At 70.9% G+C, this 57671-nt stretch carries 49 protein-coding genes and 1 pseudogene (2 of these 50 cut by a window edge); 21 read left to right on the forward strand and 29 right to left on the reverse strand.

Going from position 1 to position 57671, the window contains the following annotated elements; genetic code table 11:
* Together EV284_RS03305 and EV284_RS03310 are read left to right on the forward strand one after the other, a co-directional pair.
* A protein-coding gene (locus EV284_RS03305) for an SAM-dependent methyltransferase (protein WP_130330051.1) crosses the window boundary here: on the forward strand, positions 1-432 show its 3' portion. Its footprint begins 195 nt before the window's first position; only the last 432 of its 627 coding nucleotides appear in the window; its start codon lies beyond the left edge, outside the window; the stop codon is at positions 430-432.
* Positions 429-1217 carry a glycosyltransferase gene (locus EV284_RS03310; protein WP_130330053.1) on the forward strand — a complete coding sequence of 263 codons (789 nt, stop codon included), beginning with the start codon at positions 429-431 and terminating at the stop codon, positions 1215-1217. The genes EV284_RS03305 and EV284_RS03310 overlap by 4 nt, the downstream gene beginning before the upstream one ends.
* 37 nt (positions 1218-1254) lie before the next feature.
* On the opposite strand, the gene EV284_RS03315 is transcribed toward EV284_RS03310, so the two are convergent.
* Together EV284_RS03315 and EV284_RS33070 are read right to left on the reverse strand one after the other, a co-directional pair.
* Positions 1255-2031, reverse strand: a complete 777-nt coding sequence (locus EV284_RS03315) for a histidine phosphatase family protein (protein WP_130330055.1) — start codon at positions 2029-2031, stop codon at positions 1255-1257.
* Between the two features lie 191 nt (positions 2032-2222).
* A pseudogene (locus tag EV284_RS33070) lies at positions 2223-2365 on the reverse strand (TetR/AcrR family transcriptional regulator); the annotation flags it as partial.
* Between the two features lie 234 nt (positions 2366-2599).
* On the opposite strand from EV284_RS33070, the gene EV284_RS03325 reads away from it, so the two are divergent.
* The gene (locus EV284_RS03325; protein ID WP_031179266.1) at positions 2600-2803 is read left to right on the forward strand and encodes a cold-shock protein; all 204 of its coding nucleotides are present in this window, start codon (positions 2600-2602) and stop codon (positions 2801-2803) included.
* 110 nt (positions 2804-2913) lie between these two features.
* Here the strand turns inward: EV284_RS03325 and EV284_RS03330 are convergent, their stop codons facing one another.
* From EV284_RS03330 to EV284_RS03350, 5 genes are all read right to left on the reverse strand, one after another.
* Positions 2914-3522 carry a hypothetical protein gene (locus EV284_RS03330; RefSeq protein ID WP_130330057.1) on the reverse strand — a complete coding sequence of 203 codons (609 nt, stop codon included), beginning with the start codon at positions 3520-3522 and terminating at the stop codon, positions 2914-2916.
* A gap of 158 nt (positions 3523-3680) precedes the next feature.
* Positions 3681-4970, reverse strand: coding sequence for a ThuA domain-containing protein (locus EV284_RS03335; RefSeq protein ID WP_130330059.1), 1290 nt, complete (start codon positions 4968-4970; stop codon positions 3681-3683).
* A 25-nt stretch (positions 4971-4995) separates the two neighbouring features.
* Positions 4996-7152, reverse strand: coding sequence for an RICIN domain-containing protein (locus EV284_RS03340; protein WP_130331026.1), 2157 nt, complete (start codon positions 7150-7152; stop codon positions 4996-4998).
* A 52-nt stretch (positions 7153-7204) separates the two neighbouring features.
* On the reverse strand, positions 7205-8572 hold the full coding sequence (locus tag EV284_RS03345; protein WP_130330061.1) for a ricin-type beta-trefoil lectin domain protein: 1368 nt from the start codon (positions 8570-8572) through the stop codon (positions 7205-7207).
* Positions 8573-8847: 275 nt separating this feature from the next.
* The gene (locus tag EV284_RS03350) at positions 8848-9450 is read right to left on the reverse strand and encodes a TetR family transcriptional regulator (RefSeq protein ID WP_242625538.1); all 603 of its coding nucleotides are present in this window, start codon (positions 9448-9450) and stop codon (positions 8848-8850) included.
* Positions 9451-9663: 213 nt separating this feature from the next.
* On the opposite strand from EV284_RS03350, the gene EV284_RS03355 reads away from it, so the two are divergent.
* The 3 genes from EV284_RS03355 to EV284_RS03365 all read left to right on the forward strand — a co-directional run bounded on the left by EV284_RS03355 (position 9664) and on the right by EV284_RS03365 (position 11548).
* Positions 9664-10086 (forward strand): hypothetical protein, encoded by a 423-nt coding sequence (locus tag EV284_RS03355; protein WP_130330065.1) that lies wholly within the window; start codon positions 9664-9666, stop codon positions 10084-10086.
* A gap of 76 nt (positions 10087-10162) precedes the next feature.
* On the forward strand, positions 10163-10588 hold the full coding sequence (locus tag EV284_RS03360) for an SsgA family sporulation/cell division regulator (protein WP_242625539.1): 426 nt from the start codon (positions 10163-10165) through the stop codon (positions 10586-10588).
* Between the two features lie 693 nt (positions 10589-11281).
* Positions 11282-11548, forward strand: coding sequence for a GlsB/YeaQ/YmgE family stress response membrane protein (locus tag EV284_RS03365; RefSeq protein WP_130330067.1), 267 nt, complete (start codon positions 11282-11284; stop codon positions 11546-11548).
* 367 nt (positions 11549-11915) lie between these two features.
* On the opposite strand, the gene EV284_RS03370 is transcribed toward EV284_RS03365, so the two are convergent.
* The 4 genes from EV284_RS03370 to EV284_RS03385 form a co-directional block, all read right to left on the reverse strand.
* Positions 11916-12857 carry a M56 family metallopeptidase gene (locus tag EV284_RS03370; RefSeq protein ID WP_130330069.1) on the reverse strand — a complete coding sequence of 314 codons (942 nt, stop codon included), beginning with the start codon at positions 12855-12857 and terminating at the stop codon, positions 11916-11918.
* 254 nt (positions 12858-13111) lie between these two features.
* On the reverse strand, positions 13112-13735 hold the full coding sequence (locus EV284_RS03375; protein ID WP_130330071.1) for a TetR/AcrR family transcriptional regulator: 624 nt from the start codon (positions 13733-13735) through the stop codon (positions 13112-13114).
* A 104-nt stretch (positions 13736-13839) separates the two neighbouring features.
* Positions 13840-16068, reverse strand: a complete 2229-nt coding sequence (locus EV284_RS03380; protein ID WP_130330073.1) for a SpoIIE family protein phosphatase — start codon at positions 16066-16068, stop codon at positions 13840-13842.
* Positions 16069-16195: 127 nt separating this feature from the next.
* Complete coding sequence (locus tag EV284_RS03385) at positions 16196-17257, reverse strand: zinc-binding dehydrogenase (protein WP_130330075.1); 1062 nt, start codon at positions 17255-17257, stop codon at positions 16196-16198.
* Between the two features lie 256 nt (positions 17258-17513).
* Here EV284_RS03385 and EV284_RS03390 point away from each other — a divergent pair, with 256 nt between their 5' ends.
* Positions 17514-20732: a cytochrome P450 gene (locus EV284_RS03390; protein WP_130330077.1), complete on the forward strand. Its 3219-nt coding sequence runs from the start codon at positions 17514-17516 to the stop codon at positions 20730-20732.
* A gap of 136 nt (positions 20733-20868) precedes the next feature.
* On the forward strand, positions 20869-22620 hold the full coding sequence (locus EV284_RS03395) for a phosphatidylglycerol lysyltransferase domain-containing protein (protein ID WP_242625540.1): 1752 nt from the start codon (positions 20869-20871) through the stop codon (positions 22618-22620).
* 131 nt (positions 22621-22751) lie between these two features.
* Here the strand turns inward: EV284_RS03395 and EV284_RS03400 are convergent, their stop codons facing one another.
* The 14 genes from EV284_RS03400 to EV284_RS03465 all read right to left on the reverse strand — a co-directional run bounded on the left by EV284_RS03400 (position 22752) and on the right by EV284_RS03465 (position 39211).
* Positions 22752-23177 (reverse strand): hypothetical protein, encoded by a 426-nt coding sequence (locus EV284_RS03400; RefSeq protein WP_130330079.1) that lies wholly within the window; start codon positions 23175-23177, stop codon positions 22752-22754.
* 186 nt (positions 23178-23363) lie between these two features.
* Positions 23364-24230: a phytanoyl-CoA dioxygenase family protein gene (locus EV284_RS03405; protein WP_130330081.1), complete on the reverse strand. Its 867-nt coding sequence runs from the start codon at positions 24228-24230 to the stop codon at positions 23364-23366.
* Between the two features lie 113 nt (positions 24231-24343).
* Complete coding sequence (locus EV284_RS03410) at positions 24344-25444, reverse strand: phosphotransferase family protein (protein WP_242625541.1); 1101 nt, start codon at positions 25442-25444, stop codon at positions 24344-24346.
* Positions 25444-26682: an acyl-CoA dehydrogenase family protein gene (locus EV284_RS03415; RefSeq protein WP_130330085.1), complete on the reverse strand. Its 1239-nt coding sequence runs from the start codon at positions 26680-26682 to the stop codon at positions 25444-25446. The genes EV284_RS03410 and EV284_RS03415 overlap by 1 nt, the downstream gene beginning before the upstream one ends.
* A gap of 28 nt (positions 26683-26710) precedes the next feature.
* Positions 26711-27493, reverse strand: a complete 783-nt coding sequence (locus tag EV284_RS03420; protein ID WP_130330087.1) for an SDR family oxidoreductase — start codon at positions 27491-27493, stop codon at positions 26711-26713.
* A gap of 3 nt (positions 27494-27496) precedes the next feature.
* A complete protein-coding gene (locus EV284_RS03425) occupies positions 27497-29176 on the reverse strand; it encodes an AMP-binding protein (RefSeq protein ID WP_130330089.1) in 1680 nt (559 codons plus the stop codon).
* Positions 29177-29218: 42 nt separating this feature from the next.
* A complete protein-coding gene (locus EV284_RS03430; protein WP_130330091.1) occupies positions 29219-30775 on the reverse strand; it encodes a long-chain fatty acid--CoA ligase in 1557 nt (518 codons plus the stop codon).
* Positions 30776-30873: 98 nt separating this feature from the next.
* A complete protein-coding gene (locus EV284_RS03435; RefSeq protein ID WP_242625542.1) occupies positions 30874-32070 on the reverse strand; it encodes an aminotransferase class III-fold pyridoxal phosphate-dependent enzyme in 1197 nt (398 codons plus the stop codon).
* A 77-nt stretch (positions 32071-32147) separates the two neighbouring features.
* Positions 32148-33263: a Zn-dependent alcohol dehydrogenase gene (locus EV284_RS03440; RefSeq protein WP_130330095.1), complete on the reverse strand. Its 1116-nt coding sequence runs from the start codon at positions 33261-33263 to the stop codon at positions 32148-32150.
* Between the two features lie 29 nt (positions 33264-33292).
* Positions 33293-34651: an NAD-dependent succinate-semialdehyde dehydrogenase gene (locus tag EV284_RS03445; RefSeq protein WP_130330097.1), complete on the reverse strand. Its 1359-nt coding sequence runs from the start codon at positions 34649-34651 to the stop codon at positions 33293-33295.
* Positions 34648-35382: a transporter gene (locus EV284_RS03450; protein ID WP_130330099.1), complete on the reverse strand. Its 735-nt coding sequence runs from the start codon at positions 35380-35382 to the stop codon at positions 34648-34650. The genes EV284_RS03445 and EV284_RS03450 overlap by 4 nt, the downstream gene beginning before the upstream one ends.
* Complete coding sequence (locus EV284_RS03455) at positions 35379-36773, reverse strand: flavin monoamine oxidase family protein (RefSeq protein WP_130330101.1); 1395 nt, start codon at positions 36771-36773, stop codon at positions 35379-35381. The genes EV284_RS03450 and EV284_RS03455 overlap by 4 nt, the downstream gene beginning before the upstream one ends.
* Positions 36757-37683 (reverse strand): alpha/beta fold hydrolase, encoded by a 927-nt coding sequence (locus EV284_RS03460; RefSeq protein WP_130330103.1) that lies wholly within the window; start codon positions 37681-37683, stop codon positions 36757-36759. Before EV284_RS03460 ends, EV284_RS03455 begins: the two co-directional genes overlap by 17 nt.
* Positions 37676-39211 carry an NAD(P)/FAD-dependent oxidoreductase gene (locus EV284_RS03465; protein WP_130330105.1) on the reverse strand — a complete coding sequence of 512 codons (1536 nt, stop codon included), beginning with the start codon at positions 39209-39211 and terminating at the stop codon, positions 37676-37678. Before EV284_RS03465 ends, EV284_RS03460 begins: the two co-directional genes overlap by 8 nt.
* Before the next feature lie 180 nt (positions 39212-39391).
* On the opposite strand from EV284_RS03465, the gene EV284_RS03470 reads away from it, so the two are divergent.
* The 3 genes from EV284_RS03470 (at position 39392) to EV284_RS03480 (ending at position 43144) form a co-directional block, all read left to right on the forward strand.
* Positions 39392-40840 (forward strand): APC family permease, encoded by a 1449-nt coding sequence (locus tag EV284_RS03470; protein WP_130330107.1) that lies wholly within the window; start codon positions 39392-39394, stop codon positions 40838-40840.
* A 246-nt stretch (positions 40841-41086) separates the two neighbouring features.
* Positions 41087-42322 (forward strand): helix-turn-helix domain-containing protein, encoded by a 1236-nt coding sequence (locus EV284_RS03475; protein ID WP_130330109.1) that lies wholly within the window; start codon positions 41087-41089, stop codon positions 42320-42322.
* Between the two features lie 162 nt (positions 42323-42484).
* Positions 42485-43144: a TetR/AcrR family transcriptional regulator gene (locus EV284_RS03480; RefSeq protein ID WP_242625543.1), complete on the forward strand. Its 660-nt coding sequence runs from the start codon at positions 42485-42487 to the stop codon at positions 43142-43144.
* Between the two features lie 189 nt (positions 43145-43333).
* On the opposite strand, the gene EV284_RS03485 is transcribed toward EV284_RS03480, so the two are convergent.
* On the reverse strand, positions 43334-44710 hold the full coding sequence (locus tag EV284_RS03485) for a flavin monoamine oxidase family protein (RefSeq protein WP_130331033.1): 1377 nt from the start codon (positions 44708-44710) through the stop codon (positions 43334-43336).
* A 319-nt stretch (positions 44711-45029) separates the two neighbouring features.
* Here EV284_RS03485 and EV284_RS03490 point away from each other — a divergent pair, with 319 nt between their 5' ends.
* Positions 45030-45398, forward strand: coding sequence for a hypothetical protein (locus tag EV284_RS03490; protein ID WP_242625544.1), 369 nt, complete (start codon positions 45030-45032; stop codon positions 45396-45398).
* Positions 45399-45621: 223 nt separating this feature from the next.
* Here the strand turns inward: EV284_RS03490 and EV284_RS03495 are convergent, their stop codons facing one another.
* Positions 45622-46179: an XRE family transcriptional regulator gene (locus EV284_RS03495; protein WP_130331037.1), complete on the reverse strand. Its 558-nt coding sequence runs from the start codon at positions 46177-46179 to the stop codon at positions 45622-45624.
* Between the two features lie 76 nt (positions 46180-46255).
* On the opposite strand from EV284_RS03495, the gene EV284_RS03500 reads away from it, so the two are divergent.
* Positions 46256-47905 carry a bifunctional NAD(P)/FAD-dependent oxidoreductase/class I SAM-dependent methyltransferase gene (locus EV284_RS03500; RefSeq protein WP_130330113.1) on the forward strand — a complete coding sequence of 550 codons (1650 nt, stop codon included), beginning with the start codon at positions 46256-46258 and terminating at the stop codon, positions 47903-47905.
* An 89-nt stretch (positions 47906-47994) separates the two neighbouring features.
* Positions 47995-48768 carry a glycosyltransferase family A protein gene (locus EV284_RS03505; protein ID WP_130330115.1) on the forward strand — a complete coding sequence of 258 codons (774 nt, stop codon included), beginning with the start codon at positions 47995-47997 and terminating at the stop codon, positions 48766-48768.
* Positions 48769-48899: 131 nt separating this feature from the next.
* Here EV284_RS03505 and EV284_RS03510 read toward each other — a convergent pair whose 3' ends face one another.
* Positions 48900-49868, reverse strand: coding sequence for a LysR family transcriptional regulator (locus EV284_RS03510; protein WP_130330117.1), 969 nt, complete (start codon positions 49866-49868; stop codon positions 48900-48902).
* 68 nt (positions 49869-49936) lie between these two features.
* On the opposite strand from EV284_RS03510, the gene EV284_RS03515 reads away from it, so the two are divergent.
* Both EV284_RS03515 and EV284_RS03520 read left to right on the forward strand, forming a co-directional pair.
* On the forward strand, positions 49937-50983 hold the full coding sequence (locus EV284_RS03515) for an EamA family transporter (RefSeq protein ID WP_130330119.1): 1047 nt from the start codon (positions 49937-49939) through the stop codon (positions 50981-50983).
* Positions 50984-51232: 249 nt separating this feature from the next.
* Entirely contained in the window at positions 51233-51466 is a 234-nt protein-coding gene (locus EV284_RS03520) for a hypothetical protein (protein WP_130330121.1), read from the forward strand.
* A gap of 72 nt (positions 51467-51538) precedes the next feature.
* Here the strand turns inward: EV284_RS03520 and EV284_RS03525 are convergent, their stop codons facing one another.
* Positions 51539-52597, reverse strand: a complete 1059-nt coding sequence (locus EV284_RS03525; protein WP_207228896.1) for a hypothetical protein — start codon at positions 52595-52597, stop codon at positions 51539-51541.
* A gap of 302 nt (positions 52598-52899) precedes the next feature.
* Here EV284_RS03525 and EV284_RS03530 point away from each other — a divergent pair, with 302 nt between their 5' ends.
* The 5 genes in view from EV284_RS03530 to EV284_RS03550 are tightly spaced (at most 56 nt apart) and all read left to right on the forward strand, a layout consistent with a single transcriptional unit that may run on beyond the window.
* Positions 52900-53844, forward strand: a complete 945-nt coding sequence (locus EV284_RS03530) for an ABC transporter substrate-binding protein (protein WP_242625545.1) — start codon at positions 52900-52902, stop codon at positions 53842-53844.
* 2 nt (positions 53845-53846) lie between these two features.
* Positions 53847-54830, forward strand: a complete 984-nt coding sequence (locus tag EV284_RS03535) for an amino acid ABC transporter permease (protein ID WP_130330125.1) — start codon at positions 53847-53849, stop codon at positions 54828-54830.
* Positions 54831-54880: 50 nt separating this feature from the next.
* Positions 54881-55633 (forward strand): amino acid ABC transporter ATP-binding protein, encoded by a 753-nt coding sequence (locus EV284_RS03540; RefSeq protein WP_130331039.1) that lies wholly within the window; start codon positions 54881-54883, stop codon positions 55631-55633.
* A complete protein-coding gene (locus EV284_RS03545) occupies positions 55630-56856 on the forward strand; it encodes a M20/M25/M40 family metallo-hydrolase (RefSeq protein ID WP_130330127.1) in 1227 nt (408 codons plus the stop codon). The genes EV284_RS03540 and EV284_RS03545 overlap by 4 nt, the downstream gene beginning before the upstream one ends.
* Positions 56857-56912: 56 nt before the next feature.
* A protein-coding gene (locus EV284_RS03550; protein WP_130330129.1) for a cyanophycinase crosses the window boundary here: on the forward strand, positions 56913-57671 show its 5' portion. The gene runs 567 nt beyond the window's last position; only the first 759 of its 1326 coding nucleotides appear in the window; the start codon lies at positions 56913-56915; the stop codon falls past the right edge of the window.

The raw sequence follows: 57671 nt of genomic DNA on the forward strand, positions 1-57671 counted from the left end.
CGCTGCGACGCCGTACTCGCCTGCGACCGGGTCGAGTCGGCGGTCGAGACCGCCCGCGAGCGCACCGCCGGCCTGCCGAACGTCTCGGTGCGCCGGATGCTCGTGCCCGAGGAGTGGCCGGACGGCTCGTTCGACCTCGTCGTGCTGTCCGAGCTTCTCTACTACCTGGACGACGGCGCTCTCGACCTGCTGCTGGAGCGTGCGGTCGAGTCGCTGGAACCGGCCGGCACGCTGGTCACCGTCCACTGGGACCACCCGGTGGCGGAGCACCTGAGAACCGGCACCGGTGTCGCGCGCCGCGTCGACGCGCAGCCGGGCCTCGCTCTGCTCGCCGACCACCGCGAGGAGGACTTCGTCCTCCAGGTCCACCAGCGCACCGGTCCGGACGGGCGCACGCCCCCCGGGGTCGCCGCCCGCGAAGGGCTCGCATGAGCGTGGCCACCCTCGCCGTCGTCGTTCCCGCCCACGACGAGGAGCGGCTGCTCCCGGTGGCCCTCGCGGCGCTCGCCCGTGCCGCCCGCCACCCCGCTCTGGCCGCCGTCGGGGTGCTGACGGTGGTGGCGGCCGACGCCTGCCGCGACCGTACGGAGGCGGTGGCCCGTGACGCCGGGGCCCTGGTCGTCCGCACCGACTGCCGCAACCCCGGCCGGGCCCGCGCGGCCGGGGTCCGGCACGCGCTCGAACGGAGCACCGCCAGACCTTCCGCCCTGTGGATCGCCACGACCGACGCCGACAGCGTCGTCCCGCCCGGCTGGCTCGCCCACCAGCTCGCCCGCGCGCGGGAAGGCTGGCAGGCCGTCGTGGGCACCGTGGCCCTCCCCCTCTCCTCGCCGCTGGCCGCACCGCACCGCGCGCTGTACGAGAAGACGCGGCCGCCGAAGGGCACCCCCTGGCTCCACCCGCACGTCCACGGTGCCAACCTGGGCTTCGCCGCCGACGCCTACCTCGACGCCGGCGGCTTCCCGCCGCTCGCCACCGGAGAGGACAGGGCTCTGGTGCACGCGCTGGAACGACGCGGCCACCGCGTCCTGCGCACCGCCGCGTGCCCGGTCCAGACCTCCCCCCGCCTGCGCCCCCGCGCCCACGGCGGCTTCGGCCACTACCTGTCGGCGATGGCCCGCGCTTCGGATCAGCCTCACGGGCCTTCGCCGGTGCCGGGCGTCGGCGACCCGTACGACCTCGGGGCGAGCGGCCGCGCGGACGACGTCGACGCGTAGCCTGCGCGGCCACGCAGCCGTTCGGGCTTCCGGTCGGCTACGACGGAGTTGGGCCGAGACCCGCCAGGTGGGCGGTGTCGCCCCACGTGTGCGGTCGTAGCGTGCGGCCGTCCGTGGTCCAGTGGGACAGGGAGGCATTGGGTACGGGCGGGAGGTGGCCGGGTGCGGCCGCGCCGACCCCGGCCAGGGCGTGCCGGAGGGCGAGCAGGACGCCGTCGTGCGTGACAAGCAGGACCCGGCGGCCTGGGGCGGCCTGGGAGAGGTCGGTGATGAACTGCCGTACCCGCAGAGCGACATCGGTGAGGGCCTCGCCGCCGGGAGGCCGGTAGTGCCATTCCCCGAGCAGGCGCCGGCGACAGGCCTCCTCCGGGCTGCGCGCCTGCACTGCGGTGGGCGGGTGCAGCTCGAAGATGCCCGTCTCCCGGTCTCGTAGCCGTTCGTCGACGACTGTCTCCAGGGTGGGAACACCCTGCGCGGCGGCGGACTCCCGCATCGCGTGCCAGGTCTGGCGGGCCCGCAGGTAGGGCGAGCACACGACCAGGTCGGGGCCGCTCTCGCGGTCTTGGCCCGCGAGCCACCCACCCAGGGCCTCGGCCTGGCGGACGCCCGACGGCGAGAGCGAGACGTCCCGGTCACGCCCGGCCACCGGCTCGGTCGAGCGCGAGGCGGCCGCGGCGGCGAAGGCGAGGTTGGCCGTGGACTCACCGTGCCGGACCGCCCACAACGCGCCCAGACCGCATGGCGGTGCCAGTGCCGGCCCGGCATCAGCCGATGCGGACCCTCCTTGGGGCCTTGCTCGCGGTTCCACCGTCATGAGGACGCTCCTTTTCGCGACGCGGAGGGTGAGAGCCGTGGGGCGGTCTGCCTGCCCACCCCGAGGGCTTGGCCGATGTCTACCCACGACCCACCGCCTCTTGCCGCCTCTCGCGTCCCCAGAATCGCACCGACGAGACGGCCTGGCCTTGCCGGCGGCGGGCTCGAGGAGTGCGGACCGGATCTGGTGCGCTCCTCGTACTCCCGCAGGGCGGGCGACGCGGTGATCATCCGCCAGACCGGGGCGGCGGCGTCCCCCCTCAGTGCCGTGCCAGGACGTGGATCTCCTGGCGCGGTGCTGGAGTGAGCGGCTTGTGCGGGGCGCGGTCGGGGACCGACCACCACTCGGGTCCTCGGGGAAGATCCACGCGGCCGCCGGCGACGGTCCGACGGACGGGTGAGCGTAAGTCGTTGCCCAGTGGTGAGAGGCCGTTCCTGCGTGTAGCGTCGCAGACAGATGCCGTGCCCCGCCCGCGCCCCGGCGTGGGCGTTCTGCTGTGCGCGGCGGGAACAGGGCATCACCTTCGGGTCCGCGCGGTGCGGGCCCGGTCTCGACCGGAAGGCTCAGCATGACCAGCGGTACCGTCAAGTGGTTCAACGCCGAAAAGGGCTTCGGCTTCATCTCGCAGGACGGCGGCGGCCCGGACGTCTTCGCGCACTACTCCAACATCAACTCTTCCGGCTTCCGCGAGCTCCTCGAGGGCCAGCAGGTGACGTTCGACGTCACCCAGGGTCAGAAGGGCCCCCAGGCGGAGAACATCACCGTCGTCTGACCGGTACGGCGCGGGCCCCGGAGAATACTCCGGGGCCCGCCCCGCCCCTGGGTTCTCGGCGCCCGCCTTATCGGCGTTCTCCCAGGTCGGGAACAAAAGGTGACGCCACCTCAGATGGTCGGGGTGTCGTCCACGACCGGCTTGTGGATCTCGACGACCGGCTTCCACCCCGGCGTGAACTCGATGAAGTCCGCGCGGGTGGGGTAGGTGTCGATGGCGCGACGGTCACGCTTGGGACTGTCGCCCCCCTTGCGTCCCCGGGGAACCTGCTCCTCGAAGATGTCGACCTTGACGTCGGGAACCTCCTTCAGCCCCTGGCGCCAGATCTGCACGACGTCGGCGCCGAACGCCTGCCGGGCGGCGGCGTAAAGGGCCGAGAGGGCCCCCTTGTCCCCGCTGGGCACGAAAAGCGCCAGGTCCAGGACGACGCCCGCGGACTGGAGGACCTCGATGGTCTCCGATCCGTTCTCGTCGGCCACGTAGATCCCGGCTTCGTTCTCGTCGTCCGGAAGGCAGGAGACCTCTTCCTGGAACACGGTTCGCGCCGTTATCGAACCGCCCTCGAAATCCTCACCGGACTTGGTCAGAAAAGCAGGGACATAGCAGCCGGGAAGCTTGAGTTCTGCCGTGTCGGCGGAAACGAAGAGCCTGTCCTTGATGCCGAGCTTCGTCACCTCTTCCAGCGAGAGGCGGCGAACGGCGATCTTCTCCGTGTTCACGATTTCCCTTTCAGGTTGCTCTGTCCCTCAGAGCAAGGACGCTACCATGAAACGCCCAGGTCAACTGCCCAGTAAACGTTGGGTACATGGCCTTGGCGAGCGTTGCGTTTCGGTGCTTTGGGCGCATCCCGAGGAGAGCGGTGCAAATGGACCGGTAGTCAGCCGGCGGCTGCCATGAAGCTCTGGGCCGGGGAACCGTCGCAGGCCCGCTGGGTGAGCTGCGCGCTGTCGGTGGCGGCGGATGCCGCTGTGAGGCACTTGCCGCTGTGCCGGGCGGTGAAGTGGTACCGCCCGGCGGCCTCCCGCACCGGGAGCCACTGCTGGTTCAGCCCGCCCCCGTACGCCCACAGCTGGAGCGGCGCGTTGTCGGCGGTGGAGACGTCGGTCACGTCGATGACCTGCGCCGGATCGGGGCGTACTCCGATGCGCCGGTAGCCGCCGTCGGTCCCGGCGAGGCGGAACTGCTGCGCCTGGGTGCCGTTGCAGGCGTACTGCTGGATCGCGGTCCCGTTGGCCGTGGCGGCCGAACGGGCGTCGACACAGGTGCCGTTGCCGACGTTGCGCAGCGAGTACAGGGACGTCTCGGAGAGAGTGTCGTCCGGCGGAGTCGTACCGCCCGCGCCGCCGAGCCACTTCAGCCCGTCCAGCAGGAACCGGTTCTGCGTCGCGCTGGCGAACGTCGACGACAGACGGGTGTTCGTGTCGTAGTTCATCGCGTTGTGGCCGAAGTTCGCGTAGAGCATCCGGTACTTCGTATTGGTCCACAGGATCGGGTAGTAGCCGCTGTACCAGGACTGGCCGGGGTCGGTGCCCAGGGGGAAGCTGCTGGGGTCGACCGAGGCGAGGACCTTGATGTCCGGGTTCTGCCGCAGATCCCTGGACCAGCTGTACCACTCGCTCACCGAGGAGGTGAAGGTGGCGGGCAGGTTCACGGTGGAGGGGTGCGAGCGGTCCTCGACCTTGAGGACGGCGGAGGTCGGGCCCCAGGTGTTGGACTTGAAGTCACCACTGCCCAGGAAGGTGTTGTGGTACCAGGACCAGCCGGCCGCGTCCGTGGTGAAGGCGGAGACGTGGAAGCCCATCCAGGCCCCGCCGTCGCGCATGTACTGCTCGAACCCGGTGCGCTGGGCGGCGGTCTGCGGCAGGTCGTCGAGGAAGAGGACCACCTGATAGGCGCGCACGCCGCCGTTGGCGAGCAGGTTCCAGTCGTTGCTGGCGGTGTAGGTGAAGCCGTTCGCGGCGGCCTGCCTGGGCAGCCAGTCGTTCGCCTCCTTCTCGAAGTCGATGTGTGCCGCGTCCCAGGTGCCGCTGTAGAGGCCGAGCACCTTGAACGGCGCCGCCGCGGTGTGCGCATACGCGGTGGGTGGCGCGGTGAGCCCGAGCAGGGCCGCGAGCAGGAGGAGACCCCGCAGGAGCGTGCTGCCGGATCGGGAGCTGCTGGTGTGCATCTGCTGATCGGTCCTTTCCTGCGGCCTACGGGTAGGTGGTCAAGTAGGCGACGTTGTTCGCGGAGTTGGACGGCCCTCCGGTGTTGTTGACGACATGGCTGATGGTCCCGGTGCCGCCCAGCGAGACGGTCACCATGTCGTGGAACCTGACCCCGGAGGTGTTCGGCACCTCGAAGGCCCGGTCCGCGACGACGCCGGGGTTGGTGCTGAAGTAGCAGTAGCTGCCCAGCCCCCACGCCTCGTGACCGGTGACGGAGTCGGCGACCTTGTAGGCGGGGTAGCCCTTGCCGCCGCCGTTCGTCCAGGCGGCCTGGTTCGGCGGGTCGTAGGGCATCTCGTTCTGGAAGAAGTACGTTCTGCCGCCTTGGCCGTTCCAGAGGACCTGGGTCTTCTGGAAGTGCTCGACGAACAGGCCGTACGCGGTGACACCGGCGCCGTTGACGACCAGCCCGGTGTCGGCGGTGTTGGTGGTCCAGCCAACCGTGCCGCTGTTGCCGTGGTCGGCCCGCCAGATCCAGGTGTGGTCGATGATCGTGTTCGCGCTGTTGACGACCAGGGAGTCGGTGGCCTTCCCGACGGTGGCGCCGCCGATCCGGACGAAGAAGTCGGACAGCTGCACGGGGTCGGCGGCGTGTGTGGCGGCCGCGCCGTCCGGGCCGATCCGGACGAGCGTCCGGGAGCTGGTGGTGCCCGCGTCGATCAGCAGACCGGCCAGCTGTATGCCGTCCACGTCGGCGGTGCTGATCGCGGTGATCCCGCCGTCCGGGACGAGGGTGGCCAGGCCCATGCCGAGGACGACCGTGTCGGGCCGCGTGATGTTCAGCGTCTGGTCGAGATGGTAGACACCGGGGGTGACCAGCAGGTTCTTGCCGGCCGCGAGGGCCGCGTTCAGGTCGGCCGCGGTGGCGCCGGGTTTGACGATGAAGAACTGGTCGAGCGGCAGGGACGTGCCCGCGGGTGTCCTGCCGCTCCAGGTGGTGCCGACCGCGTTCGTGCGCAGCGCGGGCACGAACACCTTGTAGGCGCCGGCCGCGTCCACGTACAGGAAGGGCTTCTCGCGGATCGTGGGGCTGCTCGCGACATTGGTGTACGTCGGGAAGGACTGGGCGGGCGCCCCCTGGTCGCCGACGAAGACCATGTTCCAGTTGGACCCCGCCCAGCTGCCCATCTGGGAGTTGCGGGTGAGGAACTGCTGCTGGGAGCCGGAGCGTATCTGTCCGTCGACCTTGGTGTCGGAGATGAAGCCGCCGCTGGACCAGCCGCCGTCGTCGAGGGCGAGGTTGCCGCGCACGTGCATGCGCCGGTACGGGGCGGCCTGCGAGACGGCCCAGCGGTCCGTGCCGCCGGTCGGGTTGACCGAGAGGTTCTCGGCGGCGCGCCAGAAGTTCTGCGTGGCGTTGCCCTGGAACCAGTCGGCCTCCGCGTGCACGGCGCCGTTGATGGTCACGTCGTCGGGGGAGAGGCCGAGGCCGGCGACCTGCGTGTAGAAGCCGACGTTGGCGTCGGCGCTGTAGGTGCCGGGCTTGAACAGCAGGGCCTGGCGGGCCGAGCCGAACTGGTTGGTCTGCTGCTGGGCGAAGACCGAGTTCAGCTTGGACTGGATGGTGGCGGCGGGCATCGAGGGGTCGAACACCGTCACGTTCGGGCCGAAGTCCGGGGTGCCGGGCGGGTTCGTCGTACCACCGCCCAGCGTGAAGGACTGCGCGGCCGTGCCGTTACAGGTGTACTGGGCGAGCTGCACGCTGTCGGCGGTGGAGGCACCGGGCACGTCCAGGCACTTGCCGCTGTTGCGGTTGACGAAGTGGTACGCGCCGTCGGCCTCGGCGACGGGCAGCCACTGCTGGTTGGCGCCGCTGGAGTACGTCCACAGCTGGACGGCGGCGGAGTCGGCGGTGGACACGTCGGTGACGTCCCAGACCTTGGTGCCGTCCAGGCCGCTGTCGATGCGGTAGTAGCCGCCGCTGGTGGCGACGAGCTGCCAGGTCTGGGCGGCACTGGCATTGCAGGCGTACTGCTGGACGGCGGTGCCGTCGCCGCTCGCGGCCGCACGGGCGTCGACGCACTTGCCGCTGCCCTTGTTGAGCACGGTGGTGGGACCGGTCGGGATCGCCGCGGCCGCCGCGGTCCGCGCGCTCGCCGGCGTCGGCGCGGCGGACTGGAGTCCGGCGGCGGTCGTGGCCATGAGCACGGCCACGGTGAGAGCTCTCAACACGGAAGTCTCCTGGAGCGGGTCGTCAGCCGGTGTACTTGGCGAGGATGCCGGTGAACTGCCAGGCGCTCTGGGCCACGCCCGAGCACGTGTCGTCGTTCGGGTAGCCGCCGGAGCAGGGGCGGTCGCGGTTGGCCGACCAGAAGGTGAGGCGCGCGAGGTGGTGCTGTTGCGCGTAGGCGAGGATGGTCTGGAAGTCGGCGGGGGTGACGGTCTCGTTGTCGTCGGTGATCCCGTTCATGGACGAGATGCCCATGCCCCGGTAGGCCTGGTCGTCGCTGTAGCCGTAGGCGCTCTTGAGCGCGTTCTTCAGCCCTTCTGCCGCCCTCGTGGTCAGCGTCCCCATGTTCTGTCCCGCGCCGCCGAAGTCGAACGGCATGATGGTCCAGCCGTCCACCTGGAGACCGGAGTTGGCGGCTCGGTTGATCAGGCTGGTGTCGGGCCCGGACTGCCCCGTGCCGATGGTGACGTACACCTTGATGCCGGGATTGTTGGCCTTGACCGTCTTGAGCGCGTCCACGGTGCGCTGCTGCACGGTGGCGTTGCTGTACGCGTCGGCCTCGATGTCGATGTCGATGGCCTTGAGCCGGTAGGCGTCGATGACCTTCTGGTAGGCGCCGGCCAGCGCGGAGGCGCTGCTGCAGGAGCTTTCCAGCTTGTTGCCGCTGTAGCCGCCGAACGAGGGGATGACGTCGCCGCCCGCGCCCCGCACGGTGTTGATCGTCTGCTGGTCGACGCCACCGGTCAGCGGACGGCCGCCGTCCCACTGCGGGTTGCAGGTGCCGTTGCTGAGCACGAAGGCGAGGGTGAACCACTTGACGCCGGTGGCGTTCATGACGGTGGTCGGGCTGGGCGGGCTGCCCCAGCCGTTGTAGAGGTACGGGGCGACGGCCATCGGCGCCGTGGCGGGGGGCGTGCCGCCGTCGGCGGGCGCGGTCCACTTCTGGTTGGCGGCGCCGGTGCAGCTCCAGATCTGGACGGGCGTGCCGTTCGCCGAGGTGTTGCCGGTGACGTCGGCGCACTTGCCGGACTGCTGGCCGACGAGATCGCGTGCGGTGGAGACGGTCCACTTCTGGTTGGCGCCGCCGGTGCAGTCCCACAACTGGAGCCTGGTGCCGTTGGCGGTCGAACTGCCGGTCACGTCAAGGCACTTGCCGAGCGCCCGGACCGTGCCGTCGGTTCCGACCGTCCACTGCTGGGCGGTGGTGCCGTTGCAGTCGTAGAGCTGGACGGCCGTGCCGTTGGCGGAGTCGGCTCCCGCCACGTCGAGGCACTTGCCGCCGAGCCCGGTGATGGTGCCGGTGGCCGCGGCGGCGGGAGTCACGGTCAGCGCGCCGGCCGACGCCGTGAGCAGCGCGGCGGCGAGCACGCCGCGCAGGGCGGATCTGGGCATGGGAGACATGGGGGTACACAGCCTTTCAGGGAGGCCGTCGTGGGGGTGGGGTGGTGCTGTTCAGGTACCTGAACCGTGTGTGCATTCATGAAGCTGTGGCGAACGGGAAACTAAAGGTCCAGACCTGAGTCGTCAAGAGTTGACGCCGAAAAAGGCGGCAGCGTGAACTGAGGTCCGGTCAGCGGGCGCTCATGCCGCGAGGCGCGTGACGGGATGTCCGCCACGCGCCTCGCGTCGATCTCGGTGCCGTACCCGGCTTCGGCCGTCCTTGCGGCTCAGTCCCGTTCGCGCACCCGGGCCGGATGGTTGTCGACGGCCGCGACCGCGCCTTCCAGGGCGAAGCGGGCCATCGCGTCCAGTTCGAGCCGGGTGGGCGCCGGGTGCGCACCGCCGTCCGGAGTGACCGGAAGAGTGGCCCACTGCTGCACGACACCGGTCAGCTCGCTGATCATCAGTCCGGTGAGCGTCGCGCACAAGGTGGCGGCCACCCGTGGGATCTCCTCGGCCGGCAGGCCCGCCGCGGCCAGCACCTCGGTGAGGTCCAGCCAGAAGGAGTCCCCGGGCTGTATGTACTCGGCGCGTCCGAGGCAGTACGTCATGAGCTTCGGGTGCTCGAGCGCCAACTCGCGCAAAGCGATGAGCATATGGCGCAGACGGTCCTGCCAGGGCAGGTCCTCCGGGTCCCGCATGCTGAACCGCGAGCCCACGCGCGCCGCCGCACCCTGCAGCACGGCCTCCTTGTTCGGTACGTGGTGGTACAGCGACATCGGGTTGGCGTTCAGCGCCGTCGCCAGCTTGCGCATGGTGAGCGCCTCGACCCCGTCGGCCTCGATCAACCGCAGCGCCACGTCGTAGATGCCGTCCTCGGTGAGCGGCACCTCCCTCTTCCGCGTTCCCCGCGGGGGTTTCCTGCCGGATTCCATACGGTGTATGTTACCGCCCGCGCCGCCCGTCCGGGCTACCCGTCCGAGCCGTCCCGGCTTCGTCCCGGGGGAGCGACTTGCGCGTTTCCATACGTCGTATGGTAAAACGGAGACATGCTTCCGTACGACGTATGGAAAGCGAGCCGACACGAACCGAGGGAGAGACCCGTGCGAATCCACAGGAACCGCGTCACCACCGCCGTCGCCAAGAAGCACATGGGCGTCGCCTTCGCGTCGCTGCTGCTGGCCGGGGGAGCCGTACTGGGCGCCGGCGGCGTCGCGTCCGCCGCGCCGCAGGCCGGGCACCATCAGGGCGTCGGTGCGGACTCCGGCGACCACGGCCGGGGCCACGGTCCCGACCGGGGCTTCGACCGTTCCGACGGTCACCGTCCGCCCACCGTCCACGCCCCGCGCTCGCGTGACGGCCGTGACCCCTGCGCGCTGCTGCCCGGCCCCGGTGACCCCGACTTCTACCGCTGGGACCACGGTGTGAGCCTTCTCTGCGACAGCGGGCGCGGCGTACACCAATTCCCGGAGCGGGACGGGGCGAGCCGCCAGATCGTCGTGGTCCGGCCCGGCGCCGTTCGCTGACCGAGGCGTCCGAGCCGCCCGCCGGCCGGCCCCGCTGTCGCGGAGCTGGTCAGGCCCGACCCGAGGAGCACCACCGATGAGACCGTCGAAGGTCGCGATCACCGGGCTGCCCGTACAGCTCCTCCTCTCACCCGGGGCGGTGCTCATGCCCCTGCGCATGGACCTCGCCTACGATCCGGGCGATCCCTATGCCGTCCGTGTCCTCTTCACCTATCCGGACACCCGGCGGACCGTGGAGTGGATCATGGGCCGGGACCTGCTCGCCGCAGGCATGGCGGAACCCGCCGGCGAGGGGGACGTGCGGATCTGGCCCGCTCGTACGGCAGCCCGCGACGCCGTCCACATCCGGCTGAGCGGGCTGACCGGCACGGCTCTGTTCGAGGCCCCGGCCGAGGAGATCGCGGCGTTTCTGCGGGCCACGGAGGCGGTGGTCCCCAGCGGCACCGAGTCCCGGCACCTGGACATGGGAGCCCTGCTGACCCACCTCCTCGCCGAGGGATGAGCAAGGCAGGGCCCCCGAGGCACCTCCGTTCGGACCACTCCGCTGCCGCGGTCGAGGTCGCGCGGGAGAGTCGGGGCGAGTGCGCCCGGCCGGCCCGGCCTCGGCCCCGCCGAGCGCCGCGGGGCCGCATGGCCGAGGCTTTCGCCCACGACGAGGTGCCTGTCGCATCACTCCAGCCGTCCCGGACGGTCGGCCGCAGCGCCCCCGCGGGACCGGCGTGACCATTCCCCCTCGCCCCGAGCCGGGCGGCGGACGGCATCGGACGCGGTCCGATCGGTGAGCGGCCGAGGTGTGCCTTGCCGCGCCGGCCCGTTCTTGGTTCCCCGGCACTGTGTCCGCCTCAGGTCCGGCCATGGTCACCCACGCGGTGGCGCCGGTCGTCCAGAGCACTGAGCCGACCCGCGTGCGCGACCGCTGACTTCCTGCCGCGCCGTCTCCCGGCGGCGAATGCGGACAGGTGCCGTCGACGGCGGACCGGCCACCCACCCGGCCACTCCGCCGTCGCGCGGAGAGGCCGGCGAGCCGGGAACCGGGCGGGCCAGTCGGAGGAAACCGGGCCCCGATCCCGTGTGGACCGCTGCCGAGCGGATATGCGTATGCCGCCGGTCCTTCGTGCGGAGCAACCGGCAGGCAGCTCCGGCGGAATCGCCGTCGGGCCTCCCTCGGCATCATCTACAGCAAAGGAAGCACACCGTGGGCATCATCGCCTGGGTTCTCATCGGCCTCATCGCGGGCGCCATCGCCAAGGCGCTCATGCCCGGCAAGGACCCGGGCGGCTGCCTGGTCACGATGCTCATCGGCATCGTAGGCGGTCTGCTCGGCGGCTGGCTCGGCAAGGTGATCTTCGGTGTGCACTCCATCAACGGCTTCTTCCATCTCTCGACATGGATCGCCGCGGTCGTCGGCTCGGTGATCGTGCTCCTGCTGTACCGCCTCCTGACCGGGCGGCGTACGCGCTGAGCGCGGGTGGCGAGCCGCGTCCGCGCCCCTCGACGTGACCCCTCGGCGGGGTGGGGCTTTGCTGTGTCCGGTGCTGCCGGACATGGCGCGCGGTCATGCCGGGGCAGTCGCGCAGGGGAGTGGTGCTGGGCACTCGGGCCGTCGTCGTGGGTCTCGGCGCCACCGGCCGGGCCGCTGTCCCCTCCTCGGGAGACACGGCCCGGCTCTTCCGGCTTCTGGCACCGGGGGAGGTGCGCCCGGTCACTTGGGGGTGACCGCGGCTCAGGAAGCCCGTGGTGACGTCAGTCCGCTGTGCGGCCTCGGTCACCAGAGGCTGTGCCGCTGTCTGCGGAGGTCCCGCGCGTGCGGTCGTAGTCCGCGGTGCGTCTCAGTCGAGGGCGTCGAGCCCCGGCGCGAAGGTGATGAGGAGCGGCAGGGACGGAGTCAGTGCCGCCGCCACGGCGATGAGCGCGCGCTTGCGGCGCCCCAGTCTCGGCGGGGGAGCGAGGAGGCGGTCCACCCGGTCGCCCAGCGCGCGACGGCTGGAGGCGCAGGAGAAGACTCCGCGGTGCTGGTTGAGTTCGATGAGGGCGAGGGCGGTGGTGACATGGCCGCAGTGCCGCGCGGCGGTGTCGTCGGCGGCCAGCTCGACCAGGCGGTGGGTCTGCTCGCAGAAGTGGGTGAACAGGGGCACACGGGGGAACGCCTCGGCGAGGGCCGCGGACAGGTGCAGCAGCCAGTCGTGGCGGGCGCGCGCGTGACCCCGCTCGTGGGTGAGGACGGCGTCGAGCTGGCGGTCGGTCAGCCGGTGCATCGCACCGGTGGTGACGACGAGTTGCGGGGGGCTGCCGGGCAGCCACCAGGCGTCGGGGTACTCGTCCTCCAGGACCAGCAGGGGCCCGCTCGTCGCGGCGGGAAGGCCGACGGGCAGTTCGGGTGCCCTCGCCCGCAGCCGGTCGCGGGTCGCGGCCCGGGTCTGGCGGACCGCCCGGACCCGCCCGGCGAGCACGGCCGCCGTCCATGCCGCACCCGACGCCAGGAGCAGGGTGAGCCCGGTGGCCCAGGCGGGGGCGGTGGAGAAACCGTAGGCCGCGAGAACTCCGGGCGGTGCCGAGTCGAACAGGGCGTCGCGCACGGTGCGGAAGACCGCGGCCAGGCCGAGGACCAGCGCGGTCAGACAGCTCAGCAGGGCGGTGGCGACCAGACACTGCCACACCCACAGCCCGAGCACGGGTTCCCGTTCCGGCCAGGTCGCCCGGTTCAGCGCACGGGCGGCCGGGATGCCGGCCGCCAGGCCGACGGCGGTGAGCAGGAGCAGGCAGCCGATCACGCCGGAACTCCGGCGGCGGTCCGGTGGGGTGTACGGGGGACGGGGGTCCGCCCTGGCGTGTGGTGCACGTATCTCCCGTTCCATGTTCCTTGAGCGCGGCTCGGCGGTGACTGTGTCCGGCCGCGATGCCCGGGCGGAGGCTGCCGCGATGTCCCTCCGTGCTCGACGCGAGCCGGTGACGTCGACGCGTACGGGCGCCTTCTCCGGACATGGCGGCACGCACGGCAGGGACGTTCCTGTACGTCCGTGGAGGCTCAGACCGTCGGAACCTCGGGGATGGCGAGGTGCCCCTTGGCCAGAGCCACGGTCGCGGCCACGAGCGCCCTCAGGCCCGTCTGCTCCGCGGTCTCGTCCGCCAGGAACAGGGCCTGCAGGGTGAGACCGTCGAAACCGGAGAGGAAGAACCGGGCGACCGTGTCCGCGGGCGTGCTCAGCTCCTGCCCGGTCCTCGCGGCCGTCTCGCTGATCAGTCGCCCGGTGACCTCCACGACCCGCTGGTAATGCCCTTGCCGAGCCTCGTGCAGACCGGGCACGCGCAGGGCGAACATGGCCAGTTCGTTCAGCAGTTGATGGTGCGAGGAGGGCTCGCGCATGGTGCCCCACAACTGGGCCGCCAGGGCGCTGAACGTCTCCTCGAACCCCGCGTTCTCCGGCGCCGCCCGCTGCACCTGCTCGATGAGGTCGTCGGTGATCTGGTCCATGACCGCGCGGTACAGGTCCTCCTTGGTGCCGAAGGTGTAGTGGACCGTGGCTTGCGCGACCCCGAGCTCCGCGGCGATGGCGCGCGTGCTGCCGGCGGCGACCCCTTCCCTGGTCATCAGGTCGATGGCCGCTTTGATCAACTGTGGGCGGCGCTCAGCCGCGGTTACGTGAGCCATACGTTTCACTATAGCGACTCAGTCGATCGACTAAGTCTGAATCGTCCCGTAGATTCCCGTGAGCTCCGGCACCGGACCGGCCATGCGCGGCGCCGCCGGTCACCTCAGGCGGAGGGGAATGTGTCGTCGAGCGCCGGAGGGACGGTGATCGTGAGATCGACTCCCGGTACGGCCAGGGCCCCCTCGCCGGACCGGCCGCTCTCCTCAGGGAGGGGCTGCTCGGCCCAGATGACCTTCCCCTCGCGGGAGTGCCTCGTGCCCCAGCGGTCGGCCATCTGGGCGACCAGCAGCAGACCGCGTCCCCCCTCGTCGAAGGTGCGCGCGCGGCGCAGGTGCGGTGCCGTGCTGCTGGCGTCGAAGACCTCGCAGGTGAGGGAGGACTGAAGGATCATCCGTAGCTGGATGGGGCTCCGTCCGTACCGGACGGCGTTCGTCACCAGCTCGCTGACGATCAGTTCGGTGGCGAAGGACAGGTCCTCGAGCCCCCACTCCGTCAGCCTGCCGGCCGCGAAGCGACGGGCCCGGGACACGGCGGCCGGGTCGGACGGGACGTCGAGCACCGCGATGTGCCGGGCGTCGAGCGCGCGCGTCCTGGCCACCAGCAGGGTGGTGTCGTCGGCGGGCTGGTCCGGCAGCAGTGCGTCCAGCAGCCGGTCGCAGACCGCCTCGAGCGATTCCGGTGCCGCGGCCAGCTGTTCGCGGAGCACCGCGCGCGAGGCCTCCACGCCGGAGGCACCGCTCCCGGTGAGCCCGTCGGTGTGGAAGACGAGCAGGCTGCCCTCCGGAATGTCGAACTGGGCGGTCTCGAAGGGAAGTCCGCCCACCCCCAGGGGCGGTCCCAGCGGTACGTCGAGGAAGTCGACGGACCTGGTCACCGAGCCGGCGGCGTCCTGCTCCGACGGCGTCACCACGGCCGGAGGCACGTGCCCGGCGCTCGCCAGGGAACACGTCCTGGTAGACGCGTCGTAGACGGCGTACAGGCAGGTGGCGCTCAGGTCGCCCTCGTCCCGGCCCTCCTCGCGGCGGAGGCGGATGACCACGTCGTCCAGGTGGGTGAGCAGCTCATCGGGCATCAGGTCGATGTCGGCGAAGGCCCGCACCGCCATCCGCAGACGGCCCATGGCCGCGGCCGCCTCCAGGCCCCCGCCGGCCACGTCGCCCACGACCAGTGCCATCCGTGCCCCGGACAGCTGGATGACGTCGTACCAGTCGCCGCCCAGCCCCGCGCGGCCCCCGCTCGGCAGATAGCGGCCGGCCGTCTCCACCACCGCGTTCCGCACGGGCCGCTGTGGCAGCAGGCTGCGCTGGAGCGTGAGGGCGGTGAGGCGCTCGTGGGTGTAGCGGCGGGCGTTGTCGATGGACACCGCGGCCCGCGCCGCGATCTCCTGGGCCAGCGACAGATCGTCATGGTCAAACGGGGTCGTGGAGCCGCCGCGGAAGAACTGCACGAGGCCGAGGACGGCCCCTCGAGCCTGGAGGGGAAGCAGCAGAACCGAGTCCCCGGCCGCCGGCTCCCACGGGGCGGACCCGCGTGCTTCGACGCCGAGGCGGAGCACCGGCTGCCCGCTCGTCAGGGCCCGCTCCTGTGCGGAGCCCTCGGGGTAGTGGTGGGCCGGCCTGCCGGCGGGGCAGCCCTGGACCGTGCCGGGGGTCCCCAGTGCCACCCGGCGCAGCGACGAGTCGTCGGTGGAGCGGTGGGGCGAGGGTATGTCGCTCACCGCGCTGTCGAGGAGATCGACCACCACGAGATCGGCGAAGCCCTCCGTGGCGACCTCCACGAGTTCCTCAGCCGTACGCGTGATGTCCAGGGTCGTGCCGATGCGGCGCCCCGCCCCGTCGGTCAGGGCCAGTCGCCGGCGCAGGCGGCGCTCGCGTTCCTCCGTGTAGGCCGTGACGACCAGTTCGGAGCTGATGTCGACGTAGGCGAAGCCCGAGTCCGTCATCCGCGTCGCGATGGTGCTGATCAGTTCCGGGTCGTCGGTGAGACGGGCGGCTTCGGCCTGCATCTGCCGCAGCAGGATCATGTGGCCGATCCGGTACGCGCGCAGGAGTCCGCTGAGCGGCAGGCCGCGGCGAGCGCACTCACGGGAGAGCCACAGGGCCAGTTCCGGCGGCGCGACCTCGGCCAGGGTCACCTGATCGTCGAGCAGGTCGAGGAAGGTCGTCAGGTGGCCGGTGATCTCCTGGAGCGCCAGCACCGCCAGATCCTCGTGCTCCCAGAGACCGGGCAACTCGTCGCGCAGCCGACGGAGAAGGGCGTCCGCCCGCTCGCCCACCTGGGGGCGGAGCCCCTGAACCAGGCGATGCAGCAGCTTGTCGACCTCAGCGCTCATATGTCGAACCTATCGAAAGATCACGCCGTCTGTCCTTCGGGGGCGGGCGAGGCGGGCGCAGGTCCCGACGGCCGAGCGTGAAGCCCTTTCCGGGACCGGAAAGGGCTTCACGCACGCGGCGTGCGTGTCAGGGAGTGAGCACCAGGCGGATCGGGTCGCCGACCTTGTTCTCCAGGCGGGCGACCGCTTCCGCGGCCTCGGCCAGCGGCACGTGGGCGGTGATGGACGGAGCCAGGTCGATGCGGCCGGACGAAGCGAGCCCGACGAGCTGCTCCACGTGCTCGGGCTCGGAGCCGTAGTGCCCCCGGACCTGATTGACGTTGAAGCAGAAGCCGATGCTGTCGGCGACCGCGACCGGCTCCGGGGTGAGGCCGGCGAGCACGAGCGAGCCGAACGGAGCGAGCACCGACGCGGCCTGGGCACGCGCCGCGCCCACCCCGGCGAAGTCGAACGCGACATCCAGACCGCGCCCCGCCGTCGCCTCCCGGACCGCCTCCGCGAAGTCCGCCGCGAGCGGGTCGAGTGCCAGGTCCGCGCCGAAGGTGAGGGCGCGCTCGCGGGCGGAGCGCAGCGGGTCGATCGCGATGACCGGGGCCGCGCCGACCATCCGGGCGAGCCGTACCGCGTGCGCGCCCAGACCGCCCGCGCCCCAGATGCCGACCGCCTGCGCCGGACGGACGGCGCCGGTCCCCACGATCGCGGCGTACGGGGTGGAGACCGCGTCAGGGATGATCGCCGCCTGGTCGAAGGGCAGGTCGTCCGGTATCGGGAGCAGGGTGGCCTCGCGGGCGATCGTGTACTGGGCCCAGCCGCCGTCGTAGTCCAGACCGCGGGTCAGCGGTCGCTGGCACATCATCCGGCGCAGACAGCCGGGGCAGTCACCGCAGGCCTCGCCCGCCTGCAGTACGACGCGCTGCCCGGGGGTCCAGTCACCCTTCGTGTCCGGGCCGAGCGTGTGCACGACCCCGGCGACCTCGTGGCCGAGCGTCACGGCGCCCGCCTCGGTGACGGCGTCGACCGGGAAGAAGGGGCTCAGACTGCCGTCGATCAGGTGGACGTCGGACAGGCAGACCCCGGCGGCGCGGACCTCGATCAGGACCTCGCCCGGACCGGGGACCGGGATCGGCACCTCCTCGACGGCGAAGGTTCGGGTGTCCAGGCGGAGTCGTCCGGCGAGCATGCTGCTCATGGTGGGGCCCTCGATTCTGTCTCGGGAATAGCGCGCAGATCATGGCGTCGAGTGACTTGGTCGGTCGCTCAAGTCATTCAACCGTGTCGTGCGACGAGGTCCACTGTCAAGCGGGCTCGGCCCGACGTTCCAGGCGCTTCTTTAGTTCCCCCTGACGACTGTGTCGAGCAATACGGTCGCTCGACATGAGCAGGTGACAATGTCGTCTGTATGGTGGTGGGCAAGCGACCGCTGATGAGCAACGAAAGGCACGTTCATGACCCAGATGACCGTCGGCGGGACCCAGGCCATTCCTGAGCGTCCCTCGCTCCCCCTGATCGGCCACGCCCTGTCCCTCCCCGGCGGGGCCGACTTCCTGACCCACGTGCTCAAGGAGGTGAAGGAACTGGGGCCGGTGTACCGGCAGCGCATCTTCAGCCGCGAGTTCGTCGTCGTGGGCGGCCTGGACCTGGTCGAGGAACTGGCCGACGAGAGCCGCTTCCGCAAGAACGTGCACCAGGACCTGGTCGAGGTCCGGCAGATCGCCAAGGACGGCCTGTTCACCGCCTTCAACCACGAGCCGAACTGGCGCAAGGCGCACGACATCCTGATGCCCGCGTTCTCGCTGGGCGCGATGCGCAGTTACCACGGCACGATGCTCACGGTCGCCCGTTCCCTGATCGGCAAGTGGGACCGGCTCGCCGAGGTGCAGGCGGTCGACGTGCCCGACGACATGACCCGCCTGACCTTCGACACCATCGGCCTGTGCGGCTTCGGCTTCGACTTCGAGTCCTTCCGCCGCAGCGACCTGCACCCCTTCGTCGAGGCGATGGGCCGGGCCCTGCACTTCTCCCAGGAGAAGGCCGAGTCCATCCCGGGCACGGAGATCTTCCGGCGCAAGCAGACCGAGCAGTTCCGCCAGGACGCCGAGCTGATGGCGAACCTGGTCGACGACGTCATCCGGCGCCGCCGGGAATCCGGGGACACCAGCACCGACGACCTCCTCGGCATGATGCTGCACACCAAGGACCCGGTGACGGGCCAGCCCCTGGACGACGTGAACATCCGTCACCAGGTGATCACGTTCCTCATCGCCGGCCACGAGACCACCAGCGGCGCGCTCTCCTTCGCGCTCTACTACCTCACCAAGCACCCCGAGGTCCTCAAGCGGGCCCAGGCCGAGGTGGACGCCCTGTGGGGCGACACGGAGAACCCCGACCCCGACTACGGGGACATCGGCAAGCTTTCCTACATCCGCCAGGTGCTCAACGAGAGCCTCCGGCTGTGGCCGACCGCGCCGGCCTTCGCGGTGGAGCCCATCGAGGACACGGTCATCGGCGGCAGGTACGCCGTCCGCAAGGGCGAGACGCTGATGGTGATCACTCCCGCCCTGCACCGCGACCCGGCCTGGGGCGAGAACGTCGAGCTGTTCGACCCCGACCGCTTCTCGCCCGAGCGCGAGGAAGCACGCTCGGTCCACCTCTTCAAGCCGTTCGGCAACGGTGAGCGCGCCTGCATCGGACGGCAGTTCGCCCTGCACGAGGCCACGCTGCTCCTCGGCCTGCTGGTGCACCGCTACCGGCTGCTCGACCACGCCGACTACCAGCTCAACATCAAGGCGTCGCTCACCATCAAGCCCGACGCGTTCAGCCTCAAGCTGGCCCGCCGCACGAGCGACGAGCGGATCAGGCCCGCGACCGCGGCCGCCGTCCTGGGCGCCCAGGACGCGACGACCACGGTCCGGCGCGCCACCGGCACCGCCCTCACCCTGCTGCACGGCTCCAACCTCGGCACCTGCGCCGGCATCGCCGGCGACCTCGGGGCCGAGGGCGCGGACCAGGGCTTCGCCCCGGCCGTGGCCTCCCTGAACGACCACACCGGCCGGCTGCTCGACGCCGAGGGCCCCGTGGTGATCGTCGCGGCCTCGTACAACGGCAGGCCCACCGACGACGCGGCCGAGTTCGTCGCCTGGCTGGAGGATCTGCAGCCAGGCGAGCTGGACGGCCTGGAGTACGCCGTCCTCGGTGTCGGCGACCGCAACTGGGCCGCCACGTACCAGCGGGTGCCCACCCTCATCGACGAGCGCCTGGCGGCGGCCGGCGCCACGCGAATCCTGGACCGTGCGGCCGCCGACGCCTCCGGTGACTTCGGGGGCACCGTGGACCGGTGGACGGCCGACCTGTGGACCGCGCTGCTCGACCGGTACGGCACGGCGGTCGAGGGAGCTTCCGCCCCGGCCGCGGAGACGGAGGACGAGGACGAGGGCCTGTACGAACTGGAGGACGCCACCGAGTCGGTCATCGGCGGACTCGCCGCCCGCCACGGGGTCCAGCCGATGGAGGTCCTCGAGGCGTACGAGCTGGTCGACACCGACCACGAGCTGGGCCGCTCCAAGCGCTTCCTGCGGCTGCGACTGCCCGAGGGCGTCACCTACCGCACCGCCGACCACCTCGCCCTGCTGCCGAGCAACCCGGAGGGGCTGGTGCGGCGGGTGGCGGAGCGCTTCGCCCTCGACCTCGACCGCACGATCCGGCTGCGCACCCGTCGCCGGAGCCGGAACGCCCTGCCGGTCGACAGGCCGCTGACGCTGCGTCGCCTGCTGACCGACTTCGTGGAGCTCCAGGACGCCGCGGGCCGGGAGCAGATCGCCGTGCTCGCCGAGCACACCCCCTGCCCGCCGGAGAAGCAGCCGCTGGTCCGGCTCGCCGAGGCCGACGACGAGACGTTCCGTGAGCAGGTGACCGTGCCCGGGACCAGTGTCCTGGACCTGCTGGAGCGGTACCGCGCCTGCGAGCTGCCCTTCGAGGGCTTCCTCGAACTGCTGCCGGTCCTGCGCCCCCGCCACTACTCCATCTCCTCGTCGGCGGCGGCCAGTCCGGGCGAGGCGGACCTCATGGTCTCGCTGCTCGCGGCCCCCCATCGGGGCGGCGAGGGCACCTTCCGCGGTATCGCCTCGCACTACGTGCAGACGGTCGAGGCCGGTGACACCGTGCAGGCGCGGGTGCTGCCGTGCAGCGAGTCCTTCCGCCTCCCGGAGGACCCCTCCGTACCCGTGATCCTCGTCAGCGCGGGTACCGGCCTCGCGCCCTTCCGCGGAGCCGTCCTGGACCGGTACCACGCCGGCTCGACCGGCATCCTGCTGTGCTACTTCGGCTGCGACCACCCCGACGTGGACTACCTCCACCAGGACGAGTTCGAGGCGGCCGAGGCGGCGGGCGCCGTCAGCATGCGTCCCACCTTCATGCACGCGCCCGTCGAGGGTGCCCGCTTCGTCCAGGACCGGATAGCCCGCGAGAGCGACGAGGTGTGGGCCGCCCTGGAAGCGGGCGGCCGGGTCTACATCTGCGGTGACGGCCGCCGTATGGCCCCCGCCGTGCGCGAGGCGTTCATGGCCGTCCACCGCGAGCACACCGGCTCCGGCGACGAGGAGGCCGCCGCTTGGCTGGCCGGCATGGTGGAGTCCGGCCGCTACGTCGAGGACGTCTGGGCCGGCTGACCGCAAGCCACCCCACCGCCAGAGGGGCGCGCCCGCCGGGTGCGCCCCTCTGGCCTGGTCGCAAGCAGTCGATTCCCAATCGAGTTCTAGTGCGGACGTCGGCGAACCCTCGCCGTCAACTTCTTGGAGGCATCGTTTGAGCACGGGTGAGAACCGGCCCGACGACGGGTGGGCACGGCGGGGCGCCGCTTTCGGGATCGGGTACCTCCGCGTGGTCACCGCCGTGAACGTGCTCGGCGCGGTATGGGTGTCCTTCGGGGAGGACATCCGGCGGCACAACACCGCGGAACTGTTCACGCCCTACCTGGTCACGCCCGGCTTCGCCTCCGCCGCCTTCGCGTTCTTCCTGGCGGTGACCCTGCGCAGGCGCAAGCGGGCCTCCTGGATTCTCAATATGGCGCTGTCCGGGCTTCTCGGGGCGGTGTTCGCCGCGGTCCTGGCCTTCGCCCCCGAGTTCCGGACGCATCCGCAGAACTGGTTCTCCCTGGCGATGACCGTGCTGTTCGCGGGCGCCCTGCTGGCAGGGCGGCACGAGTTCTACGCCAAGGGGGACCGGTCGAACCCCCGGCGCGCCCTGCTGACCGCGGCCGGCGGCGTGCTGGTCACCTCGCTCCTGGCCGCCCTCCTGGTCACCGTCGCGGACGAGGCGCCGACGCGCTCCTCGACCTTCGCCGAGCGCTGGAGCTACGGCCTGATGCGCGCGGTCTCCATGGACCCGGCGCAGGGTGACTTCCCCGGTATCTCCTCCCCGGCCTGGGCCGACGCGCTGATCAACATCGCCAGTGCGGCGGTGTTTGCGGCGGTGCTGTGGGCCGCGTTCCGCTCGGTGCGCGCCACCGACCCGATCACCCCCGCCGACGAGGACCGCCTGCGCGCGCTGCTCGTGCGGCACGGGCAGGCGGACTCACTCGGCTATTTCGCGCTGCGCCGGGACAAGAGCGTGGTCTTCTCGCCCAGTGGAAAGGCCGCGGTGACCTACCGGGTGGTCGGCGGGGTGTCACTGGCCTCGGGCGATCCGCTGGGCGACCCCGAGGCGTGGCCGGGCGCGATCGACCGCTGGCTCGCCGAGGCCCGCGCACACGGCTGGACACCCGCGGTCATGGGGGCCGGCGAGCGCGGCGGCACCGTGTACGCGAGGCATGGTCTGGACGCGCTGGAACTGGGAGACGAGGCGATCGTCGACATCGCGGACTTCACTCTGGAGGGCCGTGCCATGCGCGGCGTCCGGCAGGCCTACCACCGGGCCCGGCGGGCCGGCTACACCGTGCGCATCCGGCGTCACGCCGAGATCCCCGCCGAGGAGATGGCCGAACTGGTGCGACTCGCCGACGACTGGCGCGACGGCGACACCGAACGGGGCTTCTCCATGGCCCTCGGACGGCTCGGCGACCCCGCCGACGGCGACTGCCTGATGCTCGAGTGCGCCGACGCCGACGGCCGGCCGCGGGCGCTGCTGAGCTTCGTGCCGTGGGGCGGGAAGGGGCTGTCGCTGGACCTGATGCGCCGGGACCGGGAGTCCGACAACGGGCTGATCGAGTTCATGGTGCTGGACCTGATCCAGCGCGCCGACGAGGCCCGGATCACGCAACTGTCGCTCAACTTCGCCATGTTCCGCTCCGTCTTCGAGCGTGGCGCACGGCTCGGGGCGGGCCCTGTCCTGCGGCTGTGGCGCTCCCTGCTCGCCTTCTTCTCCCGGTGGTGGCAGATCGAGTCGCTCTACCGCGCCAACGCGAAGTACCGCCCGGCCTGGGAACCCCGCTACATGCTGTTCGAGAAGAGCACCGACGTACTGCGCATCGGGCTGGCCGCCGCCCGCGCCGAGGGATTCCTGGAAGCGCCGGGGCTGCCGAAGTGGCTGCACCGCAAGCAGTTGGAGCGCGTTCGCTGACGCCGTGGCGGCCCCATCCGCCGGACACTCGGAAAACCCCGGGAGCCGGAACCGCCCGCGGGCGGTTCCGGCTCCGTCATTGGCGCCCGTCCGACACGTGGTCGGGTTCACGGGCGGACGCGGCCTTCGCGTCAGCGAGCGGCCCTGTACGAGTCGGCACCGTGGCCGACCGCCCGGTCACGGTCACGCCGGTCGCCGTCACGGTGGTCCCCGCGCCAGTCGCCGTGCCGCTCCCCACGGCAGTCGTCGTCCCGGTTCCAGCGGTGGTCGTGGTCCCGGTTCCACCGGTGGTCGTGGTCCCGGCTCCAGCGCTGGCCGTGCTTGCCGTCCCGGTGGTGGTGGTCGCGGTCCGTGTGATGACGGCCGTCACGGTCCCAGAGGTGGTTGTGGACGCCGTGCCGGCCGTGGTCCTCGGCCTCGACGCTGACGGCCACGCCCTTGACGTGCCCGGAAGCCGGAGTCGCGGCTGACGCCGTCCCGCCGGCCCCCAGGAGGGCTCCACCGGCCATCGTCAGAGAGGCGAGGGCGACGCTCATACGCTTCGCGAGGTTCTTCACAGTTTTCTCCTTCGGTCGGAGTGGTCCACCAGTGCAACGGCTGTTGAGATCACTGGTGCGATGCACGGGGGAGCCGCGCTGGGCTGCTCCCGAGTTCCATACGCCGTATGGAAACCACTGTCAGTGAACCATACTTTGTATGGAAAATTGCGTCCTGGCTCCGAAGGAGGGTGAGACCTGCGTCTCTCAGAGACCGAGGTGGTCACCCAGGTCGGCGTAGTCGACCTGCCACAGGCCGGGAGAGCCCGTCGGGTACTGGGAGCGGAACCCGAGCAGGCGCTGGACGCGCGGCGAGAGCGTCCTGGCGACCTCCATGTCGACCAGGAACGGGTACGCCTCCTCGCCGGTGAGGAAGCCCGGGTTGAGGGCGAAGGCCACAGCCCGCCGGTACTCGTCGTCGGTCCGGTTCGCGCCACCGCCGTGCGCGGTCTTGCCGCTGAACAGCAGGGCGTCTCCGGCGTTCATGATCGCGGGGACGGTCTGCTCGGGAGTCCCGCGGTCCTCGAAGTCGCTCCAGTGGTTGCTCCCCGGGATGACTCGCGTGGCGCCGTTCTCCTCCGTGAAGTCGGTCAGAGCGATCAGGAAGTTGAGGGTGACTTCCGGGCCGTCGGGCCCCATCCCGATGAACGGGAACCAGTTCTCCAGGTCCCGGTGCAGCATCTGGGCCTGGCTGTGGGGGCCGATCTCGATCACCTGCGCGGTGGTCATCCAGTACGTCCCCGACTCCGGGAGGAAGATCTGGTCGCAGACCTCGTGGACCAGGGGGTGCTCCAGGATCTCGGCGCGGAACGTCGTACTGTGCGTGACCAGGTTCGTGAGCCGTTTGGTGTTGCTGCCGTGGAACGCGGCCACCATCTCGTCCTCGTGGGTCGAGCCCGGGCGGAGGGCCCGCAACGGCGGCTCGATCTCGGTGTTGAAGCGGTTCATCTGTTCCGTCGTCAGGAACCCCTTGAGGACGACGCCTCCGTCCCGGGTCAGGAGCCCGAGAATCTCCTCGGTGGGCGTGTCGGTCGACACCGACGACAATGTCCGGGTCTGCTTCTGCGCTGTCATGGAATCTCTCTCCCTGGAAGTGAACTCCGTTTGCCCCATGGCTTCTTCACACAGCCCGGTGACGGTCCCGGTCTGCTGGGGTCCGAGCGGCGCGCGGGGCGCGGCGCCGGCGGTCAGCGGCGAGTGGTCACCGTCAGACCGGCGTACTGGCCGGCCCGCTCCAGCAGCCGGGGGACACCCGTTTCGAGCGACGGTCCGAAGCTCGTGTCGTGGGGCCGCTCGCCCCGTTGCCAGCGGGTGTAGATGGCCTCGGAGAAGATCGCTGCCTTCCACAGGGCGAGGGTCTGGTACCAGGGCAGCGCGGTGAGATCGAGGCCCGTCCGGGACCGGTAGCGCTCTGCCAGCTGGCGCCGGGTGAGGTAGCCGGGCGACCGGGTCACCCGGGTGAGCTCGAGCGGGGTGGCGGGGCTGCCGGCCTCGGAATAGGTGGCGGTCAGGTACCCCAGGTCCGCGAGTGGGTCGCCGAGCGTGGCCATCTCCCAGTCGAGGACCCCGAGGACCCTTGCCGGTGCCTCGGGCGCGAACATGAGATTGCCCATGCGGTAGTCGCCGTGCACGACCGAAGCAGTCCGGCTCGCCGGCAGGTTGCGGCCGAGCCAGTCCCCGACGCGCTCCACCGCGGGCAGGCTGCGGGTGGTGTTGACCTCCCACAGCCCGCGGAACCTCTCGACCTGGCGCCGGAGGTATCCCTCGGGGGAGCCCAGGGAGGCGAGTTCCCCTTCGGCCACATCGATGCTGTGCAGCGCGACGAGGACGTCGACGACCGCCTCGCTGGTGGCCTTGCGCTGTCCGGCGGGGGAGAGGTGCGGCGGGATGGTGTTGGTGATGACCGTGCCGTCGAGACGGGACATGACGTAGAACGGCACACCGAGGAGCGACTCGTCCTCGCACACGGCGAGGATCTCCGGCACCGGTACCCCGTGCCGGCCGAGGATTCTCTGGATGCGGGCCTCACGCACCATGTCGTGTGTCGATTTCGGCAGCGGTGGACGCGGCCCGCGACGCAGGACGACGGACCTGTCACCGCGCTCGATCAGGTAGGTGACGTTGGAGTGGCCGTCGCCGATGCGCTGCCAGGCGATCGGGCCGCTGCCGATGCCGTGCTGATCGAGGAAGCCGGTGACCGGGTCGAGGATCAGGAGCGGAGGGCTGTCGAGACGACGGGCGCTCTCCCAATTCGCGACCACTTCCACGCCGTCGGGGACAGTGAGCATCACGCGCCTCCGTCCCGGCCCACGACAGCGTCGCCCCGGTACGGTTCACCGGCCCGGACCGCGGCGCTGCGTCCTGCCGAGGCGCGGCGGGCGATGGCCCATCTGTGGGTCTCGTTGGAGCCGTCGTAGATGCGGAACGGGCGGACCTCGTTCAGGTACTGCGCCAGCGGGAGTCCGTCGGAGACCCCGTCGCCGCCACAGATCTGGATGGCACGGTCGATCACCCGGAAGATCGCCTCCGAGCAGTGCACCTTCGCGACCGAGGACATCGCCGAGCCGGCCTTCGGGTCACTGTGCAGCAGTGCCGCGGTCTTGGTGATGACCGCGTCGGACGTCTCCATGTCGATCACGGACTCGGCGATCAGGTGCTGCGCCAGCCCGAGTGAGTCGATGGGACCGCCGAACAACTCCCTCTTCCCGGCCCGGTCGAGTGCGATGTCGTGCGCCCGCCGCGCCAGCCCCAGCCACCGCATGCAGTGCGTGAGACGCGCGGGGCCGAGCCGGACCTGCGCGTAGCGGAACCCGAGTCCGACCTCGCCGAGTACCGCGTCGTCGGGGACGAAGCAGTTCTCGATGTACAGGTGCGGGTGACCGCCGTCGATGGCGCGATCGACGGTGTGGATCGCCTCGCCGCCCCGGAGCCCGGGGTTCGTCATGTCGACGAGGAACATGGTGGCCCCTTCCGGGGAGCCGCCGACGGCCGGCGTCCGCGCCATGACGATGCAGAAGGCGGCACCCTCGGCACCACTGGTGAAGCGCTTGTGGCCGTCGATGATCCAGCCGCCCTCGCCGCGCACCGCCGTGGTCCGGAGCGCGGCCGGGTCGGATCCCGCTCCGGGGTGGGGCTCGGTCATGCCGAAGCACGACCGGACATCCCCCGCCGCCAGGGGCGCGAGATAGCGCTTCTTCTGCTCCTCGGTCGCGATCTGGTGGAGCATGTGCATGTTCCCCTCGTCGGGCGCCATGCAGTTGAGCGCGACCGGGCCGACCGGCGAGTAGCCGGCCTCCTGGAGAATCGGTGACCAGTGCTCGATGGACAGGCCCTGCCCGCCGAACTCCGTCGGCACCAGGGGCGCGAAGACACCCGCCTCCTTCGCCGCGGCCTGCAGCCGGTCACGGGTGGCCCGGTCGAGGCGTCCGCCCGGTGCGGGCTCCGCGTCGATGACGACCTCGCGGACGAACCGGCGGGTGCGCTCACGCAGGTCCGCGACTCCGGGCGGAAGATGAGGGAAAGTCATGGTCGTCCTTCGTCGGTGGGCAGGATCGTCACGCGGTGCCGCCGGCGACCGTGAGGCCGCCGTCGACGGTGAGGACATGGCCGGTGACCCAGGAGGAGTCCTCCGAGCCCAGGTACGCCACCGCCGAGGCGACGTCGGACGGCACGCCCAGCCGCCGCAGGGGGTAGTCGGCGGCCACCTCGGCCTCCCTGCCCTCGTAGAGGGCTTCGGCGAACCGGGTCTTCACCACGGCGGGAGCCACCGCGTTGACACGTATCTCCGGGCCGAGTTCCACGGCCAGGGTCCTGGTCAGGTGGGAGACCGCCGCCTTGCTCACTCCGTAGAAGCCGATGCCGGGTGCCGGGGTCTCGCCGGTGACGGAGGAGAGGTTCACGACCGTGCCGCGGCGCTCGGTGAAACCGAGCTTCGGGTGGGCCACCGCGTCCTGCACCCAGGCGAGGGTGGCGAGGACGTTGACCTCCAGTACCTTGCGCGCGGCGTCGAGGTCGAGGCCGACGACAGGACCGTACGCGGGATTGACGCCCGCGTTGTTCACCAGGACGTCCAGGCCGCCGAACTCGCGGGCGACCGTGTCGAAGACCTCGCGGCGGTGCTCCGGATCGTCCGCCTTGCCGGCGACGGTGATGACGCTGCCCCGGGGGAAAGAAGCCGCGGCCTCCTCGAGCGGGCCGGTGTGGCGTGCGGTGAGGCACACGCGCGCTCCTTCGGCGACGAGCCGCCGCGTCACGGCGAGGCCGATGCCTCGGCTCGCTCCGGTCACGACGGCGACACGGCCTGAGAAACGGCCCTGGTCGGTGTGGTTGTCGCTCATGGATCAGTCCTTCGAGGGGGAGAACGGACCTGGCCCTTCAAGGCCGCGGAGTTCGGCGCGGCGGATCTTGCCGGTCTGGGTCTTGGGCAGGTCGGCGATGAAGTGGATCCGGCGGGGACACTTGTAGGCGGCCAGCCGTTCGCGGGAGAAGGCGATCAGCTCTTCCTCGGTCGCGCCCCGACCGGACTTGAGGGAGACGTAGGCGACCACCGTCTCCCCGCGGTACTCGTCGGGCCGCCCGACGACGGCGGCCTCCAGCACCGAGGGGTGCTCGTAGAGCGCGTCCTCGACCTCGCGCGGCCAGACCTTGTAGCCGGACACGTTGATCTGGTCCTTGAGCCGGTCCACGAGGTAGACCCAGCCCTGTGCGTCGATGACGGCCACGTCACCGGTGCGCAGCCGGCCCTCCGGCATCGTCACCTCGGTGACCTCGGGTTTTCCCCAGTATCCGGGTACCACCTGCGGCCCGCTCAGCTCCAGCTCGCCCTGCTCCCCGTGCGGCACCGGCCGGCCCCCGGGGTCCACCACCCGCGCCGTGAGCCCCGGCAGCGGCATCCCGATGGACAGCGTGCCGCTCGGCAGGTGTACCGGCGCCCTGGCTCCGGCGGGGACGGCGATGACGGCGGAGGTCGTCTCGGTCATCCCGTAGCCGTTGTGGATGTAGGCGCCGAACCGCTCCTGGAACCGCTCGACGGTCGCGGGCGGGATCGGGGCGCCTCCGGAGTAGAGGTGCTTCACCGAGGCGAAGTGCTCCGGCCCGGCCTGCGGCAGCTCGTAGATCGCGTTGTAGGCGGTGATGGAGCCGATCGTGTAGGTCACCCCGTGCTCGGCGAACGCCTCCAGGGCGATCTCGGGGTGGAACCGGCCCGCGAGGACGAGGGTGGTGTCGGTGAGCAGGGAGATCGCCGCGTTGACCACCGCGCCGGTGATGTGGAAGAGCGGGGCCATGGCGAACACGACGTCCCCCTCGCCCACTCCGGTCCAGGGCGCGGCCGTCGCCACCACGCTGAGGACGTTGCCGTGGGTGTTCATGGCGCCCTTCGGCGGGCCGGTCGTGCCGGAGGTGTACGTCAGGAACGCGACGTCGTCGTGAGCTGGTTCCACGGGCGAGGCGCCGCGTCCCTCGAACTCACCGATCAAGGCCACCAGGTCGCCGTCCGGCGCGGGGGCGTGGCGCTCTGTCGTCGCGAAGGCCCGCGGGTCGTTCCTCGACTGGAAGTCCAGCGCCGAGGTGCTGACCAGCCACCGCACCGTGCTGCCCGCCAGCGTGCCCAGCGTCTCGTGGACGTCCGCGTCCGCGCACACGACGCCGACCGCCCCGGAGTCGTCGACGATCCGGCGCAACTCCTGCCGCCGGTACATGGGGTTGAGCCCCAGCGCGGTGGCCCCCAGCTTCCACAGGGCCAGCAGCACCAGTACGTAACCCGGCACGTTCTGGAGGTACACGCCGACGCGGTCGCCCCGCCTGGTGCCGCGCGCTTCGAACGCGGCGGCCAGGGCGTCCGTCGCGGAGTCCAACTCCCTTGCGGACAAGGCCCCGTCGAAGTAGCGCAGCGCCACGCCCTCCGGATTCCTCGCCACCCGGTCCTGCCAAGCGGCCACCAGCGAGGCGGGGGCCGAGGCCGCTGCCGTACCGGACCCGGCGGGACACGTGCCCCGCCGCCGGCCCTCATCCACTGTCATCTGCCGTCCTTCCCACCCGTGTCCATGCGCTTGTCGGGCCGGTCACGTGAGTTCGCGCTTGAGGATCTTCCCGGTGGACGTCATCGGCAGGGTCGGCACGATCTCCACGATGCGCGGGTACTTGTGGCCGGCCATCTGCTCCCTGCCCCAGGCGACCAGTTCGTCGGGACGGGCCTCCGCGCCGCGGTCGAGGATGACGAACGCCTTGATCTCCTCGCCGTGGCTCTCGTGCGGCACGCCGACGACCGCGGCCAGGCTGATCGCCGGGTGGGTCATCAGGACCTCCTCGGTCTCGCGGGGGTACACGTTGAAGCCGCCGCGGATGATGAGGTCCTTGGCCCGGTCGACGATGTAGTAGAGGCCGTCCTTGTCCCTGCGGGCCAGGTCGCCGGTGCGGAACCAGCCGTCCCGGACCGCTTCGGCAGTGGCCTCGGGGCGGCCGTGGTAACCCCTCATCACGTTGTGGCCCTTGACCGCGATCTCCCCGATGGCGCTGCCCGTGCCGTCGTCCTCGACCTCCGACCAGTCCGGCCTGACGAGCTTGAGCTCCACCCCCCAGATCGGCACGCCGATGGAACCGGGCCGAGGCTCCCGCGCCGGGTCGCTGAAGGTCACCACGGGCGAGGTCTCGGAGAGGCCGTAGCCCTCCCGGACCTGGACGCCCAGCCGCTCCCCGACCTCCTTGATGATCTCTGCCGGGAGGGCCGCACCGCCGGAGACGCCGACGCGCAGGTTCCTCGCGATCCTTTCGACGTCGACATCGTCGGTGAGCGCCCGCAACAGGCCCCACCACATGGTGGGGACGCCCGCGAAGAAGGTGATGTCCTCCTGCTGCATCAAGGCCACCGCCTGCCGGCCGTCGAACCGTGGCAGCAGCACCAGGGTGCTCGCCGTCGAGAAGCCGGCGTTCATCTGCACGGTCGCGCCGAAGGAGTGGAACAGCGGCAGCACGACCAGATGAGTGTCCGAGGCAGGCTGGTTCTCCCACAGCCGGTTGCACGCGAGGGCGTTGATGACCAGGTTGGAGTGGCTGAGTTCGGCACCCTTCGCCTGTCCCGTCGTACCACTGGTGTAGAGGAGCACAGCCAGGTCGTCCCCCGAGGTCCCCACGCTGTCGAAGGTCGTCGCCGTGCCCCGCAGCGCGGCGGCCATGGTCTGGACGCCCTCGATCGGGGCTTTCGCCGCCGGATCGGCGGTGATGAGGAAGAAGTGCTCGCAGCCCGCGGTCGCGTCGAACCCGGCATGTCCCTCCGCGCCCATGGGCAGGCCCGCGTCACCCTCGAAGCAGAAGTACGCCTTCGCCTCCGAGTCGGCGAGGTGGTAGGCGATCTCCCGGCTCTTGAGCAGGATGTTGAGGGGTACGACGACCGCACCGGCCTTGAGGATCCCGTAGTACACGATCGGGAAGCTCGGCAGGTTCGGGCAACTGAGCGCGACCTTGTCACCGGGCCGGACACCCAGGTCGGCCAGGAGGTTGGCGACCTGGTTGGCGGCGGCGTCGACGTGCGCGTAGGTGAGGCGCGTCGTGCCGAGCACGACCGCGTCCCGGTCCGGGTGCGTGCGCGCGGAGTCCTCGAGCAGGACCGAGAGGTTCAGCATGGTGTCTTCCGGGAGGGTGGGCCGGGCCAGGCCGTGGGGAATGCGACACACGGCGTGGCCCGGAGCGGGTGGGGATTACAGGTGGCTCGGCGCGGACGTCACGACTGCCGGAGGGTTCGGTCCAGGGCCTCGGCCGTCGCCTCGATGTCGGAGGAGGTGTGCGCCGTGCTGATGAAGACCTTGCCGGACGGCATGAAGAGGAAGCGCTGACGCAGCATCCCTTCGAGGATCGTGGTCCAGAGTCCGCCGGTTCCGTGGAGCCCGGTGGCGCCGCCGGCGGGGACGTACTGCAGGAGCGAACCGACCCTGTTGAAGCGGCCGGAGCCGGGAGAGGAGCGGAGGACGCCGCCGACGTGGGCTTCGAACGCGGTCGAGTTCTGTTCGAGCAGCTCGTAGACCGCAGGGTCCGCCAGGACGCGCATCGTCGCCTCGACGGCGGCCAGTGCGATCGGGTTCGCGTTGAAGGTTCCGGCATGCACGACGCCGGCCGCCACCTGATCGACCAGCTCCGCCCGGCCCACGACGGCACTCTGGGTGAACCCGCCTGCCATCGCCTTGCCGAAGACGGACAGGTCGGGCAGCACGCCGTACTTCTCGGCCGCTCCTCCCCGTGCGATCCGGAACCCGGCGATCACCTCGTCGAAGATGAGGACGACGCCGTGCCGGTCGCAGAGAGTTCGCAGCGTCGACAGGAACTGCGGTGCGGGTTCTTCGACTCCGGCGTTGCTCATCACCGGGTCGACGAGCACGGCGGCGATGTCGCGCTCGACGGACTCGCTCAGCAGGCGTTCGGCCAGCCGCACGTCGTTGAAGCGCGCCACGACCAGGTCGTCCAGGACGCTGGCCGACTGCCCTGGTCCGCCGGGCGTCGCAGGACGATCACAGTCGTCCTCGGACATCCCGGCGTACACGGTGTCATGCCAGCCGTGGTAGCTCTTGGCGAACTTGAGCACGCGCCGTCGCCCGGTGGCGGCGCGCGCCAGCCGTAGGGCGACCTGCACCGCTTCGGTCCCCGTGTTGCTCCACAGAAGGCGCTCGCCGTGCGGCACGGCATCGAGTACCGCTTCCGCCGCGAGGTATTCGAGCGGGTGGCCGGTTCCGACGACCTGCATCTTCTTCGCCACCTCGGACACGGCGGACAGCACGCGCCGGTCACCGTGACCGAGGACGAGGGGGCCCCAGGCCATCACGTAGTCGGTGTACCGGTCGCCGTCCAGGTCCCATACGTGCGCGCCCCGCGCCTCCCGCACGAAGAGCGGATGGGGAGGCATGGTGGCGCGCAGACCTGAACCCACACCTCCGCCTATGCTGCGGCGGGCCCGCTCGAAGGCCAAGCGCGATGATTCCAGGGCCATGTGACAGTCCCCGCCTTTCAGTACGTGATCACCGAGCGGATGCCGATACCGCGCTTCATCTGGTCGAACGCCTCGTTGATGTCCTTCAGATCGATCACGCTCGTCACGAGGGAGTCGAGGTCGATGCGGTTGTCCATGTAGTGATCGATCAGCAACGGGAAGTCGGAAGCCGGCTTGCTCGACCCGTAGTTCGAGCCGATGAGGGAAAGTTCCTGATCGGACATGACGAAGGGATCGATGGAGACCCGCATACCGTCCGCGACCTGTCCGGCGACCACCGCCGTGCCGCCCCGGGCCAGTACCTCGTAGGCCGACTCGATGGTGCGCGGCAGCCCGATGGCCTCGATGGCGATCTCCACACCGCGTCCGTCGGTGATCTGGCGCACCCGGTCCGCGAAGTCCTCGCGGCCGTTGTTGATCAGCTCGGTCGCGCCGAAGACGCGTGCCTGCTCGAGCTTCTCGTCGGAGATGTCCGCGGCGATGATCTTCCGGGCGCCGGCGAGCCGGGCTCCCTGGATCGCGTTCAGGCCCACGCCGCCGCAGCCGAGGACCAGCACGGTGTCGCTCGGACGGACCTTGGCGGTGTTGACGGCCGCGCCGACGCCGGTCGTGACGGCACATCCGACCAGAGCCGACTGTGCGAACGGTGCGTCGTCCCGAATGGCGATCGCACCGGATTCCGGCACGACGGCGTACTCGCCGAACGTTCCGAGGCCCGCGAAGCTGTAGACGTCGCCCTCGCCGACGGATGTGATCCGGGACCTGCCGTCGAACGACAGGTGATTCGCCGAGTGCCGGCTGACCATGTCGCAGAGGACCGGCCTGCCACTGACGCAGTAGCGGCAGCGGCGACAGGAAGGCGTCCACGACAACACGACGTGATCGCCCTGCTTCAGCGTCGTGACGCCGTCGCCGACACTCTCGACGACTCCGGACCCTTCGTGGCCGAGAATCATCGGCGCGGGCACGTCCCATTCGCCCAGGAGCACGTGGAGGTCGCTGTGGCACACCCCGCTCGCCTTGAGCCGCACGAGCACGTCGCCAGGCGGGGGTGTCGAGGGAACGGTCACCCTCTCGATCGTCAGTGGTTCGTTGGGCGTCCTGAAAACGGCGGCGTCGAATTCGATGGTCATGTCAGGTGTCCTTCCGTGCGGGGTGGCGATCAGGTCCGAGCGGTGCGGATGAGCTTCTTGTTGGCGAACTCGTCGATCCCGGCCCGGCCCAGTTCGCGGCCGAAGCCGGACCGCTTGACACCGCCGAACGGCAGTTCCACACCTTCGAGGCCGACGCCGTTGACGAAGACCATGCCCGCCTCGATCTTGTCGGCGACGCGTATCGCCTGCTCGGCGTCCGTCGTGAACACGTAGGAGCCCAGCCCGTACGGTGTCGCGTTCGCCAGCTCGACTGCCTCGTCCTCGGAGCCGACCCGGTAGACGGTCGCGACAGGGCCGAAGAGTTCCTCGGCTGCCGACGGGGCCGTAGGAGACACGCCGGTCAGAACGCCGGGCGGGAAGTACGCTCCCGCGCGTCGTCCTGCGGAGACGAAGGTCGCCCCGTCGGCGGCGGCCCGCTCGACCTGTTCCTCGAGGCGCTCGGCGGCGGCGACCGAGGACAGGGGCGCCAGGCCGCCGGCCATGGCGAGTACCTTCTCGGTGAACTTGTCGAGGAAGGCGTCATAGATGTCGTCGGCGACGATGACGCGCTTTCCGGCGTTGCACGCCTGCCCCGTGTTCTCGAAGCGCGTTTCGACCGCCGCGTCGACCGTGGCGTCCAGGTCGTCGGTCGACAGCACGATGAAGGGGTCCGAGCCGCCCAGTTCGAGCACCACCTTCTTCAGGCTGCGCCCGGCCCGCTCGGCGACCTCCGCGCCGGCCCGCTCCGAGCCGGTGAAGGAGACGCCTCGCACCCGGGAGTCCGCGATGACGCCGGCGATCTGCTCGTGGGTGGCGTAGACGTTGACGTAGCAGCCCTGGGGGTAACCCGCGTCCGTGAACAGCTGCTGCAGAGCCGCGGACGACTCCGGACACTGCGGGGCGTGCTTGAGCACGATGGTGTTGCCCAGCGCGAGATTGGGTGCGGCGAATCGAGCGACCTGGTAGTACGGGTAGTTCCAGGGCATGATCCCCAGCAACGCGCCGATCGGCTGGCGACGGACGAAAGCGCTGCCCTCTCCTTCGAGCAGCTCGATCGGCTCGTCGGCGAGAAACGCGGGCGCGTTCTCGGCGTAGTACCGGTAGATGGCCGCGCTGAACTCCACCTCTGCGACGGCCTGGTCCAGCGGCTTGCCCATCTCCCGGTGGATGATCTCGGCAAGTCGCTCACTGCGCTCGATGTGCAGTTCGGCGACGGTGCCGAGCAACTGGGCACGCTGCGCCACGGAGGTCTGCTTCGACCATTGCGCGTACGCCCTGACCGCCGCGTCGAGCGCTCCGTCGACGGCCTCGTCCGTGGCGGTGGGGTACTCCTCGACCAGCTTCCCGCTCGCGGGGTCGACCACCGCGTACACGTGCTTGCCCGTCATATCGACTCTCTCCTCGTGCTCGGGGTTCCTGCGACCGGTCCCCCGGCGTGAGCCGGGGCCGCGGCCGAGGACGCGTTGTGGTCGTGCAGCGTGCGGTAGGCGCGGAAGTAGACGAACCCCTGGGTGCCCCACGTCGCCAGCGCGGCGGTGTAGAAGATCGTGCGATTCGCGTCGTCGAACGTCAGGGGGAAGAAGTCGTAGGTCAACGCGATGGTGGTCCCGGCGGCCGTGACCAGCCCTGTCCAGATCGCCGGCCGCTTCGCGCCCGCGTCCCAGAGCCGCTTGACGAAGAACCCGATGAAGACCGTCGTGAGGAGATTGGCGGCGACGTAGAAGGCGGCGACCGAGAACGCGCCGCGGTCGGTGTGGAGATCCGCGCCGTGGAAGGGCCGGAGGACCAGGCCCGCCACGATCGCGACTCCGAACACGCCGACGTCGACGCCGAGGCTCGGCTTGTAGCGGTGGGTGACCTTCATCAGGCCCATGATCAGGATGAGCGTGATGCCGACCGACCTGGAGAACGCGTCGAAGAAGTACGCCACGTCGTACATGACGCTGTCTTTGTCGGCTCCGGACAGCGACCAGAGAAGGAAGTTGCTGCCCGACGTCGCGACGACCATCCACTCGAGACCGAGGAGGTAGTTGCCGTACCGGCGGATGAGTCTCCAGCCGTAGAAGTAGCCGGCGAAGATCATCCATAGGTCGGCCAGCAAGAACAGCGCGACCTTCACCGCGACACCGCCCCCTGGGCGTCGTGGGACAGGAGGGTGACGACGCGTTCGGCGGTGCGCTGGCCCGTCAGAACCGCGCCGTTCATGGTGCCGGCCCATTCGCCGGCGGTTTCGGTGCCGGCCCAGTGGATGCGCCCGTGGGGCTCGGTGAGCGCCTTGCCGTAGCTCACGGTCGCGTGCGGGCCGGCGGCGGGGTGGGGGCCGCCCGGGGCGAAGGGTTCCGTTCCCCAGCGGTGGTCCATGTAGTCGATCGGGGTGCGGGCCTGCGGACCGTAGAGGTCGACGAGCTGCTGGACGACCAGGTCGCGTCGGGTCCCGGGGTCGAAGCCGTCGAAGACGCGGGGGTCGCAGAAGGTCATCAGGACGCCCGGTCCGCTGTGGGCGGGTGACACGTCGAAGGTGATGAACACGGTTCCGGTGTCGGTCACCGCCTCACCGGAGCATCCGTCGGCCCGCCAGAACGGCCTCTCGTAGGCCACGAAGGCCTTACTGAGGACGCCCATGGGCCAGGTTCGGGTGAGCCCCTGGGCCTGCTCGGGCAGAGCGGGTGCGAACTCGATGGCGGCACGGTGCTCCGGGGCGGCCGTGACGATCGCGTACCTGGCGTGGATCTCGCCGGAGTCGGTGCGGACGGTGACGCCGTCGTCGTCCTGCGCGATGCCGCGCACCGGTGTCCCCAGCCGCACCCGGTCGCCGAGCCGCTCCGCCACCCGCTTGGCGATCTCCTGGGTGGTCTCGACGAACCGGTCCTGGTTCGCTCCGCCCTCGACGTCCAGCATGTGGTCGAGCCCGCCCGCCGCACGGATGTAACGCAGGACGTGCAGCAGGGAGACGTCTGACGGGGGGCAGCCCCACTGCACCTTGCTGACGACCGTCATCAGCGCACGGGTACTGGGCAGTGCGTTCTTCCGGTCCAGCCATTCGCCGAACGAGATGGCGTCCAGCCCGCTCGCCCCGGGCGTCTCCCACGGGGCGTTCACGTCGACGGTCGCGACCAGCTTGTTCATCGCCGTCTGCATGCGGGCCATGTCCACCAGGGTCAGCGGGGAGACCTTGGGGATGGTGCCGCTGTACGTGCGACGCCGACCCGCCATCCAGAGCACGTTGCGACCCTGGTTGAACTGGTCGGTGGTGGTACACCCCACCCGGCTCGCGAGGTCCCGGATGGCCGTGTGGCGTGGCGCCACCCACGTCGCTCCGAGGTCGACCCGCACGCCCGCCACCTCGCCGGAGAGCGACCGGCCTCCGACCCGGTCGCGGCCTTCCAGCACCAGCACGGACCGCCCGGTGTCCACCAGCCGCTCGGCGGCGCTCAGGCCCGCGAAGCCGGCACCGACGACCACGACGTCGACCGAGGTGTCCGCAGAACCGTGCTCACGAGATCCGGACATGGTTTCCTCCTTCACCCACGCGGTTCGCGTGCTGCGAGATGTATGTAGTGACGGGGCCGACGAGGGCCTCGGGAAGGTGATGGCCCATACCGGGAATGACCACGTGCTGCGCCGAACGGATCGCCCGGACGGTCGCGGCGCCGCCGCTCGGGTGCACCAGCAGGTCCCGGTCACCGTTGATGACCAGCGTCGGCGCCGTGATTCCGCTCAACTGGGCCGTCCGGTCTCCGGAACGGTGGATCGCCTGGATCTGGCGCGCGGTGGCGGCCGCTGGATCACCGGCGCTGCGGTCCCACCCACGCGCCGCGACGGCCGCCTCGGCGGCGTCGTCGATCGGATGTCCCAGTCCTGCGACGTGCCGGGTGAGCCTCAGGTGCGCACGGACCGCCGCGGTCCTGGTCCTCGCCGGCGGAGCGGCGAGGAGCCGCATCGTCGACAGAGCCGGCTGGCCGACCTTCCGTGCCCCGGTGGTGGAGTAGATCGAGGTCAGGGACAGGACCCGCTCAGGTGCGGTGGCCGCGATCGTCTGCGCGATCATTCCGCCCATCGACCGGCCGACCAGGTGGGCCCGCGAGATGCCGAGATGGTCGAGTACGCCGATGGCGTCCTGCGCCATGTCGGCCAGCGCGTACGCGTCGGCACGCGGCCGGGCGGCGATCTGACGCCAGAGCGCGGGAGGGGGAGTGGCGACGAACGTGGACTGGCCCACGTCGCGGTTGTCTATCGCGACGACCCGAAAGCCGCGGCTGACGAGTGAGCCGACGAACGACTCGCTCCAGAAGGTGAGGTCCTCGCCCAGTCCGGCGATGAGCAGTATCGCCGGGTCGGCCTTGTCGCCGAAGTCCCGGAAGCAGATGGTCAGTCCGGATGGCAGGGTCGCGTACTGGTCGGCGCCGTTCGTCTCAGACACGGGTCGCTCGCTTCCCGCCGGGTCGCCGCCCGGCGGACCGGCCGACGCCGAACTCGAGGTTCTCGTCGACCACCGGACCGCGCAGGGCCTTGGCGTCCTCGGGGTAGGACATCGCCATCCGCCAGGGGGCGGACGGCCCCTGCTTCGGCAGGAACTTCTCGCCGCGCTTGGCGTATCCGGCCTGAAGGTCCATGACGGGCCTGCGGTTCGTCTCCGACGGCGCGATCGGTACCACCGTGTCGTAGCCGCGGGCGTCCATGTGCCGGACCAGATCGACGAAGTAACGACACATCAGGCTCACCTTGAGCGTCCAGGACGAGGTGGTGTAGCCGATCGCCATCGCCCAGTTCGGGAGCCCGCTCAGCAGCATGCCGCGGTAACAGAGCGCGTCCGCGATGTCGATCCGGCGTCCGTCGACCGTGATGGGCATGCCGTCGAAGAGCCGCAGGTTCAGCCCCGTCGCGGTGACGATGACGTCGGCCTCCAGCTCCTCGCCCGACGACAGGACGATTCCGCGCCTGCTGAACCTCGCCACGGTGTCGGTGACGACGGACGTCCTGCCCTCCTTGATCGCGTCGAAGAAGTCGCCGTCCGGTGCCAGACACAACCGTTGGTCCCAGGGGTCGTACGGCGGGTTGAAGTGCTTGTCGACGTCGAATCCCTTGGGAAGGCGCTTGATGTTCTCGCGCCGGATCAGCGCTCGCCCGGCCTTGGGGAAGGTCCGCAGACCCTTGACGACGGCCCGGTCGACCCAGATGTTCTTGAACCGGGTCACGGCGTACCCGCGTTTCTCTCCGAACAGCTTCGTGAGCGCGAGGGCGATCCGGTCGATCCGGGGGAGCGCCATGACGTAGGTGGGAGTGCGCTGCAGCATCGTCACGTGCCGGGCGGCGCCCGGCCCGGTGGTCATGGCCGGCGCCAGTGTGATCGCGGTCGCCCCGCTGCCGATGACCACGACCTTCTTCCCGCTGTAGTCGAGATCCTCGGGCCAGTGCTGGGGATGGACGATCTGCCCCTCGAAGTCGTCCTGGCCGGGGAACTCCGGGGAGAATCCCTGGTCGTACCGGTAGTAGCCGGTGGCGGCGAAGACCCATCCCGCGTGGATCGTCTTGGTCCGGGTCTCACCCGTGGCCGGGTCCGGCGTCTGAACGGTGAGGGTCCACCGTGAATCCGCCGACGACCACTCCGCGCTGATGACGCGGTGGCGGAGCTTGAGGACGTGGTCCAGCTCGTTCTCCTCGACTGCTTCCCGCAGGTACTCCCTGATGAGGGGTGCGTCGGCGATCGCCACCTCGTGGCGCCACGGCTTGAAGTCGTAACCGAACGTGTGCAGGTCGGAGTCGGAGCGGATGCCGGGATAGCGGAACAGGTCCCAGGTGCCCCCGATGTTGTCTCGCGCTTCCAGCACGGCGAGCGACTTGTCGGGGAGCTCCCGGCGGAAATTGGCGGCCGCGCCGATCCCGGAGATCCCTGCTCCGATGATCACCACGTCGAACTCCTCGACGGAGTCCAACACCTCAGCTGTCATGGCGTTTCCTCGCTGTTCCTGTGGCGGTCACCTCACTGTCGTCAGCCGCGAACGCCGTGAGAACGACAGTGAGCACCTGCTTCGCCGGGGCTCGGTGCACGGTGCACAAGCCAGTCGCACGGTCGCGCCCCTACGGTGGTCGGCGGCCGGCACCGGCCCGTGAGTTGAAAGGCGGTCGGCATGAGCGGCCTCTCGAAGACAGAGCACGGCGGAGCACCTGACGGCGCGGCAGGGTCGGCTTCCCTGCTCGACCGTGGGCTCGGCGTATCGCAGATCGTGTTCATGGTCGTAGCCGCGGCGGCGCCGCTCGGACTGGTGATCGGTGGTGTGCCGCTCGGCCTCGCGGTGAGTGACAGCCCGGGCATGCCGCTGTTCTTCGCGCTGGCCACCGTGCTGCTGCTGGTCTTCGCGTTCGGTTTCACGCTGATGGCCGGCCGGGTACGGGAAGCGGGCGCCTTCTACGCCTACGTCCGGGCGGGGCTGGGCCGGATACCGGGTCTGTCGGCGGCGACGCTCGCGCTCTTCTCCTACACACTGCTGCTCGCCGGCGTGAACGCCTACGTCGGCGTCGCCACCCGCAACGTCGTCGAGCGGTACACCGCGGTCGCCTCACCGTGGTGGCTGTGGGCGCTGGTGTCGCTGGGCGTCATCGCCTTCCTCGGCTATCGCGACATCGAGCTGAGTGCCAAGGTGCTCAGTGCCGTGCTGGTGCTGGAGTCCCTGCTGCTCCTGGTCATGGACTTCGGCATCGTGGGCCACGGTGGCGCCCACGGGCTGACGGCCGAGCCGCTGTCGCCTTCGATGGTGGGCAACGGCTCGCCGGGCCTCGGCATGATGTTCGCCGTCTTCGGGTTCATCGGCTTCGAGGCGACGGCTGTCTTCCGCAACGAGGCCAAGGACCCTGATACCACCATCCCGCGAGCCACGTACGTCGCGATCCTGATCATCGGCGTTTTCTACTCGTTCACCGTGTGGGCGGTGGTGGTGGGCGCGGGTGTCGACACGGTGACCGGTGCCGCGAAGGCCGACCCCGAGGGGCTGGTCCTCTCCCTGGCCCGAAGTTACGTCGGGCCCGCCTGGGCCGACTTGATGCAGGTACTCCTGATCAGCAGTCAGTTCGCGTGCGTGCTTGCCTTCCACAACGTCGTGACGCGCTACCAGTTCGTGCTGGCCCGGTCCGGCGTCCTTCCGGCGGCGCTGGGGGTCGTGCACTCCCGGCACCGCGCCCCGTCGGCGTCCTCTGCCGTCGCCTCGGCGCTCGCCTTCGCCCTCACGCTCGTCGTCGCCGCGCTCCGCCTCGACCCGATCGGGGATCTCTACGCCTGGTTCTCCGGCGCCGCCACCCTCGGCATCGTTCTGCTGATGGCGGCCACCAGCCTCGCGGTGATCGGCTTCTTCCGGCGCGCCGGTGAACGACAGTCGGTGTGGCGCACGGCGGTGGCTCCGGCCGTGGCCTTCCTCGGTCTGGCCGGTGTGGTCTGCATGATGGCCGTCAACTTCCCCCTGCTCGTGGGCACCGTCGACGGCGCCCTGGTGATCGGCGGACTGATCGCCCTCTCGGCCGCGGCCGGGGCGGTGCAGGCCCTTGTGCTGCGGGCGCGCCGGCCGGCCCTCTTCCAGCGGCTCTAGGATGAACCGGGCACGGCACGCGGCGGAGGAGGCGACGGGGCCCACAGGAACTCCCTCGGGCATCCGGCGCCGAGCCCCTTGCGGCCGTGCCACCAGGCTGGTAGACCTGCCGCCGACTGGTGGAGCCAAGCGCGTTCCCCGAGCTCCCGGAGACCCGTGCGCGCGGTGGTTCCCGGGCCGTACACGTGCTGGTGACACGGCATCCCGGCAGCACCGGCTCCTCGCGATTCAGGGGAAACTAAGGACATGGAAGAGCTGTGGCCCGCGCCCTCCGGCGAGGTCGCCGACGCGATCAGATCCCTGTGTCAGCGACTGCTCACGGAAACGGACGCCATGGTGGAGGCGTTCGCCAGGCCCTCCCTTGTCGCCCAGAACGATCCGGCCCTGCTCGCGGACGCCTCACTGGTCGAGGAGGACCGCGAGCTCAATCGCTCCGATCTCGTCCAATGGCTGACCGCGAACGTGCAGCAACCGGGGCGGAGGGTGGAGCCCTACGTCGGTCCGCGCACCACGGCGTACATCAACGACCTCGTCTCCCGCGGCATCGCGCCGGACTTCGCCGTTGCCTGGCGAGTGGCACTGGGGATCGGCTGGCGGCGATGGCTGGAGGAATGCGTCGCCGACTGCGCCCGCCCCGAAGTCCTCGTAGGCGTGCTGGACGTGACGGGCAGGTCGCTGGTGCAGTACGCGCTCGACTCGGTCGCCGCCCTGCGCCAGGCCGGTCTGGCCGCGGCGATGGGCAACACGGATTCCGAGGAAATCGCCCTGATCCAGCTCATCGCCAGCGGGGCACCGATGACGGAGGATCTCGCCGAAGGGCGCCTGCGCTACCGGATGGCGCGGTGGCACGTCGGTCTCGTGGTGTGGATCGACGATCCGCAGCGGGCCGACGCCCTGAACGAGGCGATCTCCGCCGTGCGCTCCGCGGCCGGGGGCCGGTGCGCCCTGGTGGCGCGTGCCAGTGCCACCTCGCGGTGGATCTGGCTCTCGGGGAAGGCCGTTCCGGAGGTCCACCATGTGGCGAAGGCCCTCGCGGCGACCGACGAGGTCCGCGCGGCGGTGGGGAGGCCTGGGCGCGGTCTCGAAGGATTCCGGTCCAGTCACCAGGACGCCCTGGCGGCGCAGGCGCTGGTCATCCGGCTCGGCTCCGACCGGCGGTTCACGGCCTACGCCGACGTCGAGCTGCTCGACGCGCTCACGAAAGACCGTGCCGGCGCGCGTCGGTTCGTCGTCAACACTCTCGGACCGTTGGCCGAAGCCGACCCGGCACTGCGGCAGGCGCTCCTCACCTACGTGCAGTGCGGCTTCAACACCACGAGGGCGGCGGCCAATCTCTACGCGCACCGCAACACCGTCGAGCGGCGGGTCTCACGGGCCAACGAGCTCTCGGCCGTCAAGGTGGAGGACAACCCGGCCCACGTGGCGGCGGCACTCCTGGTGCTGGACATCGCGCCTGACATCGTGGCGGTCGATCCGACCTGACCTCGACCAGGACCGGCAGTCGTGCGGTGAGCGGTCGGCGGGGCGCGTGGCGCGGGTGGAGGCCGTACGGCCGCGCGTGATCCCCCGCCGCATCGCATTGGTATCGTACGAAGTATGGAAAAGAAGGCGAGTCGTCCCGCGCGGGGAACGAGGAAGCGGGACGTGCCCCTGACCGAGGCAGGGATCTACGCCGCCGCCCTGCGGCTGATCGACGCGGACGGCGTCGAGGCGCTCACCATGCGCAGACTCGCCACCGAGCTCGACGCGAACCCGATGTCGCTGTACTACCACGTGCCGAACAAGGAAGCGGTCATGCGCGGCGTGACGCGGATGGTCGGCGCCCAGTTCCGCACGGTGGCGCCCGAGGGTGCCGCCTGGCAGGAGCGCATCCGTCTGCTCGCGACAGACCTACGGGCCCTGGCGCACCGGCACCCCCAGCTCATGGCCTACTCGATCACCCAGCAGCCCGACTTCATCCAGGCCGACGACCCGTTCTGGACCGCACTGATCGCGATCGTGGAGGCGGCCGGCGTTCCGCGGTCGGAGGTCCCGGAGATCGCGGCCATGATGGTCGCCGTCGTCATGGGTGTGCTCGCCGCCGAACTCAACGGCTCGCTCCACCGGTGGTCGACCCTCAAGCCCCCTTCCGCGAACGCCGGTGAGGACGGGGACGGGGACGGGCCCACAGATCCCGACGCCGCGGACGTGGCCCCCGGAGGTCCTGGCCAGGACCATATGTTCCGCCTGGTGACGGACACGCTGATCACGGGCCTGGAAGGCCGGCTCACCGCTGAGCGCGCCGGGCGGGGTACCGGCCCGTGAGCCGCGCCGTACCCGGTGCGTGCCGGGCGAAGATCTCCTCGTAGGGGAAGGGCGCCCAGGAGCGGACCGGGCACATACGCCCGCGGCGGACCGGGCCGGCATCGCTGACGTCGCCGGCCCGGCTCGCTGAAGAGGTCGGGTACGCCGTTGTACCCCCTCCCCGCGCCGGCTCACCCCCGCCAGGGGTGCTTAACGCCGGGCGCCTTCGGCGCCGAGTCGCCGGGCGACCTGCTCTGCGGTGTCCAGACCCGTCAGGACGGCGCCGTTCATGGTTCCGACCCACTCACCCGCGGTCTCGGTGCCGGCCCAGTGGACACGTCCGTGAGGCTCGGTGAGGGCGCTCCCGTAGCTCACGGACGCGTAGGGGGCCACAGCGGGGTGTGGACCGCCAGGGGCGAACGGTTCCGTGCCCCAGCAGTGGTCCACGTAGTCGATGGGCTCACTCGCCTGGGCGCCGAAGAGGTCGACCAGCTGCCGGGTGACCCGGCTGCGCCGGATCTCCGGACTGAAGCCGTCGTACACGCGCGGGACACAGAAGACCATCAGGACGCCCGGTCCGTCCTCAGGCGACACGTCGAAGGTGATGAACGCCGTTCCGGTGTCGGTCAGCGACTCGCCGGAGAGCCCCGCTTCGCGCCAGAAGGGCTTGTCATAGGCGACGAACGCCTTGCTCAGCGCGCCCATGGGCCAGGTCCTCGTCAGCCCCTCGGCCTTTTCCGGCAGGGCCGGCTGGAACTCGATGTAGGCGCGGTGCTCGGGGGCCGCGGTGACGATGGCGTACTTGGCGTCCACCACGCCGTCGTCGGTCTGGACCGTGACGCCGTTGTCGTCCTGGGAGATGAGGCGGACGCGGGTGTTCAGGACGACCCTGTCCCCGAGCCGCTCGGCGAGCCGGCTGGCGATCTCCTGCGTGGTCTCGGTGATGCGGTCCTGCTGCTGGCCGCCTTCGACGGCGAGCATGTGCTCGAGCCCCCCCACGGCCTGGATGTAGCGCAGTACGTGCAGCAGCGACACGTCTCCGGGGCTGCATCCCCACTGCACCTTGCTGGCGATGGCCATCAGCGCACGCGTGCTGGTGCCCGCCTGCTGCTGGTCGAGCCATTCGCCGAACGAGACCGAGTCGAGTTCGCCGGCGTTCGGGGAGTTCCAGGCGGCGTCGACGTCGATGGTCTCCAGCAGCTTGTCCATTTCCGCCTGGACGCGGCCGAGGTCCTCCAGGTCGACGGGTTCGACCATCGGCAGGACGCCCGTCCAGGTGCGACGCTGGCCGGCCATCCACAGGACATTGAGGCCGTCGTGGAACTGGCTGGTCGTGGAACACCCCAGTCGCAGGGCGAGGTCACGGATCGCCGTGTGGCGCTCGGCGACCCACGTCGCCCCGAGGTCGACCTTGACCCCGGCCACCTCGCCCGAGTACGACCGGCCACCGACCCTGTCCCGGCCCTCGATGACCCTGACGGACATGCCCATGTCCACGAGCCGTTCCGCGGCGCTCAGTCCGGCGAAGCCGGCACCGACGATCACGACATCGACCGAGGCGGCCTTGGAGCCGCCCTTGGTTTCCATTGTCACGGGTTTCTCCTTCGCTTGGGTGCTTCCAGCAGTACCATACACTGTATGAAAAACCGAAACGGCAAGGGTGACCGCGCGTCTGTGCTGCCCCCCGGCCGACGGCCGCGCCGCGTAGGCTGGCCGCATTGGGGGGACTGACATGCTCACGCTTTGCCGGAAACTCACGACGCTCAGCGCGCTCGGGGCCGCCCCGCTCTTCCTGGCAGCCGCCTGCTCCGCAGACCACGGGGACGGCGGGCAGCCGGTCGGGGCGGGGCATGCGACCGCATCCCGCTCGGCGAGGGCCACCGCTCCTCACGGCACGCAGGCTCCCGTGCTCGGGCCGCCTGAGCTGGACGCGGACGAGACGCCGGCCGGCCGCCAGGGGGTGACCACGGGGAACGCGGAGGTCGAGTTCGCCGGGGGCAGGAAGGGGGACGCGCTGATCGTCGCGGTGCGCTGCCAGGGCGCGGGGGCCGTGAAGGTCGCCGTGCGGCCCGTACAGGTCGCCTTCCGCGTGGAGTGCCTCGCCGGCAAGGTCGGCACGACCTACAACCAAGTGGCCGTCTCGGGAGTGGACCGCGCGGGAACCGTCTCCGTCGAGGCGCCCTCGGCTGTGCGCTGGTCCTTGACGGTAGGCCGGGGCGCACCGGCCGAGGAGGAAGCGCCACGGACCGACGCCAACTCCCCGGAGGCGTCTTAGAGCCGGCCCGCTCGACGGGCCGGGCCGGCACCCGCCAGGCAAGTCCTGACGGGAGGCTTCGAGGACCATCCCGATGGCAACGGCTCGTACACGAGGCGGCCGTGCCGGGGGAGTTGTGGCGTGCGGTCACGATCGGGGTGCGATCGCCGCCTGCCCGCTCGTGCGGCCCGCGGCCCGACCCGCACCTCCGGTGAAGCGTCGCATCGAGCGGTGCGCGCCCCGTTCACTGGTGGACGTGCGCGCGCTGCCCGTCCCGGTCGAAGACCATGATCAGCTCGGCCGGAGCGTCCAGTGCCGAGATCGCGTGCGGGATCATCGTCGCGAACTCCGCCGCCTCTCCGGCGTCGACGTCGATCTGCCGCTCGCCGAGCCACAGCCGTACGCGTCCCTCCAGCACGAGAAACCAGTCGTGGCCCGGATGCACCCGCTGGCCGGGCCGCTCTGCGGACGGCTCGACGCGCATCTTCATCGCGACCATGCGGCCGTCCGGACGGCTCAGCGGCCATGTCGTGCGCGTGCCGCTGCTGTGCGCGACCGGACGGATGACGACATCGTCGTCGGTGGGCACCTCGAAGAGCACGTCGAGGCTCACCTGGAGGGCGTTGGCCAACGGTACGAGCACATCGAGGCTCAGCGTGCGCTTGCCCGTCTCCACCCGGCTGATGGTCGACGGGCTGAGATTGGTCCGCTGCGCCAGCTCGTCGAGTGAGTACCCCAGCGTGGTGCGCAGGCTGCGCAGGCGCGACCGCGCCAGGGCTTCGATGTTGCTTGCTCCGTTCACACCCCTCATGCTTCCATTCCTTGCTGATTCCGCAAGAATCTTTGCGCAAAACGCCGGACGCCGTACGGTCGGGTCCATGAGCAACCACCCCGCGCAGAACGGGTCGTCGGCCCACTCCGAGCACTCCGAGCACTCCGGTCACCCCGGGCACCCCACCGTGGAACGGCATTGCGACGTCGCCGTCATCGGTGGGTCGGCCGCCGGTCTCGCCGCCGCACTGCAACTCTCCCGCCAGCGTCGCGGCGTCGTCGTGGTCGACGACGGCACCCCGCGCAACGCCCCGGCCGCACACATGCACGGCTACCTGGGGCACGAAGGGGTCGCGCCCGGCGAGCTGACGGAGGCCGGGCGCGAGGAGGTACGCGCGTACGGCGGCGAGGTGCTGTCCGGGCGCGTCGTAGGAGTGCACCCCCACGGCGACGGCCGGTTCCGGCTCGACCTCACCGGTGGCCACACGCTGGTCGCCCGCCGTGTCCTCGCCGCGACCGGCATGTCGGACGAACTTCCCGCGATCGACGGCGTCGCCCGGGGATGGGGGCGCGGTGTGATCCACTGCCCGTTCTGTCACGGCTTCGAGGCGCGCGACCAACGCCTGGTGCAGATCGTCACCCACCCCCTGGGCCTCAACCCGGCCCCGCTGTTCCGGCACCTGACCGACCGGCTGACCCTCGTACTGCACGACCCGGCCGGGCTCGACGAGCGAGCCCTCGAAGCCCTCGCCGCCTCCGGCGTCACCATCGAGCGTGCGCAAGCCGGCCGGGTGCTCACCGGGCCGGACGGCGAGGTGTCCGGCGTGGAACTCGGCGACGGGCGGGTTCTGGAGGCCGACGCCGTCGTGGTCGGCTCGCGGTTCCGGGCACGCGCCGACGTGCTGGCCGGGGTCGGGCTCACCCCGACCGCGCACCCGAGCGGCGCCGGTGACTTCCTCGCGGTCGACGCGCGCGGCGAGACCGCCGTACCGGGGATCTACGCGGCCGGCAACATCACCGACCCGAGCCTGCAGGTGCTGCCCTCGGCCGCCCAGGGCAGCCAGGTCGGCGCCAAGATCGCCTTCAGCCTCGCGGAGGAGGACCTGCGCGCCGCCGTACGGCACTCGGGCGAACAGGCCGACTGGGACCACCGCTACGCGGGCCCCGACCGCGCCTGGAGCGGCAATCCCAACGGCACGCTCGTCCACGAGGCCGCCGCCCTGTCCCCGGGCCGCGCGCTGGACGTCGGCACCGGCGAGGGCGCCGACGCCCTCTGGCTGGCCGAGCACGGCTGGAAGGTGACCGCCACCGACATCTCCGGCAACGCGCTCGCCCGGGTCCGCGCCGAGGCCGGACGCCGAGGGCTCGCCGTCAGCCTCGTACGCGGCGACGCGGGCGATCCGGCTCCCTTCGGCACCGAGACCTTCGACCTTGTCTCCCTGCAGTACGGCTCGTTCAAGCGCACGCCCGACCAGCGCGGTCTGCGCAGCCTGCTCGCCGCCGTCGCCCCCGGTGGCACGCTCCTGGTCGTACACCACGACCTCGGCCCGCTGAGCGAACCCGTGGACGTGGCGGCCCAGACCCGGATGTACGACCCGTCGGCGTTCGTCGGGGTCGACGAGATCGCTGCCGCGCTCACCGCCGAGCCCGGCACCTGGAAGGTCGAGATCCACGAGACCCGGCCCCGGCCGGCCGGCGCGGTCAGCACCCACCACGTCAGCGACGTCGTACTGCGGGCGACCCGGCGCACGGTCTGATCGCCCGCGACAACCGCCCGCGCGGCGGCTCCCCCTCCGCCGCGGTGATTGAATGGACCCTCGTTCCTGTTCTGGCAAGGAGAAGCGCTGTGCCCCTGGTGTCTGTCGTGATGCCCGTGTACAACTCGGCCGCCACCCTCGGCGCAGCCGTCCGGTCGGTACTCACGCAGACTCACAGCGATCTGGAGCTGCTGGTCACCGACGACCAGTCCTCCGACGGCTCCATGGAGCTGCTGCGCGAGTTCGCCGAGCACGACGAGCGCGTTCTGCCGCGGTCGGCACCCGAGCGGGGCGGTGCCGGCCGGGCCCGCAATCTCGCGATCGAGCGGGCCCGCGGGGACTACATCGCCTTCCTCGACTCCGACGACATGTGGCTGCCGCAGAAGACCGAGAAGCAGCTCGCCTTCGCCGCCGAGGGCGACGCGCCCCTGACCTTCACCTCGTACTTCAAGATGGACGCGGGCCATGCCGGCGAGAGCACCGAGTGGGTTCCTAACGGGCGCGTGATCCGGGCACGGGAGCGCGTGGACTACCGCGCCATGCTGGTACGGGACCACATCGGTGCCCTCACCGCCATGTACGACCGCAACGCCCTGGGCACCAGGCTGATGCCGGAGATGCGCAAGCGCCAGGACTACGCCCTCTGGCTGTCGATCATGCGGGACGGCGCGGACGCCCGGGGCCTCGCCGAGCCGCTCGCGGTGTACCGGGCCCACCAGGCGGGATCGCTGTCCTCCAACAAGATGTCCCTGGTCAAGTACAACTGGGAGCTGTACCGCGAGCACGAGCACCTCTCGGTCCCGCGGGCCACGCGCGCGCTGTCCGGCGCCGTGTGGCAGTCGCTGCGCAACTCCCGCATCTGACCTGCCCCGCTCCGGTCACGTCGTCTGCGAAGGGGCGGAGTTGGCGTTCGAGCCCGGTGCCGACGGGGTGCGAGCCGACGAAGCCGACGACCAGCAGGTCGACGGGGGACAGGCAGGCTGCTCTGCCAAGGTCACGGGGGCGGGGCCTCGGTGGCGGGGCGCCCTCCCCGTCGCGCCTGGCGATTGCCCGCGTGGACGCCGGAAGAGCGGCTCGGGGCCTGACGGTCCGTGCGGTAGAGGTCGATGGCGAGGGCGACGGCGGCGCGGGTGGCGGGATGGGGGTCCGTCCGGCGCCAGATGAGGTGAACCGGGACGGGTTCGGCATCGCGCAGCGGACGGTAGGTGATGCCGGCGGGACGGTACTGGGCCGCGGTGGCCTGGGGTGTGACACCGACGCAGCGCCCGGAGGCGATGGCGGCGAGCCAGTCGTCGATGTCGTGGACGTGCTCGACGGCCGGCCGTTCGGTCTCGGACCAGAGGTTCAACGTGGTCGTGCCGGTGCGACGGTCGAGGGCGAGGGTGCGGGACGCGACCTCGGCCAGACGGATGCCCCGGCGGCGGGCCCAGGGGTCGTCGGAGGCCAGGGCCAGGTAGCGGTCCTCGTGGCCGACGAACGCGTGTGACCAGGGCTTGAGGTCGACGGCGCTGCGGACGACCGCGAGGTCGCACAGTCCTTCGGCCAGCCCGCCGGTGGAGGAGTTGTGCCGGACGAGCCGGAGCTCGATGCCGGGGTGGTCGTGGTGCCAGCGGCGCTGGAACTCGGTGGTGTGGCGCCCGAAGGCCGACCAGGCGTGACCGATGTGCAGGCGGCTGTGGCCGGAGGCGGCCTCGGCGACGAGTTCCTCCGCGCCGGCCAGGAGCAGACGGGCCCGGGCGAGGACCAGCACACCCGCCTTGGTGGGCTCGACCGTGCGGCTGGTGCGGTGCAGCAGCCGCACCCCCAGCGTCTTCTCCAGGGAGAGCAGGGTGCGGGAGACCGCGGCCTGGGAGACGCCCAGCTCCCGAGCGGCGTCCGTGAAGCCGCCGGTGTCGACGATGGCGACCAGACAGCGCAGGTGCTTCAGCTCCAGCCCGGCGCCGTGTCCTCCGCGTGCATCCATGCGTTCAGCGTATCGCTGGTGGGTCGGATGCATTTTGTGTATCCCGCGAGGGAGAGCACGGTGAGCAGATGCAGACCTCGCAGAATCCCGCCGCCGCGGAGGCGCCGGCCCCGGGCGGGAACCGGCCGCTGACCGGCTCGCGCCCGCTACGGCGCGGCTTCGCCTTCCTCGCCTTCGCCGGACTCGCCTGGGGGACCACCGGCGCGGCCGTGGAGGTCATCTACCGGACCGGCGGCCTGGGACCCATGGCCATCTCGTTCTGGCGCTTCCTGGCCGGGGCGGTGCTGCTGCTGCCCGCCTGGACGCTGCGCCCGTCCCGCAAGAGGCCGCGTGCGCGCCAGCCTGCCCGGCGGCGGATACCGCTGCTGCTGGGCACCGGCGCCGCGCTGGCCGTGTTCCAGACCGCTTACTTCGCCGCCGTGCGGGACACCGGGCTGGCGGTGGGCACCATCGTGACACTCGGCGCCGCGCCCGTGTTCACGGCAGCGGGCGGGCGTCTGTTCCTGGGTGAGCGCATAGGGCGGGCCGGAGTGCTGGCCGTCGTCGGCGCGCCGGCCGGACTGGCCGTGCTCGTGCTGGGCAACCAGCCGGGCGTCGTCCACCTGGGAGGCGTCGGGGCGGCGCTGCTGTCCGCCGCCGGCTACGCCGTCTCCAACCTGCTGGGCCGATGGACCGGACGGCACGGCACCGGCGAGGACGCACTCACCCTCACTCTGTGGTCCTTTTTCATCGGCGCGGCGGTGATGCTGCCGCCGGCCCTCCACGAGGGTCTCCTCCCGCAGAGCGCAGACGCCACCGAGACGGCCCTGCTGATGCTGTACATCGCCGCCGTCACCACGGCGCTCGCCTACCCGCTGTACTTCGCCGGCGTCGCCGTACTCAGGGCCGCCACCGCGTCGGTGACGATGCTGCTCGAACCCGTCAGCGCCGCTGTCCTGGCCGTGCTGTTCCTCGGCGAACAGCTCACCACGGCCACGGTCGCGGGCACGGCGATCCTGCTCGGGGCCATCGCCGCCCTCGCCCTCGCCGAGTCCCGACCGGGGGCCCGGCCCCGGACCTCGAGAAGTGCCGGAAGGCTCCGGGAGCCCGTCTCCGAGAGGCGGGGGAGTACATGATCGGCTGATCTTCAGCGGCAATCACCGTGCGTTGCCTCGCGTACCCATAACGTGATCAGCCGTGGGGTCGAGGGACCCCGCGGGAAGGAGTCCTCCTCATGCCGACGCCGGTCACGACCGACATCACGCCCGCGGAGAAGAGTGTCTGGGTGCGCTGGCTGCCGAACGCGCTGCCCGCCGCCGGATACATCACCCTGAAGAACTCGGCTCGACTCCGCTCCCAACTCCCCCGTCCCCCTGTGGGGCAACGTGCTGCTCACCCGTGGCGACACCCGCCACGAGGCCACCACCGCCTGGGTCGAGGAGGTGGAGAACACCGACACCCACCAGGACGTCGTCCTCATCGCCGGTGACCCGGCCCACCCCGCCTCCCGTCGCGTCCGCCTCACCGACGCCTGGGCCAGCGCCAGTTACCACCTGGACGAGGACGACGACCCGGACGCCTTCCTCATCAGCTTCACTGACATCACGATCGACAAGTAGCCCCGGAGCCGCACGGCCGGCGAGCGGGGCGCCGACGCTCACGCTCGCCGTCGCCGGCTCCCTTGTCCCTCCTCAGCCGCACGAAACCGACGGTGTTCCGTCGTACAGCCCGGAATCGGGCCGACCGCCGATGACGCTGCGCAGGTAGTAGCCGCAGGCGGGGCGCTGGGCGAAGTCGAACGTCGCGCCCGGCTTCAGGTGCCAGATCTTGAAGTCGCTGTACGTCAGCGACCGGCCTGAAGCCGCCCGCTCGGGTTGGTGGTCGGCCAGGACGACGTAGGCGTCGGCACCGTAGAGCGTCGCCCTGCCCTGGGCGTCGAGGTAGAGCGAGCCCCCGCCTTCGTTCACGCCGACGCCCCACGCCTTGCCCCCCGCGGTCAGGCCGTCCTTGACCGCTCTCGCGGTGAAGGACATCAGGCGGCCCATCCGGTCGCGGGCGACGAAGTGGGAGTCGTTGACCGTGTCCGCGTAGTGGGGCCAGGAGAACATGCCGGTGGTGAAGGTGGCGTACGAGTCGTAGGGGTTGGCGAGTGCCTCACCGCTGGTGATGCTTCCCCTGCAGGCGTCGTACACGACGGAGCTGTTGATGTGGGTGCCGGCGCTGCCGCCCCCCGCTCCGCCGCCCTTGGCGACGACGGACTTGACCGACGCCTGGAGGTCGGTGCCCTTCCACGCCGCGTAACGGCACTGGTCGCCGCCGGCGAAGTAGACGAACTCCGCATTGCGGATGTCCTGGTTCACCTGTGCGCTGTTGCCGTCCGAAGCGGTGGTGAGGGTCCAGGTCGTGCAGGAGTTGACGCCGACGAGACCCGTCACGGTGTCGCATTCGGGGGTGGCGCTGCCGGACGAGGGAGCCGAACCCGCCAGGACCACGACGTCGAGGCTCCCGCTTCCGCCGCGGATCGTGTCGATCGCGCGGCCCATCGACGCGGCGACGACACCGCCGTCACCGTTCATCGTGAAGGCGGGACCGGACCAGGAGGCGCGGCTCGCGTCGCCCGCGCTGCCCAGGCGGACCCGATCGGCCCGCGCCTCGGCTGGCGGCGCCGCAAGCCCCGCGCAGGTCACGGCGAGCATCGAGGCCGACAGCGCCACGCGCAGGGCACCACGGCCGACGGAGAAAGATGTCACGGAGTCTCCTTCCGCTCACGCCTCTTGGCGCGGCGTGAGTACGCCGCCCACACCCGGAGGCGGACCTGGAACATACAACCCCAGTTGTACTGGCGCCATATGTAATCGCGGGAAAGCTCGTGCCTCCGCGGAAAGCTTCGGCTCATTGCCCTTGTTGGTCACGTCATATGCCGCTTCGGGCAGGCCCATGCAGCGCGTTACCCGAACGTGACGGTCATTACATCTATGCAGCTCTGTCGGCGCCATGTAATTTCCGTGCTCGTACCGCCCGCCGGCCCCGCCGCAAGCGAAGAGAGACCTCCGTGACTTTCAGATCCGCATCGCGCCACCTCGCTCCGGCCGTTGCCGCCACCGCGCTCGTCTGCCTCCTCGGAGCATGCGGCAACGACTCCGAGGCGACGGGCGGCCAAGCCCCCGCCGCGCTGAAGATCGCCGGGGTCACCGTGAAGAAGGACGCGCGGCTGCACGCCTCGCTGCCTGACGCCGTCAGGAAGACGGGTACCGTGCGCGTGGCCTCCGACGTGCCCTACGCACCCTTCGAGATGTTCGTGAAGGAGGGTGGCAGCGAACTGACTGGCCTGGACTACGACTTGGGGCAGGCCCTGGGAGCCCGGCTCGGCGTCACCCTCAAGTTCACCCCGCAGAAGTTCGACGGCATCGTCCCGGCGATCCAGGCCGGCAAGTTCGACGCGGCGATGTCGGCGATCACCGACAACAAGGAACGTCAGCAGGTCGTCGACTTCGTCGACTACTCCCAGTCGGGGTCCGGAATCCTCGTCTCCGAGGGCAACCCCGAGAAGATCGCGACGCTGCACGACCTGTGCGGCCGCAAGGTCGCCGTGCAGGCCGCGACGAACCAGCTGAAGCTGCTCCAGGCGCACCAGAAGGAGTGCGGTGGCAGGCAACTGGAGATCCAGACGTACCCCAAGGACTCCGACGCCCAACTGGCCCTGCGCTCCGGCAAGGTGGACGCCGAGGTCCTGACGAAGCCCGCCGCGGGCTGGACCGCCAAGGCCGCGGACGCGGGCAACGCCTTCGACCTGGTCGAGGACCCCGAGGCGCCCGGCGGCTACAACGCCTCGCCCAACGGCATCGCGATATCCAAGAAGCTGCCGCAGCTGACCGACGCCATACAGAAGGCGCTGCAGTCACTCATCGACGACGGCACCGTCAAGAAGATCTACGCCGAGTACGGCGTCGCGTCGATCGCCCTGAAGAGCGCCACGAAGAACGCGGCGGTGGACTGATCATGACCACCGCTTCCGTCACCACGGGCACGCCCCGCACCGATGCCCCGCCTCCCCACGAGCCGCGGATCGTGCCGATCCGGCACTGGGGCCGCTGGATCGCGGCGCTCGCCGCCCTGGCGGCCGTCGGCGGCCTCCTCGGCTCGCTCGCCCGCAATGCCAACCTGCACTGGGACCTCGTCGGGGACTACCTCTTCGAGGGGCTGATCTTCGACGGCCTGGCCACCACGCTGTGGCTGACCGCGGCCGCGATGGCGCTCGGCCTGGTGCTGGGCACGCTGCTCGCCGTGCTGCGCCTGTCGCGGAATCCGGTCCTGTACGGCCTGTCGACGCTGTTCGTCTGGTTCTTCCGGGGCACGCCGCTGCTCGTCCAGATCATCTTCTGGGGGTACGCCGCCGCCCTCTACAAGAAGGTGCTGATCGGTGTCCCGTTCACCGGCATCACCTTCTTCAGCGGGGACACCAACGCCCTTCTCACCCCCTCGGTCGCCGCGCTGCTGGCACTGGGGCTCAACGAGGCCGCCTACGCGAGCGAGATCGTGCGCGCGGGTATCCAGTCCGTCGATCCGGGACAGACCGAGGCCGCCCACTCGCTCGGCATGCGGCCGGCCCTCACCATGCGCCGGATCGTGCTGCCGCAGGCGATGCGGGTGATCATCCCCCCGATGGGCAACGAGACCATCAACATGCTCAAGATGACCGCGCTGGTATCGGTGATCGCCGCCCATGACCTGATGTCGAACATCCAGGACGTGTACGCGCAGAACTATCAGGTCATCCCGATGCTCACGGTCGCCGGCCTCTGGTACCTGGCCCTCGTCAGTCTGCTGAGCCTGCCTCAGGCGTGGCTGGAGCGCCGTTACGGCCGCGGGCAGTCCGCCGGCCGGGTGTCGCCGCTGGCCCGCCTGGTCTCCGGCGGTCTCCTCGCCCGCAAGCCCGCGACCGCCCGGCCCGACATGAACGAGACCACGAAGGACCCGGCATGACGACCGCCTCACCGACCGCGCACGGCGCCACGCCGGCCACGGCCGAGCCGATGGTGCGCGCCGAGGGTGTGCGCAAGAGCTTCGGCCGCCTGGAGGTGCTCAAGGGCATCGACCTGACCGTGGGACCCGGTCAGGTGTGCTGCCTGCTCGGCCCCTCCGGATCAGGCAAGTCGACCTTCCTGCGCTGCGTCAACCACCTCGAGAAGATCGACGGCGGCCGCCTCACCGTGTCCGGAGTGCCCGTCGGCTACCGCGAACGCGGCGGGAACCTGTACGAACTGCGCGAACGCGAGGTGGCCGAGCACCGGCGCTCGATCGGCATGGTGTTCCAGCGCTTCAACCTCTTCCCGCATCTGACCGCCCTGGAGAACGTGACCGAGGCGCCCGTACGGGTGGCACGTCGTCAGCGAGCCCAGGTCCGCGAGGAGGCGATGGAGCTCCTGGACCGCGTGGGCCTCGCCGACCGGGCGCGGCATCACCCCGCCCAGTTGTCCGGCGGTCAGCAACAGCGTGTGGCCATCGCCCGGGCACTGGCCATGAAGCCGCAGCTCATGCTGTTCGACGAGCCGACCTCCGCGCTCGATCCGGAGCTGGTGGGTGACGTGCTGGACGTCATGCGGTCCCTCGCCGAGGACGGCATGACCATGGTGGTGGTCACCCATGAGATCGGCTTCGCCCGCGAGGTCGCCGACACCGCCGTCTTCATGGACGACGGAGTCGTGGTGGAAGCGGGTCATCCGCGGGACGTACTGACGCGCCCTCAGCGGGAGCGCACCCGTGCCTTCCTGTCGAAGGTCCTGTGAGCGCCCCGGTCGCCGGCCGTCCCACCGCGGACGGCCTCGTGGCGCACACCCGCACCTCCCTGCCCCGCTATCTCGACGAACTCGCCCAGCTGGTCGCGGTGGACTCCGGCTCGTACAGCGCCGACGGCGTCAACCGCGTCGCCGACTGGGTCGAGGGCCGCATGCACGGGCTCGGCTTCACCGTGGAGCGGCTGTCCGGTGGGACGCTGCCCACGGGGCAGGCCGCCGGAGACGTGCTCGTGGCACGCCGGGCGGGCGCGCTCGCGCACGTGGACGGCGCGCGCCGGGTTCTCCTGGCCGGCCACATGGACACCGTGTTCGACGACGGGACCGCGGCGGCGCGTCCCTTCGCCGTGCGGGGCGGTCACGCGTACGGCCCCGGCGTCAGCGACGACAAGGGCGGGCTCCTCGCCGGCATACATGCCATCGACGCGCTCGACGCGCTCGGCTGGGACCAGTACGCCGAACTCGTCCTGCTGGCGACGCCCGACGAGGAGATCGGGTCACCGGTGAGCCGCCCGGTGACCGAGGCCGCCGCGGCCGAGGCCGACTGCGCGCTCGCGCTGGAGTGCGCGCGGGAGAACGGTGACCTGGTCGTCGCACGCAAGGGCGTCGCCGATCTCCGCGTCACGGTCACCGGCCGCGCCGCGCACGCCGGGATCGAACCGGAGCGGGGCGCCCACGCCGCCCTGGCCGCGGCCCACCTCGTGGTCGCTCTCCAGGCCCTGAACGGCCGGTTCCCGGACGCGAGCGTCAACGTCGGCGTGCTGCGGTCCGGTTCACGGCCCAACATCGTGCCCGCCGAGGCGGAGCTGCACGTCGAGATCCGGTCGTCGAGCGCACACGGCCTCGACGAGTGCCGCAGGGCGGTCGAGGACCTGGCCCGTACCCCGTCGGTTCCCGGCACCCGCACGGTGGTGGAGGTCGCCGACGTGTGCCCGCCCATGGAGGACACGGCACCGGTCCGCCGCCTCGCCGAGACGGCCCTCGGGGTCGCAGCCGCGCTCGGGCTGCGGGTCGGTGCGGCCGCGACCGGCGGCGTGGGGGACGCGAACATCATCGCCGGGACCGGTACCCCGGTCCTGGACGGACTCGGCCCCGTGGGCGGCGGGGACCACGGCCCCGACGAGTGGTTGGACGTGTCCTCGGTTCCCGCCCGCGTCGCCCTCCTGGCCGCCCTGATCACCGAGGTCGGCGACACCCACGACGGCCCGCGCCTGTGACCCGACCGCACGTGCGGCCGGCCCAGCCCACCCCTCTCCCAAGGAGCACACCGCGATTGAGCACACCTTCGAAGCACCGTCCGCCGCACGGCGTCCGCCGCATCCTCGGCGCGGCCGGTATCGCCGTCTGCCTCGGCGTGATCGGCGCGAACCCGGCCCCCGCCGCCCCGTCCGGTACGGCGCCCTCGCACCACGGTCCCGGCTCCCTCGTCCTGGTCGGCGGGGGCCTCAAGGACGACAACACGCAGGTGTACGGGGAGATCGTCCGCCGCGCGGGCGGCCCAGGACACGCTCGCATCGGCATCCTGACCGCGGCGTCCGTGCCCGCCAGCCGGGACCCGGACGCGGGCGACCCCGAGAAGTGCAGCAACTCCGAGTGCAACGGCGCCTATTACGCCGATCTCTTCCGGCGCCACGGAGCCGGGGACGCCCAGTGGATCCCGGTGGACCTGGACCACGTCGCCAACGCCGACTCCGACGCGGTGGTCAGGCAGATCGACTCGATGACCGGGTTCTTCTTCGGCGGCGGTGACCAGTACCGGTACGTCACCACGCTGCTGCACGGCGCACGGCACACCGACTCCAAGGTGCTCGCCGCGATCCGCGCCAAGCTGACCGAGGGCGCCGTGGTCTCCGGCTCCAGCGCCGGCGCCCAGATCGCCTCCGGCCCCGACATGGTCACCGGAGGCGATTCCTATCCCGCGCTGCGGGACGGCAGCAGACCCGGGTACTTCGACGACCCGGCCGTCCTCGGCTATCTGCCCCGCGGTGGATTCGGCTTCCTGCGCTCGGGTCTGCTCGACACCCACACCGGG

It is taken from the genome of Streptomyces sp. BK022 (genome assembly GCF_004217355.1).
Taxonomy (GTDB): Bacteria; Actinomycetota; Actinomycetes; order Streptomycetales; family Streptomycetaceae; genus Streptomyces; species Streptomyces griseoluteus.

Bases quoted from the DNA above. Each gene is read 5' to 3' on its own strand.
- EV284_RS03470 (WP_130330107.1), top strand. From the start codon at position 39,392: ATGAGCGGCCTCTCGAAGACAGAGCACGGCGGAGCACCTGACGGCGCG.
- EV284_RS03485 (WP_130331033.1), bottom strand. From the start codon at position 44,710: ATGGAAACCAAGGGCGGCTCCAAGGCCGCCTCGGTCGATGTCGTGATC.
- EV284_RS03310 (WP_130330053.1), top strand. From the start codon at position 429: ATGAGCGTGGCCACCCTCGCCGTCGTCGTTCCCGCCCACGACGAGGAG.
- EV284_RS03430 (WP_130330091.1), bottom strand. From the start codon at position 30,775: ATGCTGAACCTCTCGGTCCTGCTCGAGGACTCCGCGCGCACGCACCCG.
- EV284_RS03340 (WP_130331026.1), bottom strand. From the start codon at position 7,152: ATGGCCACGACCGCCGCCGGACTCCAGTCCGCCGCGCCGACGCCGGCG.
- EV284_RS03360 (WP_242625539.1), top strand. From the start codon at position 10,163: ATGAGACCGTCGAAGGTCGCGATCACCGGGCTGCCCGTACAGCTCCTC.
- EV284_RS03390 (WP_130330077.1), top strand. From the start codon at position 17,514: ATGACCCAGATGACCGTCGGCGGGACCCAGGCCATTCCTGAGCGTCCC.
- EV284_RS03415 (WP_130330085.1), bottom strand. From the start codon at position 26,682: ATGACTTTCCCTCATCTTCCGCCCGGAGTCGCGGACCTGCGTGAGCGC.
- EV284_RS03445 (WP_130330097.1), bottom strand. From the start codon at position 34,651: ATGACGGGCAAGCACGTGTACGCGGTGGTCGACCCCGCGAGCGGGAAG.
- EV284_RS03335 (WP_130330059.1), bottom strand. From the start codon at position 4,970: ATGCACACCAGCAGCTCCCGATCCGGCAGCACGCTCCTGCGGGGTCTC.
- EV284_RS03410 (WP_242625541.1), bottom strand. From the start codon at position 25,444: ATGCTCACTGTCCCCGACGGCGTGGAAGTGGTCGCGAATTGGGAGAGC.
- EV284_RS03345 (WP_130330061.1), bottom strand. From the start codon at position 8,572: ATGCCCAGATCCGCCCTGCGCGGCGTGCTCGCCGCCGCGCTGCTCACG.
- EV284_RS03515 (WP_130330119.1), top strand. From the start codon at position 49,937: ATGCAGACCTCGCAGAATCCCGCCGCCGCGGAGGCGCCGGCCCCGGGC.
- EV284_RS03540 (WP_130331039.1), top strand. From the start codon at position 54,881: ATGGTGCGCGCCGAGGGTGTGCGCAAGAGCTTCGGCCGCCTGGAGGTG.
- EV284_RS03385 (WP_130330075.1), bottom strand. From the start codon at position 17,257: ATGAGCAGCATGCTCGCCGGACGACTCCGCCTGGACACCCGAACCTTC.
- EV284_RS03535 (WP_130330125.1), top strand. From the start codon at position 53,847: ATGACCACCGCTTCCGTCACCACGGGCACGCCCCGCACCGATGCCCCG.
- EV284_RS03380 (WP_130330073.1), bottom strand. From the start codon at position 16,068: ATGAGCGCTGAGGTCGACAAGCTGCTGCATCGCCTGGTTCAGGGGCTC.
- EV284_RS03455 (WP_130330101.1), bottom strand. From the start codon at position 36,773: ATGTCCGGATCTCGTGAGCACGGTTCTGCGGACACCTCGGTCGACGTC.
- EV284_RS03325 (WP_031179266.1), top strand. From the start codon at position 2,600: ATGACCAGCGGTACCGTCAAGTGGTTCAACGCCGAAAAGGGCTTCGGC.
- EV284_RS03510 (WP_130330117.1), bottom strand. From the start codon at position 49,868: ATGGATGCACGCGGAGGACACGGCGCCGGGCTGGAGCTGAAGCACCTG.
- EV284_RS03440 (WP_130330095.1), bottom strand. From the start codon at position 33,263: ATGACCATCGAATTCGACGCCGCCGTTTTCAGGACGCCCAACGAACCA.
- EV284_RS03420 (WP_130330087.1), bottom strand. From the start codon at position 27,493: ATGAGCGACAACCACACCGACCAGGGCCGTTTCTCAGGCCGTGTCGCC.
- EV284_RS03375 (WP_130330071.1), bottom strand. From the start codon at position 13,735: ATGGCTCACGTAACCGCGGCTGAGCGCCGCCCACAGTTGATCAAAGCG.
- EV284_RS03425 (WP_130330089.1), bottom strand. From the start codon at position 29,176: ATGACAGTGGATGAGGGCCGGCGGCGGGGCACGTGTCCCGCCGGGTCC.
- EV284_RS03465 (WP_130330105.1), bottom strand. From the start codon at position 39,211: ATGACAGCTGAGGTGTTGGACTCCGTCGAGGAGTTCGACGTGGTGATC.
- EV284_RS03475 (WP_130330109.1), top strand. From the start codon at position 41,087: ATGGAAGAGCTGTGGCCCGCGCCCTCCGGCGAGGTCGCCGACGCGATC.
- EV284_RS03315 (WP_130330055.1), bottom strand. From the start codon at position 2,031: ATGACGGTGGAACCGCGAGCAAGGCCCCAAGGAGGGTCCGCATCGGCT.
- EV284_RS03500 (WP_130330113.1), top strand. From the start codon at position 46,256: ATGAGCAACCACCCCGCGCAGAACGGGTCGTCGGCCCACTCCGAGCAC.
- EV284_RS03405 (WP_130330081.1), bottom strand. From the start codon at position 24,230: ATGACAGCGCAGAAGCAGACCCGGACATTGTCGTCGGTGTCGACCGAC.